We start from the raw sequence: 55,753 nt of genomic DNA on the forward strand, positions 1-55,753 counted from the left end.
CACGACGCCTTCCGCAACGGCTACTTCGTCACCCTCGGGCTGATCGCGCTCGCGCTCGTGCTGGGTCTGCTCGATCTGCGCCGCCGCCGGGTGACCGCCCGCGGAGCTGAGGTAGACTAGGACCCGTAACTCCACAGTGTGCGACGAACGACCCACTCCAGCGGCCTCCGGGCCGTCGAGTGCTCGCGGGGATGATCGGTTTCGACATTGCCTGCGAAACTGCGAGAAGCGGGTCGAGGATCCAGGGTCATCTCGTCAACGATCCCTGGAAAACACAGGTGCCGAACAGAAGCGCACCGACTTCGCTCTCGCTGCCTAAGCCAGAGTAGATAGTCCGTCAGCCCGTGGGTGCGTCCTCGCCCCGGATCCTGGCGTCATCTAGAGGACTTGCTGCGTCGTTACGCCTGAGGGCGACGCGGGACTTGCACTCGGGCTGGGCCCGTCGACCGATGCGCCGATGGTAACGGTCGGGGCCGAGCAGAACGCTCTCATCGGCTACACCCGTAGAAGGCGCAGAATCACAGCGATGGACGGGGGTTCGATTCCCCCCATCTCCACCACCGGTCGTCGTCGCACACTGGGAGCTCCGCTCCGCCGCCCTCACGACGGTCGCACGTCGAGCTGTCTGATCCGCCCGTAGAGGGTGAGCATCGCCAGCCGGTCGTCGTCGTCGTGCGCCGGGCCGGCGAGAGCCTGCGGCGGGGCCCAGTCCCGGTAGAGCACGCCCGGCGCCAGCACGGCGACGGCGGTGCCGGCCGGGTAGTGGGCGCTGCGGTCCACCGGCAGCTCGGCGAACGCGTCGGGCAGGAGCCGGTGCAGCACGTCCAGCAGAGGACGGAGCCGTGCTGCTCGCGCCTCGTGCACGGAGAGGGTCACGGCGTTCATCGCGGCGAGCGCGGCCACCAGGTGCTCGGCGGCGTCGTCGTCGTCGCACCGCTCGGTGACCAGCAGCGAGACCACACCGCGCGGCTTCAGCCAGCCGAGCGTGGCGGCCTCGTCGTCGCCGTCCACCGAGACGACGCGGTCGGAGGCGTGGGCGTAGTCGTGCAGGAGCCGCGACCAGACGTCGCCCGGGCCGGGCCCGTCGACCTGCGCGACCGCCTCCGCCGCGGCGAGCAGGGAGCTCTGCCGGTGGAGCCTCGGGAACAGGCTGTCCGCCGGTCCCCAGTGCTGCTCGGCCGTGCGCGAGCGCTCGGGGGGTTCCTGGTCGTGCCGGTCCTGCATGTCGACTCCTGAGCCGCCGGTCTCCGCGCCCCCTCGCGCCTGCCGTTCGTCCCTTCACCCTGCGCTCCGACGGAGCGCGTGTCAATGAGCCGAACGGGGGTCGATCGGAGCCGTGGTCAGCGAGCGGAGCCGAAGAGGCTGCCGGTGGTGGAGTCGTCGGCCGGATCGAGGACCGCGCAGACGATCGTGCGGTCTCCATGGCGCCAGCCGACCTCGGAGGGGACGAGCGAGCGGTACTCGAGGGCGGAGTCGCCGTAGGCGATCCCCATCACGGCGCCGAACTCCGGCTCGCAGCCCGCCTCGGCCTGGGCGAGCAGCGTGTTGCGGCTGGTGTAGCGGTCTCCGGGCTGCGCGAACGTGTGGAAGACCTCCAGTTCGTGCTCCTCGGCGCACGGGACGACGTCCACGTCGGCGATGCGGTCGTCGCCCGGGTCGGCCAGGCAGTCGCCGCGCCGCAACGAGAACACGTCGGTGACGCCGGCGGTCGCCACCGTGCCGCCCTCGTCACGCACGGCCTCCGGGCCGTCCGGCCCGACGACGGAGGAGCAGCCCGAGAGGAGCAGGAGGAGCGCCGCCGAGGCGAGCGCGGCCGTCCGGCTCCTCATCGCGGCGCCACGATCGCGAGCACCTCGTCGTGCAGCAGGCCGTTGGTGGCGACGGCGCTGCCGTGCCACGGCCCGTCCTCCCCGTCGGCGGAGGTGAAGCGGCCGCCCGCCTCCTGCACGATCGGCACCAGGGCCGCCAGGTCGTAGGGCTTCACGTCGAACTCGCCCGCACCGTCGAGGAGACCCTCGGCGACGAGCATGTAGGGCCACGCGTCCCCGTACGCCCGGTCGCGCCAGACGGCGCCCGCGAGCTCGAGCAGCTGCGGGAGACGGCCCGCGCCCTCCCACTGCTGAATGCTGTTGTAGCTGAAGGTCGCCGAGGCGAGCGTGTCGATCCCCGAGACGCGCAGCGGTCGCGGCTCGGCCCCGGCCTCCAGCTCGACGGCCCAGGCGCCGGAGCCCTCGGCCGCCCACCAGCGCGTGCCGAGAGCGGGAGCGGAGACGACTCCGACGACGGGGACGCCGTCGACCGCGAGCGCGATCAGGGTCGCCCAGATCGGGACGCCGCGGAGGAAGTGGGCGGTGCCGTCGATCGGGTCGAGGATCCACTGCCGCGAGGCCTCGCCCGAGGTGCCGAACTCCTCGCCGAGGATCGCGTCGTCCGGACGCTCGGCGGCGAGCAGCGCGCGGATCGCCTCCTCGACGGCGCGGTCGGCGTCGGTGACCGGGGTGCGGTCGAGCTTCGTGTCCACGACGAGGTCGAGCGCGCCGAACCGCTCCCGCGAGATCGCATCGGCCGCGTCCGCCAGGCGGAGGGCGAGTCGGAGGTCGTCGTCGAAGCTCTGGTCACTGCTCTGCGGGATCACGCGACCACGATACCGGTGGGTCCCGCGGAGCCTCCGATCGCTGCCGCGGGCGGTCCGTCGCACTCGATTTGACGAGACGGGGGGAGACGCTGGTAATGTGATCCCTCGGTTCGGCACGCACGATCAGCCGGCCGGAACGCACCTCTAGCTCAATCGGCAGAGCAACTGACTCTTAATCAGTGGGTTCTCGGTTCAAGTCCGAGGGGGTGCACCACCAGCCCCGCACCTCCTCGTGAGGTGCGGGGCTTCGTCGTTCCCGGACCGAGTCCGTTCCCGACCTCCTCGGAGCGCCCGCGGGGGGAGCGCCGGCCCGTACTCACTCGCTGGAGGGTGCGGCGGTCGACGGGTCGAGCAGCGGCAGGACTCCGCGGAAGCCGACGCTCGTGGAGCCGATCCCGACGTCGAGCGCGTCGGAGGCCCGGGCCTGGTCGTCTGCGGCGGCGGTCATGCTCAGGGTGATGCCCGTCCGCGTGGAGGTCCGGGCGACGGTGCTCCAGGCGAGGTCGACGTCTCCGTCCGCCGACGCCAACAGGCGCCTGAGCATCCGCACGGTGTCCGGCGCAGAATGCGGACCGACCCCCGTTCGCGTGGCAGGATCTCCGTTCGCTTCCGTTTCCCCTCCAGAAAGGACCGATGTGCCCGAAGACGTCCTCCCCGTGATCGGCTCGATCGCGCTCGCCGTGGTGATCGCGGTCGTGATCGCCGTGGTCGCGACCGCCGTCGTCGCCCTCGTGCTGCGCTCGGTCGGCAAGCGCAAGACCTGGGCGCGCCTGCTGATCCGGCGTCTGCGCATCCCGTTCCGCGTGCTGCTGATGACCATCGCGGTCTGGGCCGCGCTCGCCGCCACCGTGTCGGGCGACCCCTGGCCGGGTCTCGTGCAGCGGGTGTTCCAGATCGCCACGATCGGCGCGGCGGCGTGGGTGATCGGATCCCTGTTCGTGTTCCTCGAGGACCTGGGCGCCGAGCGCTACCGGACCGACACGGCCGACAACCGCCGGGCACGCCGCCTCCGCACGCAGATGACGATCATCCGGAGGGTCGCCGTGGCGGCCGTCGTGGTCATCGCGATCGGCGCCTCGCTGCTGACCTTCCCCGAGGCCCGTACGGCCGGTGCGAGCCTCCTGGCCTCGGCCGGCGTGCTCTCGATCGTGGCGGGCCTGGCCGCGCAGTCGAGCCTCACGAACATCTTCGCCGGGATGCAGCTCGCCTTCAGTGACGCCATCCGCCTGGACGACGTGGTGATCGTCGAGACCGAGTGGGGGCGGATCGAGGAGATCACGCTGACCTATGTCGTCGTCCACCTCTGGGACGACCGCCGCCTGGTGCTGCCCACGAACTACTTCACGACCCAGCCGTTCCAGAACTGGACCCGCACCGGGTCCGAGCTGCTCGGCGCCGTCGAGCTCGACCTGGACTGGCGGGTGAGCCCCGAGCAGATGCGCGACGAGCTGCACCGCATGCTCGAGGAGACGGACCTCTGGGACCGGCGCACCAGCGTGCTGCAGGTGACCGACGCGACGGGCGGCTTCGTCCGGATCCGGGTGCTCGTCACCGCGAAGGACGCGCCGACGCTCTTCGACCTGCGCTGCTACGTGCGCGAGCGGCTCGTCTCGTGGCTGCACGAGAACGACCCCGTCGCCCTGCCGCGTCAGCGCGTCGAGATGGAGCGGGAGCCCGCTCGCGCCGCGACCCCGCGCCGGCACGGGTCCTCCGCCCCGGACAACCTGTTCTCGGGCGACGAGCGCTCGAACGAGCGGGGGGCGATGTTCACAGGTCTCATCGACCTGCGGGACACCCCGAAGCGGGACACCCCGAAGCGGGAGCTGCCGCCGCGGGACTGACTCCTGCGAGGACGCCGCTCGCACGGCCGCACCCGGGGTGCGCGCGGCGAGCGGCGTCCCGCACTGCGGTCAGCGGTTCACGGAGCTCATGTCGGCGTAGCGGTCGCCGACGGGGGCCTCGAGCGAGCCGAGGACGTCGAGCTGCTCCGCGGTCAGCACGAGGGCATCCGCGGCGGCGTTCTCCTCGATGCGCGAGACGCGCTTGGTGCCCGGGATCGGAGCGATGTCCTCGCCCTGGGCGAGCAGCCAGGCGAGCGCCACCTGCGCGGCGGTCGCGTCCGCCTCTGCCGCCACACGGTCGACGGCCTCCACGATGCGGAGGTTCGCCTCCAGCGCTCCGTCGGCGAAGCGGGGGTTGTCGCGGCGGAAGTCGTCGCTGCCCAGCTCGGCGACCGAGCGGATGCTGCCCGTGAGGAAGCCGCGGCCCAGCGGCGAGTACGGGACGAAGCCGATGCCGAGCTCGCGGAGGACCGGCAGCACCTCCGCCTCGGGGTCGCGGGTCCAGAGCGAGTACTCGGACTGCACAGCGGTGACCGGGTGCACGGCGTGAGCGCGCCGGATCGTCGCGGGCGCCGCCTCCGAGAGGCCGTAGCCGCGGAGCTTGCCCTCCTGGATCAGCTCCGCGAAAGCCCCGGCGGTCTCCTCGACGGGGACGCCCGGGTCCATGCGGTGCTGGTAGTAGAGGTCGATGCGGTCGGTCCCGAGGCGCGCGAGCGAGCCCTCGACGGCGAGCCGCAGGTTCTCCGGGGAGCCGTCGAGTCCGCGGCCCCCGTCGCCGCGGTGGCGGATCATGCCGAACTTGCTCGCCAGCACGACCTCGTCGCGGCGGCCTGCCAGCGCTCGGCCGAGCAGCTCCTCGTTGGTGTACGGGCCGTAGATCTCGGCGGTGTCGAGGAACGTGACGCCCAGATCGAGGGCGCGGTGCACGGTGCGGATCGACTCCGCGTCGTCGGTGCCGGCGCCGGTGTAGAACGCCGACATGCCCATCGCGCCGAGACCGAGGCGCGAGACCTCGAGGGCGGCGACGTCGGATCCGAGGGTGATCGTCTTCATCAGTGGGTGGTCCTCTCCTGGTACGCCGCGATCTTGATGTCGATCGCGGCGAGGCTGGCGTGTGTCCGGGCGAGGTGCGCCTCGACCTCCTCGCGGTGCGTCCGGAGCAGCGCGAGGCGCTCCGGCTCCGTGGCGGGCCCGATCCGGAGGAGCCGGGCGTACTCGCGGATCCGCGCGATCGGCATCCCGGTCGCGCGGAGCTTGGTGAGGAAGTCGACCCAGCCGACGTCGGCCGGCCGGTAGCGGCGGTGCTGCGACGAGGCGCGCTCGACCGGGTCGAGCATGAGCCCGGCGCGCTCGTAGTAGCGCAGGGTGTGCACGGTGAGACCGGTGACGGCGGCGACCTGCGAGATCGACAGCACCTCCGGCTCGGCCGGGGCGGCGGTGGCGGTGGACATGGCGTCAACCTACGACTTCGAGTGCGCTCGAGGTCAAGCGGGAGCGGGCGACTCAGCCGACCTCGCGGCTGAAGCCCAGGAGGGCCTCGGCGATGCGGGCGTCCGCCTCCTCGTGGCTGATGGTCGCCACGCCGTCGCCCGCCTGCGGCCCGTACCAGCCGAAGTCGGCGTGGTTGGCGCCGTCGATCTCGACGAGGTCGGCGGAGGAGGGCAGCCGGACGCTCGCGTCGGCGACCTTCTCCGGCGTGCTGAGCCCGTCCTCCGATCCGCTGACACTGAGGACGGGGAGCCCGGAGCCCGAGAGGTCGTTCGCGCAGTAGCTGCCGAGCAGCACCAGGCCCGCCACCGCCGGGTCCTCGGCCCACTGGCAGGCCTTCACGCCGCCGAGGGAGTGGCCGCCGACGAGCCAGCGGTCGACGCCCTCGGCCTGGCTGGTGAAGGTCTCGAGCGAGCGGAGGTCGAAGAAGGCCAGGTGCAGGATCGGCCGCGTGATCACGACGGTCGCCCCGGCGTCGACCAGCGGAGCCAGGGTCGCCTCGTAGGAGGAGGCGTCGACCTTCGCTCCGGGGATGAAGACCAGGCCCGTGCCGGCCAGCTCGCCGGTCGAGGTCGGCGTCATCACGAGCGCGTCGTCCGTGCGCTCGACCGCGATCGCCGGATCGGCGCGCACACGGGCGAGGGCGTCCTCGTCGGGGCCGCTGACGATCGAGCTCCAGGTGAGGAAGCCGAGGACCGCGACTCCGAGGACTCCGCCGATGCTCGCGAGAACGACGCGGCGGCGCCTCATCGGGCTGCCGCGATCGCGTCGGCCGCCTGCACCAGGGCGAGGTGGGAGAGGGCCTGGGGAGTGTTCCCCGCGTGCCGGCGGCCCTCGACGTCGTACTCCTCCGAGAGGAGGCCCACGTCGTTGCAGAGCCCGACGAGCCGGTCCATCAGGGTCCGCGCGTCGTCGATCCGGCCGGAGTCGGCGTACTGCCGGACGAGCCAGAAGGAGCAGGCGAGGAACGGGTGCTCGCCGCCCGCGAGGCCGTCGACCGAGGACTCGGTCCGGTAGCGGTGCAGCAGGCCGTCCTGCAGGAGCACGCGCTCCAGCTCGGCGACGGTGCCCAGCATCCGCGGGTCGTCGGCGGGGACGAAGCCGACCATCGGCAGCACGAGGAGCGACGCGTCGACCTCGGGCGAGCCGTAGGACTGCACGAAGTGGCCGCGCTCGGCGTCGAAGCCCTGGGCCTCGATCTCGGCGCGCACCTCGTCGCGGAGGCGCTCCCAGGTCTCGACCGGACCGGGCAGGCCGTTCTCGCGCACGGCGCGGACGCCCCGATCGAGCGCGGCCCAGATCATGACCCGCGAGTGCGTGAAGTGCCGCGGCTCGCCCCGGATCTCCCAGATGCCGTTGTCCGGCCGCTGCCAGTTGGTCTCGACGAAGCCCAGGAGCGCGCGCTGGAGCGGCCAGGAGAACTCCGTCTCGTCCACTCCGGCCACGCGGGCCTCGTGCAGAGCGACCATCACCTCGCCGATCACGTCCGCCTGGTACTGGTCGACGGCGGCGTTCCCGATCCGCACGGGGGAGGCGCCGTCGTAGCCGGGCAGGCTCGGCATCTCCCGCTCGGGCAGGTCGCGCTCGCCGGCGAGGCCGTACATGATCTGCACGTCCTCCGGCGCGCCCGCGACCGCGCGGAGCAGCCAGGCCCGCCACTTCTGCGCCTCCTGCTCGAACCCGTGCGCGAGCAGGGCCTGCAGGGTGAGCGAGGCGTCGCGGAGCCAGACGTAGCGGTAGTCCCAGTTGCGGGCGCCGCCGAACTGCTCCGGGAGCGAGGTGGTCGCCGCCGCGACGATGCCGCCGGTCTCGTCGTCGGTGAGGGCGCGGAGGGTCAGCAGCGAGCGGACGACGGCGTCGCGGTGCGGGCCGTCGTAGTCGATCGCCGACGCCCACTCGGACCACCAGGAGAGCGTGCGCTCCAGCGCGCGGTCGACGTCGAGGCGCTTCGGCGCCCGCTGGTGCGAGGGGAACCACGCCATCGAGAGGTCGACGACCGCGTCCGCGTCGACGTCGAACTCCGCCGCGTGGGCGTGGTCGACGGCCTTCAACCGCACTCCGCGCACCACGACCGCGTCGGGCCCGGCGACGGCGACGAGCAGCGGATCCTCGTCCGTCCCCTCCTGCCGCACCCACGGCATGGTGCGGGCGTAGTCGAAGCGGATGCGCAGCTCCTGCCGCATCCGGACGGTCCCCGACACTCCGCGCACCCGGCGCACCAGCTCGGCGCGCTCGTCGCGCAGCGGCATCACGTCGACCACCTCGACGACGCCGGTGGGAGTCGTCCACCGGGTGACCAGCGCGAGCGTGTCGCCGAGGTAGTGGCGCTCGCTCGTCGCCTCCCCGTCCACCGGCCGCAGCGACCAGCGCCCCTGGTCGTCGCCGCCGAGGAGGGCGCCGAAGACGGAGGCGGAGTCGAAGCGCGGCAGGCACAGCCAGTCGATCCCCCCGTCGCGGGAGACGAGAGCGGCCGTGCGGCAGTCGGAGAGGACGGCGTAGTCCTCGATCGGGGAGACCATGCGGCGATCCTCTCAGGTGCGGCTGTGGCCTCCCAGTCAAGGCGGAGCGGGGCTCTTCAGCGCCGCCGTAGGGTGAGCCGCATGGCACAGACCGTCTCGACCCTGCTCATCCTCGGAGCGACGGGGGACCTGTCCTCGCGGCTCCTCCTCCCCGCCGTCGGCCAGCTGCTGACCCGCGAGACCGACCGGCGGGTCCATCTCGTCGGCGCGGGACGCGAGGACTGGACCCAGGAGCACTGGCACGAGGTGCTGACCGCCTCCTTCGCCACCGTCGAGGCGCAGGGCGAGGGCGTGGACGCGCTCACCTCCGGCACGCGCTACCAGCAGATCGACGTCACCGATCCGGAGGCGCTCGCCGCACTGCTCGCGAGCTGCGACGGTCCGGTGGCGGTCTACTTCGCCCTCCCGCCGGCGATCGCGGCGAAGGCCTGCGAGGCGCTCGCCGCCCACGACCTGCCGGAGGGCACCGTGCTGGCGCTGGAGAAGCCGTTCGGGACCGACGAGGCGAGCGCACACGCCCTCAACCAGCGCCTCGCCGCGCTGGTCCCCGAGGACCGCATCCACCGCGTCGACCACTTCCTCGGCCGCGCGACCGTGATGAACGTGCTCGGCCTGCGCTTCGCGAACCGGATCCTCGAGCCGCTGTGGTCGGCCGAGCACATCGAGAGCGTCGAGATCGTCTACGACGAGCAGCTGGCCCTCGAGGGGCGGGCGAGCTACTACGACGGCGCGGGCGCGCTGACCGACATGATCCAGAGCCACCTGCTGCAGGTCCTCGCGGTGATCGCGATGGAGCCGCCGTCCTCGCTCGACGCGGCCGACCTCCGGGACGCGAAGTCGATCGTCCTGCGCGCCACCCGCCTGCACGGCGACGACCCCGCCGCGAGCTCGCGCCGCGCCCGCTACACGGCGGGGACGATCGACGGACGCGAGCTGCCCGCCTACGCGGACGAGAAGGGCGTGGACCCCGCTCGCCGGACCGAGACGCTGGCCGAGCTGGTCGTCGAGATCGACACCTGGCGCTGGGCAGGCGTGCCGTTCACCCTCCGCTCCGGCAAGGCGCTCGGGGAGCGGCGGCGCGAAGTGGTCATCCGCTTCAAGCCGGTGCCGCACCTGCCCCGCGGCTTCGTGGGCACCGAGGCGCCGTCCGTGCTGCGGCTGTTCCTCGCGCCCGACCAGATGTCGCTCGAGCTGAACATCAACGGCCCCGGCGACCCGTACACGCTTGAGCGCGCCTCGCTGGAGGCGACCTTCGGCGCGGGCGAGCTGCTGGCGTACGGCGAGGTCATCTCGGGGATCCTTGACGACGACCCGTCGCTCTCGGTCCGCGGGGACGCCGCCGAGGAGTGCTGGCGCATCGTGCAGCCCGCGATCGACGCGTGGCACGCGGATCGAGTGCCGCTCGACGAGTACCCGGCGGGCAGCGAGGGCCCCGGGAGCTGGCCGACGCTCTGAAGGGCGGCCGGGGGAGGGTCGGCTACGGGGGATCTCGGGACGGCGGCGGTGCCGCCTCCTCGATCAGCGGGAAGGGCGACGTCGCTCGTCGGGTCGGCCGGAGGGCGAGCCCGCCGGCTGACCGCTCGGGTCAGGAGCGGGTCGCGACGGGGGTGTCGACGGCGACGTCGGCGGGGGCCGGCTCCGCCCAGACGGCGATCGGCTTCGGCTCCCAGGTGAGGGCGGCCGGCTCCACCGGGGGAGTGGAGGCGCGCATCGCGGGGATCGCCTCGGTGACCGGGGACGACGTCCGCTCGGCGCCGGCGCGGAGCTGCTCCTCCTGGATGGCGGCGGAGAGCTCGTGGGCGAGGGAGCGCGCGAGCATCCCGTGGAAGATCGGGTCGCGGTCGTCGTGGCTGCGGCGCGTGACGACCCAGGCGCCCTCGGATCCGACGAAGGCCGCGAGCCGCTCGTGGACGACGGCGAAGAGCTCGTCCTGCGTGAGGACGGGGGCCGCCTCGACGACCTCGGGGGCCGCCTTGCGGCGCCTCAGACGAAACCTCATGACGAACCCCGTTTCCCGTGCCGGCAGCGACTGGGAACAGTGTCGCCGCCACCGGGTCGGGAGACCGGCTGACACGCCGCCCCGCGGGGAGGCGGCGCGTCAGGAGGGCCTAGCGGTCGCGCTTCTTGCCGCGCTCCTCCTTGACGATCTCCTTCGAGTCGTAGGACACGGAGCCCAGGGCGACGGTGACCGAGATGGCCCAGCTGACCCACTGGAGGGCCAGGCGCCAGTCGCGCGGGCCCTTGCGCGTGGTCTGCAGGATCGACCAGCCGCCGACGATCGCGCTGATGACGCTGGAGTTGAGGATGAACTTGCGCATGCGTGTGCCTCCCGTGTTCACCCCGACGCTAGCGGGTGCGAAAGCTCTCAGAGGAACGCTTGACAGCACCGAGGGGTTGTCCCGCTACGGTGGACCGCCGCCGGGACCCGAATCCTCGAGCCGGGGCACGCCGAGGAGAACGGGAACGACATGCGCACGGCTGTGATCGGGGCGGTGCTGCTCCTCGTCGGGGCGGTGGCCGTCGTCACGGGGGTCCTCCCGATGGACGCGCTGGGCGAGCTGGTCGAGCGGACGGCGCCGATCCTCGGCTTCGTGGTCGCGGTGACCGTGGTCGCCGAGCTGGCCTCCGAGGCCGGCGTCTTCACCGTGGTCGCCGAGCGCTCCGCCGAGTGGGGCCGCGGGCGGACCGCGGTGCTCTGGCTGCTGGTGGTGGCGATGGCCGTCGTCAGCACGGTGTTCCTCTCGCTCGACACGACCGCCGTGCTCCTGACCCCGGTCGTGGTCCTGCTCGCGGCGCACGTGCGCGTCCCGCCCCTGCCGTTCGCGATGGCCACGGTCTGGCTGGCGAACTGCGCCTCCCTCCTCCTCCCCGTCTCGAACCTCACCAACCTGCTCGCGCAGCGGCGCCTGGGGGTCGAGGGCCCCTTCGCCTTCGCCGCGCTGACCGCGGTGCCCGCGCTCGTCGCGGCCGTCGTGCCCGTGCTGATCCTCGCGATCCGCTACCGGCGCGAGCTGGCCGGGCGCTACACCTCGGGGGAGCGGACGCCGGTGGAGGACCGGGTGCTGCTCATCGGCGCGGGGACCGTCGTGGCGCTGCTCCTGCCGGCGCTCGTCTCGGGCCTCGAGGTGTGGATCCCGGCGACGGTCGCCGCGGTCGCGCTGATCGTCCTCTTCGCGGTGCGCCGTCCCGCGGCGCTCACGCCCGCCCTCCTGCCGTGGCAGCTCGTCGTCTTCGCGGCGGGCCTCTTCGTGGCGATGGAGGCGGCGCACCAGCTCGGGCTGGGCGCGGCGCTCGCCGTGGTCGCGGGGGAGGGGAGCGGGACGCTCGACCTGCTGCGCCTCGCCGGCTCCGGCGCGGTCGCCTCCAACCTGGTCGACAACCTGCCCGCCTACCTCGCCCTCGAGCCCGTCGCGGCGGATCCGCTCCGCCTGGTCGCCCTGCTGATCGGCGTGAACGCCGGACCGTTGATCACCCCGTGGGCCTCGCTCGCCACCCTGCTCTGGCACCAGAGGCTGACCGCGCTGGGCGTGCACGTCTCGTGGCGCCAGTACGCGCTCCTCGGACTCGTCGCGGTCGTCCCGACGGTGGGCGGAGCGACGCTCGCCCTCGCCCTCGTGCAGGGCTGATCCCCCGTCCCCCGAGCGGGGCCGGCTGATAGCCTCGACGGGCACGACGACGGCTCGACCGACGAAAAGGGACCACCATTCCTCCGCACTCCGCCTCCGCCTCCTCCGCCGCTGACAGGACCGACGCCGGGACCTCGGGAGGGACCGAGCGCAACGCGTTCGTGGTCGTCTCGAACCGCCTCCCCGTGGACCGCGTCGTGGCCGAGGACGGCACCGCGTCCTGGAAGACCTCGCCCGGCGGGCTGGTCACCGCGCTCGAGCCCGTGATGCGCGCGAACGAGGGCGCCTGGGTCGGCTGGCCCGGCGTGGCCGACGAGGAGGTCGCCCCGTTCGTCGACAACGGCGTGCAGATCGTCCCCGTCGCCCTCAGCGCGCAGGAGCTCGAGGACTACTACGAGGGCTTCTCGAACGACACGCTCTGGCCGCTGTACCACGACGTGATCGCGCCCCCGACCTACCACCGCGACTGGTGGGACGCCTACGTGCGGGTCAACCAGCGCTTCGCCGAGGCGGCCGCGGCCGTGACGGAGGAGGACGGCGTGGTCTGGGTCCAGGACTACCAGCTCCAGCTCGTGCCCAAGATGCTGCGGGAGCTCCGGCCCGACGTCACGATCGGCTTCTTCAACCACATCCCGTTCCCGCCCTACGGGATCTTCGCGCAGCTCCCGTGGCGCCGGCAGATCGTCGAGGGCCTGCTCGGCGCCGACGTGATCGGCTTCCAGCGCCAGGGAGACGCGGGCAGCTTCCTCCGCGCGGTCCGGCGCCTGCTGGGCTACGACACCCGCAGCACGGTCGTCGAGGTCCCGGTCGAGGAGGAGGCCGTCGGCGGCACCCGCCGCGTCAACCGCTCGCGGCGCGGGGCGAGCGTGCGCCCGGTCGTCGCCCGGCACTTCCCGATCTCGATCGACTCCGCGTCGTTCGAGGCGATGGCGCGCACCCCCGAGATCCAGGCCCGCGCCGCCGAGATCCGCGCCGAGCTGGGCAACCCCGCGACGATCATGCTCGGCGTCGACCGGCTCGACTACACCAAGGGGATCGGCCACCGCCTGAAGGCCTTCGGCGAGCTCCTGGCGGACGGCCGCCTCACCTCCGAGGACGCGGTGCTGGTGCAGGTCGCGAGCCCGAGCCGCGAGCGCGTGGACACCTACCGGCAGCTGCGCGACGACATCGAGCTGCAGGTCGGCCGGATCAACGGCGACTACAGCACGCTCGGGCACCCGGCGATCAGCTACCTCCATCACGGCTACCCGCGCGAGGAGATGGTGGCGCTCTACCTCGCCGCCGACGTCATGCTCGTGACGGCCCTGCGCGACGGGATGAACCTCGTCGCGAAGGAGTACGTCGCGTCCCGCTTCGACAACGACGGCGTGCTCGTGCTGAGCGAGTTCGCCGGAGCGGCCGACGAGCTCAAGCAGGCCGTGCAGGTGAACCCGCACGACATCTCGGGGCTGAAGGACGCGATGGAGGCCTCGGCGCGGATGCCGCGCGTCGAGCGCACCCGGCGCATGCGCGCGCTCCGTCGCCGCGTGCTCGAGAACGACGTGGCGCGCTGGTCCGAGTCGTTCCTCTCCGCTCTCGCGGAGCACGCGGCCGGCCAGCAGCTCGACGTGCGGCCCGCCGCCCGCGGGCAGGAGGCGCCGCACGGCCAGGAGGCCGAGCACCGCGACGACTCGGCGCACGGACAGGCGGCCGAGCTCGAGCGGGAGGCCGCCGACGACCGCGAGCTCGACGGCGGCGCGCGATGAGCGAGGGAGTGCCCGAGCGGCTCGCGGCGGCGCTGCGGGAGCTCGCCGCGGCCGACCGGCTCCTGGTGGCCCTCGACTTCGACGGCACACTCGCGCCCGAGGTCGACGACCCCGCCCGCGCGCGGGCGCTCCCCGAGGCGCGCGAGGCCGTGCTGCGGCTCCTCGCCCTCCCCGGCACCCGGGTCGCGCTGGTCTCCGGCCGGGCGCTCGGGAGCCTGGAGGAGGTCTCGCAGCTGCCGGACGAGGCGCTGCTGGTCGGCTCCCACGGCATCGAGATCCGCCTCGACCCCGAGGAGGACGCGGTCCGGCTCGACGACGACGAGCTCGAGAAGGTGGGAGTGCTCGAGGACGTCCTGAAGGGCATCGCCCGCGGGATCGACAACGTCTGGATCGAGGACAAGCCGGCCGGCTTCGCCCTGCACACCCGCCTCGCGACCGAGCGCCACAGCCGCGTCGCCCACGTCGTCGCCCTCTCCGAGGCGCGCGCCGAGGTGCAGGGGGTCACCGTCCGCGAGGGGAAGAACGTCCTGGAGTTCTCGGTCCGCTCGACCACCAAGGGCGAGGCCGTGCAGCACCTCCGCCGCTACACCGGCGCGACCGCCGTCCTCTATGCGGGCGACGACGTGACGGACGAGGACGCCTTCGCGGTCCTCGGCTCCGGCGACGTCGGCATCAAGAGCGGCGAGGGCACCACCGCGGCCTCCTACCGGGTCCGCGGTCCCGAGCAGGTCGCGCACGCACTCCGGCTGCTGGCCGACCTGCGCGCGGAGTAGCAGCCCCCTTCCGGCGGTCAGCGCCGGCGGGTCCCGGATCGCCGACTCGCCGAGGACGGCCGTCCGCCGACGCGGGGAACGGCCGTTCGCGACGAGTCGGAGATCCGCGGGGACGTCCGCATCCGGTGCCGCTGCCGGAGGCCGGGGCAGGAACGGGTGCGCGGGCCGGTCCGGGTCCGCCCGGCGAGCAGGGGCACCGCGCGCGAGGCGGTAGCCTCATCGCATGCCGGAAATCGATTGGAAGCCCCGCTCGCGCACCGTCACGGACGGCATCGAGGCCACGACGTCGCGCGGGATGCTGCGGGCGGTCGGGATGGGCGATGACGACTGGGAGAAGCCCCAGATCGGCATCGCGTCCTCGTGGAACGAGATCACCCCCTGCAACCTCTCGCTCGAGCGCCTCGCGCGCTCCGCGAAGGAGGGCGTGCACTCCGGCGGCGGCTACCCGCTCCAGTTCGGCACCATCTCCGTCTCGGACGGCATCTCGATGGGCCACGAGGGCATGCACTTCTCGCTCGTCTCCCGCGAGGTCATCGCCGACTCCGTCGAGACCGTGATGATGGCCGAGCGCCTGGACGGCACCGTCATGCTGGCCGGCTGCGACAAGTCGCTGCCCGGCATGCTGATGGCCGCGGCCCGCCTCGACCTCGCCGCCGTGTTCGTCTACGCCGGCTCGATCGCCCCGGGCTGGGTCAAGCTCTCGGACGGCACGGAGAAGGACATCACGATCATCGACTCCTTCGAGGCCGTCGGCGGCGTCAAGGCCGGGATCATGTCCGAGGAGGACGCCAAGCGCATCGAGTGCGCCTTCGCCCCGGGCGAGGGCTCCTGCGGCGGCATGTACACCGCCAACACCATGGCCAGCGTCGCCGAGGCGCTCGGCATGAGCCTGCCCGGCTCCGCCTCGCCCGCCGCCGCCGACCGCCGCCGCGACTACTTCGCCCGCAAGTCCGGCGAGGCCGTCGTCGAGCTGCTGCGCAACGGCACCACGGCCCGCGACATCCTCACCAAGAAGGCGTTCGAGAACGCGATCGCGGTGGCGATGGCCTTCGGCGGGTCGACCAACGTCATCCTGCACCTGCTCGCGATCGCCAACGAGGCCGAGGTCGACCTCACGATCGACGACTTCAACCGCATCGGCGACACGATCCCGCACATCGGCGACCTCAAGCCCTTCGGCAAGTACGTCATGAACGACGTCGACCGCCACGGCGGCGTCCCGGCCGTGATGAAGGCGCTCCTGGACGCCGGGCTGCTCCACGGCGACTGCCTGACGGTCACCGGGAGGACGGTCGCCGAGAACCTCGCCGCGATGGACATCGCACCGCTGGACGGCGAGGTCATCCGCACCCTCGACAACCCGATCCACGCGACCGGCGGGCTCACCATCCTCAAGGGCTCGCTCGCCCCCGAGGGCGCGGTCGTCAAGACCGCCGGCTTCGACGCCTCCGTCTTCGAGGGTCCGGCCCGCGTGTTCGAGCGCGAGCGCGCCGCGATGGACGCTCTGACCGAGGGCCGGATCGAGAAGGGCGACGTGGTGGTCATCCGCTACGAGGGCCCCAAGGGCGGCCCCGGCATGCGCGAGATGCTCGCCATCACCGCCGCCATCAAGGGGGCCGGGCTCGGAAAAGATGTACTACTGTTGACGGACGGACGATTCTCAGGCGGCACAACCGGCCTGTGCATCGGCCACATAGCTCCCGAATCGGTGGACGCAGGTCCCATCGCATTCGTTCGCGACGGAGACCCGATTCGGGTCGACATCGCCGCTCGCTCGATCGACCTACTCGTCGACGAGTCCGAGCTCGCCGCCCGCCGAGAAGGCTGGGCCCCTCTCCCTCCGCGCTACACCCGCGGTGTCCTCGCCAAGTACGCCAAGCTCGTCCGCTCGGCAGCCGAGGGCGCCGTCACCGGGTGACCCGGCCCGCTCCGGCCGGCCGCGCACTCGCGTTCCCGGGCACTCGCCTCCGGCTCTGCCCGCCGCCGCACCACCTCCTGAAGGAATCGACACCCGCATGACTCCGGATCCGTCCGCCGTGCAGCCCGCACCGACGCCCCAGCCACCCCGACCCGCCTCCGCTCCCGGGGCCGCCCCCGCGGCCGAGGTCCTCACCGGAGCGCAGGCGGTCGTCCGCTCGCTCGAGATGCTCGGGATCGAGGACGTCTTCGGCCTGCCCGGCGGCGCGATCCTCCCGGTCTACGACCCGCTGATGGACTCCTCGAAGATCCGGCACATCCTGGTCCGCCACGAGCAGGGCGCCGGCCACGCCGCCGAGGGCTACGCCTCGGCGACCGGCAGGCTCGGCGTCTGCATCGCGACCTCGGGCCCCGGAGCGACCAACCTGGTCACCGCGATCGCGGACGCCTACATGGACTCCGTCCCGATGCTCGCGATCACCGGCCAGGTGTTCTCGACGCTCATGGGGACCGACGCGTTCCAGGAGGCGGACATCGTCGGCATCACGATGCCGATCACGAAGCACTCCATCCTCGTGACGCGTCCCGAGGACATCCCCTCGGCCCTCGCCTCCGCCGCGCTGATCGCCACCACCGGCCGCCCCGGCCCCGTGCTGGTCGACATCACGAAGGACGCGCAGCAGGACCAGGCGCCGTTCCTCTGGCCGCCGAAGATCGACCTGCCCGGCTACCGTCCGGTCACGAAGGCCCACGGCAAGCAGATCCAGGCCGCGGCCCAGCTGCTGGTCGAGTCGCGGAAGCCGGTGCTCTACGTGGGCGGCGGCATCATCCGCGCCCGCGCGGCCGCCGAGCTGAAGGCGTTCGCCGAGGCCTGCGGCGCCCCCGTGGTGACCACGCTGATGGCGCGCGGAGCGTTCCCGGACTCGCACGAGCAGCACCTGGGCATGCCCGGCATGCACGGCACCGTCCCCGCGGTGCTCGCGCTGCAGGAGGCGGACCTGATCCTCGCGCTGGGCTCGCGCTTCGACGACCGCGTGACCGGCAAGGCGGCGCTCTTCGCGCCCCACGCCAAGGTCGTGCACGTCGACATCGACCCGGCCGAGATCTCCAAGATCCGCACCGCCGACGTGCCGATCGTGGGCGACCTCAAGGACGTCCTCCCGGACCTCACCGACGCGTTCGCCAAGGCCTCCGCCGACGGCCGCGCCGACACCTCCGAGTGGTGGAGCTACCTCAAGGGCCTGCAGACGGAGTTCCCGCTCGGCTACACCGAGCCGAACGACGGCCTGCTCTCGCCGCAGTACGTCATCAAGCGCATCGGCGAGATCACCGGCCCCGAGGGCGTCTTCGCCTCCGGCGTCGGCCAGCACCAGATGTGGGCGGCGCAGTTCATCAAGTACGAGCGCCCCAACTCGTGGCTGAACTCCGGCGGCGCCGGCACCATGGGCTACTCCGTGCCCGCGGCGATGGGCGCCAAGGTCGGCGAGCCCGAGCGCACCGTGTGGGCGATCGACGGCGACGGCTGCTTCCAGATGACCAATCAGGAGCTCGCCACCTGCACGATCAACGACATCCCGATCAAGGTCGCGGTGATCAACAACTCCTCGCTCGGCATGGTGCGCCAGTGGCAGACCCTGTTCTACGAGGGCCGCTACTCCAACACCGACCTCAACACGGGTCACGACACCGTCCGGGTGCCCGACTTCGTGAAGCTCGCCGACGCCTACGGCGCGCTCGGCATCCGCGTCACGAAGCCGGAGGAGATCGACGACGCCATCCGCCTCGCCATCGCCACCAACGACCGGCCCGTGGTGATCGACTTCGTCGTCAGCCGCGACTCCATGGTCTGGCCGATGGTCCCGCAGGGCGTCTCCAACAGCTACGTCCAGTACGCCCGAGACCACAGCCCGACCTGGGACGACGAGGAGTAGACCCGCATGACGCACCACGTTCTCTCCCTGCTCGTCGAGGACAAGCCGGGACTGCTCACCCGTGTCGCCGGGCTGTTCGCCCGCCGCGGCTTCAACATCGAGTCGCTGGCGGTCGGTCCGACCGAGCTGGCCGGGCTCTCGCGCATCACGGTCGCCGTGGACGTCGAGGACCTGCCGCTCGAGCAGGTCACGAAGCAGCTCAACAAGCTCGTCAACGTGATCAAGATCGTCGAGCTCGACACCGACCAGTCGGTCCAGCGCGAGCACCTGCTCGTCAAGGTCCGCGTCGACAACGTCACGCGCTCGCAGGTGCTCGAGGCCGTCACGCTCTTCCGCGCCCGCGTGGTCGACGTCGCGACCGACGCCCTGGTGATCGAGGTCACCGGCGACACCGGCAAGACCAACGCGTTCCTGCGGGTGATCGAGCCCTACGGCATCAAGGAGATCGCGCAGTCGGGCCTGCTCGCCATCGGGCGCGGCTCCAAGTCGATCACCGAGCGCGTCTTCAAGAACTGACCGCGAACTCTCCACTACAGAAAAGGACTCACCACGTGACCGAGCTCATCTACGACGCCGACGCCGACCTCTCCATCATCCAGTCCAAGAAGGTCGCGATCGTCGGCTACGGCTCGCAGGGCCACGCGCACGCGCAGAACCTCCGCGACTCCGGCGTCCAGGTCGTCATCGCGCTGAAGGAGGGGTCGAAGTCGACCGCCAAGGCCGAGGACGACGGCTTCGAGGTCAAGAGCGTCGCCGACGCCGCGGCCTGGGCCGACCTGATCATGATCCTCGCGCCGGACCAGCACCAGCGCGCGATCTACAGCGAGCAGATCGCCTCCGCGCTGACCGAGGGCAAGACCCTCGCCTTCGCGCACGGCTTCAACATCCGCTTCGGCTACATCGAGGCGCCCGCGGGCGTCGACGTCATCCTCATCGCGCCGAAGGCCCCCGGCCACACCGTGCGCCGCGAGTTCGTCGCCGGCCGCGGCATCCCGGACATCATCGCCGTCGAGAACGACGCGACCGGCACCGCGTGGGAGACCGCGAAGTCCTACGCGAAGGCCATCGGCGGCACCCGCGCCGGCGTCATCAAGACCACCTTCACCGAGGAGACCGAGACCGACCTGTTCGGCGAGCAGGCCGTGCTCTGCGGCGGCACCTCGCAGCTCGTCCAGTACGGCTTCGAGACCCTCGTCGAGGCCGGCTACCAGCCCGAGATCGCCTACTTCGAGGTGCTGCACGAGCTCAAGCTCATCGTCGACCTCATGTGGGAGGGCGGCATCGCCAAGCAGCGCTGGAGCGTCTCCGACACCGCCGAGTACGGCGACTACGTCTCCGGCCCGCGCGTCATCGACCCGCGTGTGAAGGAGAACATGAAGGCCGTCCTCGGCGACATCCAGAGCGGCGCCTTCGCGAAGCGCTTCATCGGCGACCAGGACGCGGGCGGACCCGAGTTCCAGGAGCTGCGCGCCAAGGGCGAGAAGCACCCGATCGAGGAGACCGGCCGCGAGCTGCGGAAGCTCTTCGCCTGGAAGCAGACCGACGAGGACTACACCGACGGCAGCGTCGCGCGCTAGTCGCACCGCGTCGACCGGGGGAGCCCCGGCCCGACGAGGGACCCGTCCACCGGGATCCCCTCGCCGGGCCGGGGCTCCTCCGCGTCCGGGGCGCGACTACCGCTCGAGCTCGCGGACGAGACGGCGGAGACCGCCCTTCGGCGGGACGAGGACGGGGTCCGGCCACCGGGGCGAGAGGTGGTCGCCGAGCGTCACCCGGCGCAGCTTGCGGCCGACGAGGGGGAGGACCCAGTCGGCCGCCCAGCGGCGCTGCTCGCGCAGCCGCGCGCGGAGGCGGAGCGGCTCGGGAGCGTCCCAGGGCCCGGTCGAGATCGTGTGCGGCACGCCGAGCGTGTCGAGCACGCGGCCAGCCAGGACGCGGTGGCCGCGCTTGGAGAGGTGCATCCGGTCGGGCGACCAGAGCACGGGGGAGTGGAACTCCCGCATCGCCCAGTAGTCGACGAGGATCGCGCCCCGCTCGCGGGCGATCCGGCGGACGGCGCTGTTGTAGAGGTGGTTGCGGCGCAGGAACATCCGCGGGGCGGGCAGTCCCGGGATGTCGACGCCGGTGAAGAGCACGAGGGAGGCGCCGGTGGTCGCGAGCGCGTCGACGAGCGCCTCGTAGCGGGTGATCAGATCGACGGTGTCGGTGCCGAGGTCGAGGATGTCGTTGCCGCCCGCGTACAGCGTGATCAGGGTGGGGCGGAGGGCGAGGGCGGGCGCGAGCTGGTCCTCGGTGATCTGGGCGAGGCGCTTCGAGCGGACGGCGAGGTTCGCGTACTCCCAGCCCGGCTCGGCCTTCGCCAGACGCTCGGCGACGCGGTCGGCCCAGCCGCGCACCCCGTTCGGCAGGCGCGGGTGCGGGTCGCCGACCCCCTCCGTGAAGGAGTCGCCGAGGGCGACGAAGCGGCGGCGGCGGTCGTCCATCCGCTCAGCCTCGCCCCCGGGGGAGGACGCGGGGTGTCCGCCGGGTGTCGGGGAGGCGGCGGCGGGCTCCGAGCCTCCTGCGAGGTGCGCGCGGCTAGGGTGTTGCGGTGATCGATGGTGGACCGGGCCGCTCCCCGGAGGACGACGACGCGGCGACCCCGCCGGCGGACCGCGGGCCGGACGCCGGCCCGGAGGACGACGCCGACGACGAGGCCCTGGAGTGGGCGGGCGAGGGCGCGGACCCGACGCTCGCCGCGGGGACCGCGCGCGTGCGCCGGACGCCCCGCACGGTCGCGGGGGCGGGCCCGGCGGACGACGGCTCGGACGACGACGACTCCGAGGACGAGGACCCCGCCGACGAGGCCGCGTCCTCGTCCGCTCTGCTGATCGCCGCGGGCATCGCGGCCGGCCTCTACCTCCTGTACGCCATCGCCTGGGCGATCACGGCGACGCGGCAGTCGCCGGTCGCCGCGGCCGGCTTCGCGGGCGATGCGCTCGGCGGCGCCCTCTACTCGCTCGGGCTCTGGCTGGCGGTCCTGGCGCCGCCGGTGTGGTTCGCCGTGGCGCTCCTCGCCACCCGCGACGCCCGGGTGCGCATCCGCGTGCTCTGGCTGGTCGCCGGACTCGTCCTCCTCGCTCCGCTGCCGTTCCTGAAGGGGGCCTGATGACCGACTCGACCCGGGCCACCCTCGGCGGGACCGGCCGGCGCGACCGGCCCGGCCGGCGCCTGGCCGCCTCCGTCCTCGTCGCCGTGGTGTTCGCGCTCTTCCTCGCCTGGGACGTCTGGGAGGCGGTCGGCAACCTGATCGGCCTGCGCAGCTACGCGGCCTCCCTCGGCACCGACCTGAATCCGACGGGCTGGGCGGTGCTCCTGCTCGGCCTGGTGCTGCCGGTCGCCTGCTTCGTCGTCGCCGTCCTGCTCGGCCGCCGCCGGGGGCTCCCGGCGCGCGTCGGACTGCTCGCGGCGGCCCTCTGCCTCTCGGCGGCGCTCTCGCTCGACGTGCAGCTCGTCCTCGGCGTCGAGAGCCTGGTCTCGCTGAGCTGACCGGCGGCGTCACACGGCGCGGGGCGCGCGCACCCCTCCGCTACAGTGACGGGGGGCTGCCGACGCCCCCGCCTCGGTGCCCGCTCCGTCCCCTCTCCGAAGGAAGCGCCTCTCGTGACAAAGCCGGTCGTCCTGATCGCCGAAGAACTCTCGCCCGCCACCGTGGACGCGCTCGGTCCCGACTTCGAGATCCGCTCCGTGGACGGCACCGACCGCCCGGCGCTGCTCGAGGCCCTCGCCACGGCGCACGCGATCCTCGTGCGCTCCGCGACGCAGGTCGACGCGGAGGCGATCGCCGCGGCCCCCTCGCTCCAGGTGATCGCCCGCGCCGGTGTGGGCCTGGACAACGTCGACATCACCGCCGCGACCGCCGCGGGCGTCATGGTCGTGAACGCGCCGACCTCGAACATCATCTCGGCCGCCGAGCTCACCGTCGGCCACATCCTGAGCCTCGCCCGCCACATCCCCGCCGCGCACAGCGCGCTCGCGCAGGGCCTCTGGAAGCGCTCGAAGTACACGGGCGTCGAGCTCTACGAGAAGACCGTCGGCATCATCGGCCTCGGCCGCATCGGCGCGCTGATCACCGCGCGCCTGCAGGCCTTCGGTGTGAACGTCGTCGCCTACGACCCCTACGTGACCAGCGCCCGCGCGCAGCAGCTCGGCGTCACGCTCCTCTCCCTGGAGGAGCTGCTGGCCGAGAGCGACTTCATCACGATCCACATGCCGAGGACCCCCGAGACGACGGGCATGATCTCGGACGATCAGCTGGCGCTGATGAAGCCGTCGGCGTTCATCGTGAACGTGGCCCGCGGCGGCCTCATCGACGAGGACGCGCTGCACCGCGCGCTCGTCGCGAAGACCATCGCCGGCGCCGGACTCGACGTGTTCGTGAAGGAGCCGCCGACCGGATCGCCGCTGCTCGCCCTCGAGAACGTGGTCGTCACTCCGCACCTCGGGGCCTCGACCGACGAGGCGCAGGAGAAGGCCGGCGTCTCGGTCGCCCGCTCGGTGCGCCTCGCGCTCTCGGGTGAGCTCGTGCCGGACGCCGTGAACGTCGCCGGCGGCGTGATCGACGAGTACGTGCGCCCCGGCATCCCGCTGGTCGAGAAGCTCGGCCAGGTCTTCTCGGGCCTCGCGGACTCGCCGGTCACCTCCATCGACGTCGAGGTGCGAGGCGAGCTGGCCGGCTACGACGTGAAGGTCCTCAAGCTGGCGGCTCTCAAGGGCGTGTTCACCAACGTGGTCTCGGAGACGGTGTCCTACGTCAACGCGCCGGTGCTCGCGGAGCAGCGCGGCATCGAGGTGCGCCTGATCACGGAGCCGGTCTCGGACGAGTACCGCAACGTGATCACGCTGCGCGGCGCGCTCTCGGACGGCTCGCAGATCTCGGTCTCGGGCACGCTGACCGGCACCAAGCAGGTCGAGAAGATCGTGGCGATCAACGGCTACGACGTCGAGGTCCCCCTCGCGAAGCACCTCGTCGTCATGAGCTACGTCGACCGCCCCGGGATCGTCGCGGTCTACGGCCGCGAGTTCGGCGACGCCGCGGTCAACATCGCGGGCATGCAGATCGCGCGCACCGAGGCGGGCGGCAAGGCGCTCTCGGTGATCACCATCGACTCCCCCGCCCCGGACGGCCTGCTCGAGAAGGTCCGCGTCGCGATCGACGCCGACCTCATGCAGGAGATCGACATCACCGAGCAGTGAGCACGCGGCGGTTCGCTCAGGTCGACGTCTTCGGCGCCGCGCCGTTCCGGGGCAACCCGGTGGCGGTCGTCGTCGACGGCGACGGCGTGGGCGACGCCGCGATGGCGGAGTTCGCGCGCTGGACGAACCTCTCCGAGACGACCTTCCTCCTCCGCCCGAGCGATCCCGCGGCCGACTACCGGCTGCGGATCTTCACGCCGGGCGGGGAGCTGCCCTTCGCCGGGCACCCGACCCTCGGGAGCGCGCACGCCTGGCTCGCGGCCGGAGGGACGGCCCGCGCGGCGGGGGAGCTCGTGCAGGAGTGCGCCGCGGGTCTCGTCCGACTGCGGGTGACGGAGGAGGGCATCGCCTTCGCCGCCCCGCCCCGCCGGCGGACCGGACCGGTCGACGAGGCGACGCTCGAGCGGGTGGCTGCGGCTCTGCGGATCCCGCGCGCGGAGATCCTCGACCACGAGTGGGTCGACAACGGTCCCGGCTGGCTGGCCGTGCGGCTCGCCTCGGCGGAGCAGGTCCTCGCGCTGCGGCCGGACCAGGCTCTCCTCGCCGGGCTCCCCGTCGGCGTCGTGGGCGAGCATCCGGCGGGAGGCGAGTGCGCGGTCGAGGTGCGGGCGTTCATCCCCGACGCCGGTGTGTCCGAGGACCCGGTGACGGGGAGCCTCAATGCGGGGATCGCCCAGTGGCTGATCGGCAGCGGCGTGCTGCCCGAGCGCTACACGGCCGCTCAGGGGGCGGCGTTGGGCCGAGCCGGGCGCGTGCGCGTCGAGAGCACGGACGGCGCGATCTGGATCGGCGGCGCGACGGTGACCCTGATCGACGGAGTCGTCGAGCTGTAGCGGGTCCGCCGGGGCGGCGCGGCTCAGCTCCCGAGGAGGCGCTGGACGACCGCGAGGACGTCCTCGGCCTCGCCGCGCGACTGCGAGCCCGTGGGGAGCAGGGCGGAGTTGTAGTAGAGCCCGTCGCTCATCAGGACGATCGCCCGGGCGACGAGCGGGTCGCCCACGGCGTCGGCGACCACCTCGTTCCAGCTGTCGTGGATCCGCGCGAGGCCGCCGCTGGCGCGCTCGTCGTGCCCCTGCGCGATGCGCGACACGGCGAGGATCGTGCGGTCGAAGGCCGAGTCGGCGGCGAAGGAGGTGCGCAGCAGGTAGGCGACCACGCCCTCGGGAGCGGCGAGGCTCTGCGCGACGTCCGCCTCCCGCCGCGCGTCGAGGCGCTGCAGGAGCCCGTCGACGAGGGCGTCCTTCGAGGGGAAGTGGTAGAGCAGCCCGCCCTTGGAGACTCCGGCCTCGCGGGCGACGGCGTCGAGGGTCGCGGCGCGCTCGCCCTGCTCGATGAGGAGCTGCTCGAACGCGTCGAGGACGCGGTCGCGGGCGGGGGCAGGAGGCACGGCGACCATCCTACGGCGCATCAGTGGCGACTGTACCGGCCGGACGGTATACTCTCTCCGTTCTCCTCTGAAAGGTCGTCCCCGTGTCCGCGCGTACCGCTCCCGTCTCCACCCACGACACCGCCGGCGCCGCCGACCGGGTCGGGCGACGCGCCTGGGTGGCGCTCGCGGTGCTGATGCTCCCGGTGCTGCTGGTCTCGGTCGACAACACGGTGCTGAACTTCGCGCTCCCCTCGATCGCCGAGGATCTGGGGCCCTCCGGCACCGAGCTGCTGTGGATCGTCGACGCCTACCCGCTGGTGCTCGCGGGCCTGCTGGTGGCGATGGGCAGCCTCGGCGACCGCGTCGGGCGGCGGCGCCTCCTGCTGGTCGGCGCGGTCGGCTTCGCCGCCGTCTCGGTCGTGGCCGCGTTCGCTCCCACCGCCGCGGCGCTCATCGGCGCCCGCGCGGCACTGGGCTTCTTCGGCGCGATGCTGATGCCCTCGACGCTCTCGCTCCTGCGCAGCGTCTTCCCCGACCGCGACCAGCGCCGCCTCGCGATCGCGATCTGGGCGACCGGCTTCGCCGTGGGCTCGGGCATCGGCCCGCTGGTCGGCGGCGTGCTGCTCGAGCACTTCCCCTGGGGGTCGGTGTTCCTGCTCGCGGTGCCCGTGCTGCTCCCGCTGGTCGTCCTGGTGCCGATCCTGGTGCCGGAGTCGCGCGACCCGCAGCCCGGCCCGGTCGACGTGGTCAGCATCCTGCTGTCGCTGGCGACCATGGCGCCGGTCGTCTACGCGGTGAAGTCCTTCGCCGAGCACGGGATCGACGCGGTCGGCGTCGCGGCGCTCGTCGTGGGCGTCGTCTCGGGAGTTCTGTTCGTCCGCCGCCAGCAGCGCCGGGCCTCGCCGATGCTCGATCTCTCGCTCTTCCGCCGCGGCTCGTTCAGTGCGGCGATCGTGGTCAACCTCCTCAGCGTCACCGCGCTGGTCGGCGGGCTCTTCTTCCTCTCGCAGCACCTGCAGCTCGTGGTCGGGCTCTCGCCGCTGGAGGCGGGCCTCGTGCTCGTGCCGGGCCTCGCCGTGATGATCCTGGCCGGGCTCGGCGTGGTGCCGATCGCGCGCCGCGTCGCTCCGCGCCTCGTCGTCCCGGCCGGACTGCTGGTCTCGGCCGTCGGGTACATCCTGCTGGCCCTCGGCAGCGGGGCGCCCGGAGGAGCGTCCGCGCTCACCGTCGCCGTCGCCTTCGCGTTCCTCGGCCTGGGCATCGGTGCGGCCGAGACGGTGTCGAACGAGCTGATCCTGGCCAACGCGCCCGCCGACAAGGCCGGTGCGGCCTCCGCCGTCTCCGAGACCGCCTACGAGCTCGGCGCCGTCCTCGGCACCGCGACGCTCGGCACCGTCCTCACTGCCGTGTACCGCGGGGGAGTCGTGCTGCCCGAGGGCCTCGACGCCGCGCAGGCGCAGCAGGCCGGGGAGACCCTCGGCGGCGCCGTCTCGGTCGCCGGCGAGCTGCCCGCCGACTCCGCCGCGAGCCTCGTCGCGTCGGCGAGCGCGGCGTTCGACTCGGGCGTCGGCTGGTCGGCCTGGCTCGGTGTCGTCCTCGTGCTGGCCGCCGCCGCGGTCGGCGCCTGGCGCCTCCGCCGGAGCTGACGCTCCTCCTCTCCTCCCGAGGGAGGCCGCCCGGGACGCGCAGCGACTCCCGGGCGGCCCCTCGCCCGCCCGGCGGGGCGCGTGCCCCGGACCGCGGCGCGGGCGGGCCGCGAGTACGCTGGGGGGACTCCGACCCCGTACGCCTGAGGACCGCCATGCCCCGCACCGTGAAGCTCGCCGTCATCCCCGGAGACGGGATCGGGCCCGAGGTGACCGCCGAGGCCGTCAAGGTCCTCGACGCCGTCACCGCCGACTCCGACCTGGTGCTCGAGACGACCACCTTCTCGCTCGGCGCCGCCCGCTACCTCGAGACCGGCGACGTCCTCACCGACGAGGACCTCGCGGCGATCGCGGGGCACGATGCGATCCTCCTGGGCGCCGTCGGCGGAGCACCGGGCGACCCGCGCCTCCGGGACGCGAACATCGAGCGCGGACTGCTGCTGCGGCTGCGCTTCGAGCTCGACCACTACGTCAACCTGCGGCCCACCCGTCTCTACGCGGGCGTCCCCTCGCCGCTCGCGGCTCCCGGGGAGGTCGACTTCGTGGTCGTCCGCGAGGGCACCGAGGGGCCCTACGTCGGCACCGGCGGCTCGATCCGGCAGGGCACCCCGCACGAGGTCGCCAACGAGGTGTCGGTCAACACCGCCTACGGCGTCGAGCGCGTCGTCCGCCACGCGTTCGAGCTCGCCCGCACGCGTCGCTCCCGGCTGACGCTCGTGCACAAGACGAACGTCCTCGTCTTCTCCGGCTCGCTCTGGAAGCGGATCGTCGACGAGGTGGGGGCCGCCTTCGAGGACGTGGCCGTCGACTACCTCCACGTGGACGCCGCCACGATCTTCCTCGTGACCGACCCTGCTAGGTTCGACGTCATCGTCACCGACAACCTCTTCGGCGACATCCTGACCGATCTGGCCGGCGCGATCAGCGGCGGCATCGGACTCGCGGCCTCGGGCAACATCAACCCCGACGGCGCGTTCCCCAGCATGTTCGAGCCGGTCCACGGATCCGCGCCCGACATCGCCGGACGGCAGCTCGCCGACCCGACCGCCGCGATCCTCTCGGCCGCGATGCTGCTGGACCACCTCGGCCGGAGCGACGAGGCCGCCCGCGTCACCGCGGCCGTGACCGCCGACATCGAGTCGCGCGACGGCACCCCGCGCTCCACGGCCGCGATCGGCGACTCCGTCGTCGCCCGCCTCCGCTGATCCCCCGCAGAAGGACACCACCACGATGAGCACCGACTCCGCCCCCGCCGACCTCGCGTTCGAGGTGACCGCCGCCCCCGCGCCCCGCTCCGCCGAGGAGCGCGCCCGGATCCTCGCGAACCCCGGCTTCGGCATGCACTTCACCGACCACATGGTCGGCCTCCGCTGGACCCGCGCGGACGGCTGGCACAGCGCCCGCGTCGAGCCCTACGGCCCGCTCGCGCTCGATCCCGCCGCCGCCGTCCTGCACTACGCGCAGGAGATCTTCGAGGGGATGAAGGCCTACCGCCACGAGGACGGCTCCGTCTGGACCTTCCGCCCGGAGGCGAACGCGCGCCGCCTGCAGCGCTCGGCCCGCCGCCTCGCGCTGCCGGAGCTCCCGACGGACCTCTTCGTCGAGTCGCTGCGGCAGCTGATCGCGGTCGACGGCGACTGGGTCCCCTCGGAGCCGGAGACCAGCCTCTACCTGCGCCCGTTCATGTTCGCGCAGGAGGCGTTCCTCGGCGTGCGCGCGGCCGAGGACGTCGGCTACTACGTGATCGCCAGCCCCGCCGGCGCCTACTTCTCGGGCGGCGTCGCCCCCGTGTCGATCTGGCTCTCCACCTCCTACGCCCGGGCGGGCAAGGGCGGCACGGGAGCGGCGAAGACGGGTGGCAACTACGCCTCCTCCCTCCTCCCGCAGCAGGAGGCCTACAGCCACGGCTGCGCGCAGGTCCTCTTCCTCGACTCGCAGGAGTCGCAGTGGATCGAGGAGCTCGGCGGCATGAACGTGGTGCTGGTGAAGAAGGACGGCACGCTGGTCACCCCGGAATCGGACTCCATCCTCGAGGGCATCACGCGCGACAGCGTCCTGCAGCTTGCCGAGGACCGCGGCCACCGCGTCGAGCGGCGCCGCGTGAGCATCGACGAGTGGCGCGACGGGGTGGCCTCCGGCGACGTGGTCGAGGTGTTCGCCTGCGGGACCGCCGCCGTGATCACCCCGATCGCCGAGCTCAAGGGCGAGGGCTTCTCCGTCGGCCGCGAGGGCGCGCCCGCCGGGGAGCTCACGATGTCGCTCCGCGAGGAGCTGACCGGCATCCAGTACGGACGCCGCGAGGACACGCACGGATGGATGACGAGGCTGGACGCATGAAGATCGCACGATTCGCCACGCAGCGCGACGGGGACAACGGGGGAGCGATCCACTTCGGGATCGTGGACGAGGACGACCTGGTCGTGCTCGCCGGCGACCCGATGTTCGCCGGGTTCGACACCACGGGGGAGCGCATCCCGATCGCGGAGGCGAAGCTCCTCGCGCCGGTGATCCCGCGCTCCAAGGTCGTCGGCATCGGGAAGAACTACGCCGACCACGCGGCCGAGATGGGCGGCGACGCCCCGGCGGAGCCGCTGGTGTTCCTCAAGCCGAACACGTCGGTCATCGGCCCGGACGAGGCGATCGTCCTCCCCGAGGACAGCCAGCAGGTGGAGTTCGAGGGCGAGTTGGCGATCGTGATCGGCGCCGTGGCCCGCAACGTCCGCGCGGAGGACTACGAGGACGTGGTCTTCGGGTACACGATCGCCAACGACGTCACCGCGCGCGACCTCCAGCGCTCCGACGGCCAGTGGGCGCGGGCGAAGGGCTACGACACCTTCTGCCCGCTCGGTCCGGTCATCGAGACCGAGTTCGTCTGGAACGAGAGCGCGATCGAGACGCGCGTCAACGGGCGCGTGCAGCAGTCGGGCAGCACCGGCGACATGATCCACGGGGTGCCCGAGCTCGTGGCCTACGTCTCGCGCATCTTCACGCTCCTCCCCGGGGACGTGATCCTCACCGGGACGCCCGCCGGCGTCGGGCCGATCGCGAACGGGGACACCGTCGCGGTGGACGTCGAGGGCATCGGCACGCTGTTCAACCCGGTGGTCGTCCGGCGCTGAGCCCGGGCCCTCCTCCGCGGAGGGACGAGCGCCTCCGGCCCGCAAGGATCCTCGGATCCGGCGGGCCGGACGCGTCCGAGCGGGACGTCAGTCGGCGCTCGCCGGGTCGCTGCCGACCGCGCCCTCGGTCTCGTCCGGCAGGTCGGCGTCGCCGGAGACGGTGTCCCCTCCGCTGTCGCCGTCGGTCACGGCGTCCGTGACACCGCGGTCGATCGCGGTGCCCCCGGGAACGGCCTCCGCTGCGGAGGCGTCGGCCGCGTCCTCGCCGGGCAGCACCGTCTGCGCGCCGCCGGTGTTCGGGGCGGCGTCGCCGCCGGATCCGGGAAGGTCCTCGTTCACGCGTCGGGGCTCCAGCCCAGCACGCGACGGGCCCCTCCGCAGGACGTTGACAGCGCGGGGGCGAGGGGGCAGAGGCGGGCCGCGAGGCCGGGCGACGCGCCTTCACCGTGCTCCCCGGCGCTGTCAAGCGGACTGCCTCCGAGGCCGTCTGGTCGTAGCGTCGAGCTATGAACTCCTCCCGCACCGACTCCGTCAGCCGCATCGCCCGGGAGGACTTCGGCTGGTCGTCGCTGCTCCCCGGTCAGCGCGAGGCGATCGAGTCGGCGGCCTCCGGGCGCGACACGCTGCTGGTGCTGGCGACGGGCGGCGGCAAGTCCGCGGTCTACCAGATCGCCGGAGCCGAGCGCGGCGGCGTCGTCCTGGTCGTCTCCCCGCTCGTCGCCCTGCAGGCCGACCAGCTCGCCGCGATCGAGGCGGCTCCGGCGGCCCCGCCCGCCGTCGCGATCAACTCCTCCCAGGGCGCCGCGGCCGTCGCCCGCGCCTGGGACCGGATCGACGAGGGCGGCCCGCTCTACGTGCTCCTGGCGCCCGAGCAGCTCGCCAAGTCCGAGAACGTGGCGCGCCTGGCGGCCGCGGGAGTGTCGCTCCTGGTCGTCGACGAGGCGCACTGCGTCTCATCCTGGGGCCACGACTTCCGCCCCGACTACCTCCGCCTGGCCGATGTGCGCGGCGAGCTCGGCGACCCGCCGGTGCTCGCGATGACCGCCACCGCCTCCGGGCCGGTGCGCGACGAGATCATCGAGCGCCTCCGGATGACCGACCCCGAGATCCAGGTGCACGGCGTCGACCGTCCGGAGATCCGGCTGGTGGTGCACCGCCACGAGAGCGAGAACGAGAAGCGCGCCGCCGTGGTCGAGGAGGCCCGCAGCTGGACGGCTCCGGGCCTGGTCTACGTCGCCACCCGCAAGGAGACGGAGGCCTACGCGGCCGACATCGCGGCGGAGGGGCGCCGGGTCGCGGCGTACCACGCCGGACTCAAGGTGTCCGAGCGCAAGGTCGTGCACGAGCAGTGGCGCGCCGGCGAGCTCGACGTCGTCGTCGCGACCTCGGCCTTCGGGATGGGCATCGACCGGGCCGACGTCCGCTTCGTGCTGCACGCGACGACCACCGAGTCGCTCGACGCCTACTACCAGGAGATCGGCCGCGCGGGCCGCGACGGCGAGCCGGCCACGGGCGCGCTGCACTACCGCGCCGAGGATCTGGGTCTCCGCCGCTTCTTCGCCAAGCGCTCGGTCGACAAGGCCGCGCTGCGCGTGATCTGGGCGGCCGTCTCGGAGCAGCCGGGGCTCGACACCGCGGCTCTCGCGAAGGAGCTGGGGAAGCCGGCCCGCACGATCGCCCGGATCGTCAACGATCTCGCGGACGCGGGGCTGGTGGAGACCGGCTCCGGACTGCGCGCGACGCGCGAGGCCTCGGGCGACGAGGCCGTGCACGCGGTGAAGGAGGCTCTGGCCTCCCGCGAGCGGATCGCGGAGTCGCGCCTGTCGATGATGCGCGCCTACGCGGAGACCAGCCAGTGCCGCCGCCGAGTCCTGCTGGACTACTTCGGCGTGGAGTCGGCCGAGTGGTGCGGCAACTGCGACGGCTGCGAGCGGCACGAGGCGAGCGGCGAGACCGTCGAGGCGCCCGTGGACGCCCCTCTGAGCGTCGACGAGTCGGTGGAGCACCGCGAGTGGGGCGCCGGCACCGTGATGAGCGTGGAGGCCGACCGGGCGACGATCTTCTTCGAGTCCGAGGGCTACAAGGTGCTGTCGTTCCAGGCGCTCGAGTCCGGCGTCCTGCGCGAGCGCGAGCACGCCTCCGCCTGACCCCGGCTCTCCGCGCCGGCCGATCGCCGCTCGCGGGACGCCGCTCCGGTACGACAGGCACGGCGTGCCGTGCACCGGAGCGGCGTCCCGCGGAGGGGGTCAGACCTTCGAGACGGCCGAGCTCACGTCGGTGGGCTTCTCGTAGTCGCCGTCCGGGATCGCACGGAGGGCCTCGAGGACGTCGCCGTCCGCGCCCTCCTTCTCCGCGGTCTCGACGATCGTGTCCTTCGAGGCGGGGTAGTCGATGCCCGAGAGGTACTTCTGGATCTGGATCGGGTTGGGTGCGTCCATCGTGCTGTCCTTTCGTCGCCTTGCTGAGTGTTACGAGTGCTCTTCGGCGAAGAGCCGGTCGAAGGCGTCGACGCGCCGGTCGGTGACCGTCGTGGGCGTCTCGAGGTGCACGGCGCCGCTGGGCACGAGGCCCGCGCCGCCGAAGCGCTCCATGACGCGCCACTGCGCGGCGACGTCCTCACCGCTGTGCTCCGGGGGCAGCTGCTCCCAGAAGTCGAAGCCGCCGACGGCCAGGAGGGCGTCGCGGCGGTAGAGGACGCACGCGCCCAGCCAGGCGACCCGGTACGCGCGCCAGGCGCCCTCCGGGACGTCGAGGCGGGCGGCGACGTGCGTGAGATTCGCCGCGTTGTGCAGCGGCCAGCGCTCGAACTCAGGGGTTCCGCGCCGCACCCGCTCGGGCTCGACGCGCTCCTCCCAGGTCTCGAACGACTCGGTCTCGTGCGGGCGCACGTCCTCGAGGTAGGACAGGCCCTGCACCGCGGAGCCGACGAAGCCGCAGTCGAGGCGCTCGAGGGCCTCGTGCAGCCGCGAGAGCGTGCCCGGCTCGAGCCACACGTCGTCGTCGAGGAAGAGGACGGCCGGGGCGGTGGCGAGGGAGAGGAGGTAGTGCCTCTGCTCCGCGAGCCCGCGCCGGGGCAGGTGCCGGCGCACCACCGGAGCCCGGCCCTGCGCCTCCAGCACGCGCAGCATCGCGAGGATCGTCGGGTCGCTCTCGGCGACCGCGTCGTCGGACTGGTCGCTCACGATCACGCGGAAGGGCGGGTCGTCCTGAGCGGCGAGTCCGGCGAGCGTGGCGGCGAGCTCGGCACGGCGGCCGACCGTCGGCACCAGCACGTCGATCAGCGGCTGCCGGGGAGCCTCCGGGACCCCCCAGCGCCCGGACCACCGGCGGCTGGTCACGGCGCGGCCGATCGGATGCGCTGGACCATCTCGGTCGTGGAGTGCTCCGAGACGTAGCCGACCGTGGTGACGACGCCCCCGTAGGAGCGCACGACGGCCGCCTCCGCGAGCATGTCGGGGTTGTAGTCCCCGCCCTTCACGTAGACGTCGGGCTGCACGCGCTCGAGCAGCGGGATGGGGGTGTCTCCGCCGAAGAGCGTCACGTAGTCGACGCAGCCCAGCTCGGCGATCACGCCCGCGCGGTCGCCCTCCGGGTTGATCGGCCGTCCCTCGCCCTTCAGCCGCCGGACGGAGTCGTCGTCGTTCACCGCGACCACGAGCACGTCGCCGAGCTCGCGGGCCTGGCGGAGGTAGGCGGTGTGGCCGCGGTGCAGGACGTCGAAGCAGCCGTTGGTGAACACCACGCGGCGACCGCGGCGCGACTGCTCCGCGAGGACCTCGACGAGGGCGTCCTCGCCGAGCACGACGGCGCCGGGAGCGGCGAGGGAGGCGAGCAGGTCGTCGCCCGAGCAGACGGAGGTGCCGGGGCGCTGCACGACCACGTCGGCGGAGGCCTGCGCCAGATCGACGGCGGTGGCCAGGGAGCGGCCGGCGGCGAGGGCGAGGGTGGCGGTCGCGGCGAAGGTGTCGCCGGCGCCGGACGCCTGCTTCTCCTCCGCTGGCTGAGCGAAGGTGCGGCTGACCGTGCCGTCGGCGTCGAGGGCGGTGGAGCCGTCCCGGTCGAGGGTGACCACGACGTGCCGGGCGCCCGAGCGGGCGCGCAGGTCGTCCGCCGCGTCGCGCACGGCGGCGGCCCGCTCCGTCCCGCGGCCGAGGGAGCCGCCGAGCAGCCGCTCCGCCTCCTTGGCGTTCGGAGTGACGAGGTCCGGCCGGGCGAAGGCCCAGTCGGAGAGCTCGTGCGCGTCGACCACGAGGAGGCCGGGGCGCTCGACGGCGAGCAGGCGCTCGACGGCCTCGCGGAGGATCCCCGAGCCGTAGTCGCAGACCAGGACGGCGTCGGCGCCCGCGGCGGCCTCGGCGGCGGCACCGGCGAGCAGGGCCAGCTCGTCGTCGGCCGGGCGGTGCGGGCCGGAGTCGACGCGCAGCATCACGCTGTCGCCGCCGACCACGCGGGTCTTGATCGTCGTCGCGGCGCCGGTGCGGACGACCCGGGAGGTGTCCAGGCCGGCCCGGTCGAGGGCGCGCACGAGCCGGTCGCCCTCGGAGTCGCGTCCGGCCACACCGACCGTGCGGACGACGGCGCCCAGCGCGCGCAGGTTGGCGGCGGTGTTGGCGGCCCCGCCCGCGACGTCGACGACGTCCTCGAGCCGCAGGACCGGCGCGGGCGCCTCCCGCGTGACGCGCTCCGCCTCGCCGAGCCACCAGGAGTCGAGGATGAGGTCCCCGATCACGGCGACGACCGGTGGGCGCTCGTGGACGTGCGCCAGGAGGGCGCTCGCCCGCTGGAGCGCCGAGCCCTCGAGGCTCATCGCGCGCCTCCCGGCAGGACGGGCAGGCCGAAGTGCACGACCGTGGTGGTGGTCATCTCGTCGAGCAGCTCCGGGCCGTAGCCGAAGCCGGAGCCGGATGCTCCGCGGGGCTGGGCGCTGCCGCCCGGCGCTCCTCCGAAGACGCCGTTGACCTTGACTGTGCCGACCGGCAGCGTCGCCGCGGCGCGGTGAGCGTGCTCCATGTCGGCGGTGAGGATCGAGGCGGCCAGGCCGTAGGGGCTCGCGGCGGCCAGGTCCAGGCCCTCGTCGAAGGAGTCGACGACGCGGATCGGCGCGACGGGCCCGAAGGTCTCCTCCGTCATCACCAGCATCGACTCGGTGCAGTCGGCCAGGACGGTCGCGGGGTAGAAGGTGCCGTCCCCGGGAGTGCCGCCGGTGAGGGCGCGCGCGCCGCTGCCGAGCGCCTCCGTGACGTGCTCGTGGACGGCGTCGCGCATGCGGGCGTCGACGAGGCGGGGGAGCGGGCCCGCGCTCCAGCGGTCGGCCTCGGCGACCAGCGCCGCCGTGAACGCCTCGGCGATGTCGCGGTGCACGTAGATCCGCTCGACGGAGGTGCAGATCTGGCCGGCGTTGGCGAAGGCGCCCAGCGCGGCCTGCTCGGCGGCCCAGACCGGATCGACGTCGCGGTCGACGACGAGCGCGTCGTTGCCGCCGTTCTCGAGGATCACGTGCGCGCCGGTGACGGCGGCGACCCGGGCGAGCGCGCGGCCGGTGGCGGTCGAGCCGACGTGGGCGAGGACGTCGACGCCCTCGGTGCGCGCCAGCTCGTCGCCGACCGCCCCGTCGCCCTCGACCAGGGTCAGCACGCCCTCGGGCAGCGCCTCGGCGAGGATGCTCGTGAAGAGGGCGCCCGTGCCCGGACTGCGCTCGCTCGGCTTGTGCACGACGACGTCACCGGAGACGATCGCGGCGCCCAGGAGGCCCGCAGCGACGGCGACCGGGTCGTTCCACGGAGTGAGGGCGAGCACGACACCGCGCGGGTGCGGCAGGGCGAGATCGACGTTGAGCGCCCCTCCGCGCAGGCTCCTCCCGCGGTGCAGCGGGCCGAGCTCGGCGTACTGGAGCAGCGTGTCGACACCGGCGCGGACGCCGCCCAGGGCGTCGCCGGCGGGCTTGCCCGTCTCCTGCGTGTTGAGGTCGGCGAGCTCCTGCTCGCGCTCGGCCACGCGGTGGGCGGCGGCACGGAGCAGGGCGCCGCGCTCGGCGGGCGCGGTGGCGGCCCACGCGGGGAACGCGGTCCGCGCGCGGCGGACGGCGTCGGCGGCGGTCGTGGCGGGGGTCGTGATGTCGATGGTCACGGTCACCTCTCGGTCGGGGGCGCCCGCGGAGTGGCGGACGCATCCGTCCGGTACCCGGGTGGTGCGCGCCTAGACACGCCGCCTCGGGAATCCGCCCCCGGATCGGCGACGAGGGCTCGCCGCCGATCCGGTTTCGGATCGGTCCCGGCGGGGAAGTGGAGGAGTGCACCGTCCCCGGAGCGGCGCCCGCGCGCCCTCCGCACCTGAGAGGAACCCGTCGTGGTCGCCATCGCCCCCCTCCGAGAGCCCTTCGCCGGAGTCGAGAGGATCGCCGTCCTGCGCGGCGGCGGACTCGGCGACCTGCTGTTCGCGCTGCCCGCCGTCGACGCCCTCGCGGCCGCCTACCCGGGAGCCGAGATCACCCTGCTCGGGACGCCCGCGCACCGGGTCCTGCTGACGGGCGTCGAGTCGCCGATCGCCGACGTCGAGATCCTGCCGGTGGCGCAGGGCGTCCGCGACGGAGAGGGGGAGGACCCCCGGGTCGTCGAGGACTTCACCGAGCGGATGCGCGCGCGCCGCTTCGACCTGGCCGTGCAGCTGCACGGCGGCGGGCGCTACTCCAACCCGTTCCTCCAGCGCCTCGGCGCGCGCCACACGGTCGGGTCGCGCACCGACGACGCCGCGGAGCTCGAGCGCACGATCCCCTACGTCTACTACCAGCACGAGATGCTGCGGGCGCTCGAGATCGTCGGGCTGGCAGGAGCGCCCGCGACACGCCTCGAGCCGGCGCTCGCCGTGGATCCGGAGCGGCGGGACCGCCTCGCCGCGGCGCTGCCCGCGGGCGGACCGCTGGTGCTGATCCACCCCGGCGCGACCGATCCCCGCCGCCGCTGGCCCGCCGCCTCCTTCGCCGCCGTGGCGACGGAGCTGCTGGCGGACGGCGCGCGCGTGCTGGTGGTGGGCGACGCCTCGGACGTGCCCGCCGCCGACGAGATCGTCGCCGGAGCGCCGGGAGCGGTCTCCTGGGCGGGCGTCGTGGACCTTCCGGACCTCGCTCCGCTGCTCTCGCTCGCCGACCTCGTGCTCGGCAACGACTCCGGACCCCGCCATCTCGCCGCCGCGGTCGGCGCTCCGACGGTCGGGATCTTCTGGGTGGGCAACGCGATCAACGCCGCGGCCCTCGGGCGGCAGCGCCACCGGGTGCAGCTGAGCTGGACCACGCACTGCCCGGTCTGCGGGCGCGACGCCACGCAGGTCGGCTGGACCGCTCCGCGCTGCGAGCACGACGTCACGTTCGTCGGCGACGTGCGCGTCGAGGCGGTGCTCGAGGACGTCCGCGGGGTGCTCGCCTCCACCCGCTGAACCGCGAGACGCCACCTCGGTACGCGACGCGCCGGGGCGTGCGGACCGAGGCGGCGTCTCGCGGCGGGGGATCCGGGGCGCGCCCGGATCAGCGGATCACGGCCAGGACGGCTCCTCCTCGTGCGTGATGACGAGCTCGCGGACCTCGCAGCCGCGCGGCTGGCCGAGGACGAACATGACGGCGTTCGCCACGTTCTCCGGGTCGTTCAGCAGCGCGTCCGGACCCGGCTTGTACTGCGCGTCGCGGTCGTCGAAGAAGCGCGTCTTCATGCCCGACGGGATCAGCGTGGTCACTCCGATCTCGCCCTTGGTCTCGGCCGCGAGCGCGCGGGTGAAGCCGAGCACGCCGAACTTCGAGGCGCAGTACGCGGTCGCGTCCGAGACGGCCTTGATCGCGAGCGAGGAGGCGACGGTGACGACGCGGCCGTGGGTCTCGGTGAGGAAGGGCAGGGCCGCCCGGACGACGGCCGCGGTGCCGAGGAGGTTGACGGAGATGACGCGCTCCCACTCCTCCGGCTCCACGTCCACGAGGCGGCCGCAGCGGTCGATGCCGGCCGCGGTCACGACGGCGTCGAGCCCGCCGTGCTCGCGGGCGATCTCGACGACCGCCTTCTCGGCCTCGCGGGTCTTCGCGACGTCGACCTGGTAGGCGGCGACGCCCTCCTTCACCGACGAGACGTCGCGGTCGAGCACGATCGGGGAGCCGCCGGCGGCGGCGACCGCGGCGGCGACGGCCGCACCGAGCCCGGAGGCTCCTCCGGTGATCAGGACGCGGCCGATGGGGGTGGGAGTGGTGCTCATGGTTTCCTTCCGGGGGTGGTCTGCGGGCCTCGTGGGCCGCGGGTCAGCCGACGCGCGCGAGCGCGGCGGCGAGATGGGTGGTCGAGCGGCCCGGGTGGTACGGCACGGTCAGGACCCGGCCGCCCCACTCCGCCACCGTCGCCGTCTCGGGGAGGGACTCGGCGGAGTAGTCGCCGCCCTTCACCCAGACGTCGGGGCGGATGCGGCGCAGCGCCTCGTCCGGCGTGTCCTCGCCGAAGACCAGCACGGCGTCGACGCACTCGAGCGCGAGCAGCAGGTCGACGCGGTCGTCCTCGGGGATGATCGGCCGCGCCGCGCCCTTGAGGCGCCGGACGGAGTCGTCCGAGTTGAGGCAGACGATCAGGCAGTCGCCGAGAGCGCGTGCTGCGGAGAGGGTGCGGGCGTGGCCGGCGTGGAGCAGGTCGAAGCAGCCGCCCGTCGCGACCACCGTTCCTCCTGCCGCGCGGACGGACTCGGCGACGCGCAGGGCGTCCACCCCGCCGCCGTGGAGGGGTGCGGGGTCGGCGGGAGCGGAGAGGGAGGCGACCCCTCCCGCGAGGAGGTAGGCGCCGGCTGCGGCGACCGCCGCCTGCACCGCCTCCGACGTGCTCGCACCCTCGGCGAGGGCGACGGCGGCGGAGGCGGCGAACCGGTCGCCCGCGCCGCACGGGTCGGTGGGCGGCACGGCGACGGCCGGTGCGACGACCGGGACGCCGGCGCCGCGGGAGCGCAGCAGTGCGCCGGAGGATCCCATCGTCACGGTGACCGCACCGCAGCCCCAGCGCTCGAGGAGGGTGGTCGCGGCGGACTCGGCGCGCGTCACTCCGCGGCCGACGGCTCCCGAGAAGGCGGTGGCCTCGGCCAGGTTCGGGGTGGCGAGGGAGGTGGCGGCGACCGGCTGCGAGCCTCGCGGGTGCGGATCCCACACCAGCGGCACGGTGAGCGCGTCGAGCGCCGTGCGGAGCGACGGCTCCTCGGTCAGGCGGCGGCCGTAGTCGGCGACGATCACGGCGTCGGCGTCGGCGAGCGCGGCGAGCATCGCGTCGGTGACGCCGGGGACGGGCGGCGTCTCGCAGCCGCGGTCGATCCGCACGACGGCCTGGCCGGAGGCGGCGACGCGGGTCTTCACCGGCGTCGGCGCTCCCGAGGGCCCGGCGACCAGGCGGACGCCGGACAGCTCGGCGCGCAGCTCCGCCACGTCCGGATCCGAGTCCTCGGCGAGCGCGGTCACCAGCGTCACCTCGTGCCCGTCGCGGGCGAGCATCCGGGCGACGAGCCCGGCACCGCCGGCGCGGGCGCTGCGGGCCGACACGTCGACCACGGGGACGGGGGCGTCCGGGCTCAGCCGCTCGGCGGGTCCGGAGAGGTCGACGTCGAGCATCACGTCGCCGACGACGACGAGGCGCAGGCGGCTCACGCGGCGGCCGCCGTCCGTGCGCGGATCCGGTGCTCGAAGGCCCGGCAGAGCGCGTGCACGAGCACCAGCTGCGCCTCCTGCACATTGGAGCCGTGGCCCTCGAGGGCGATCGCCTCGTCGCAGAGCTCGGTGAGCGGGTTCGGCCCCTCGCCGGTCAGCGCCCACGACCGGGCGCCCGCCGCACGGGCGGCCTCCGCGGCGTGGAGGAGGTTCGCGCTGCGTCCGCTGGTGGAGAGCAGCACCACGACGTCCCCCGCCCGGGCGTGCGCGGTGACCTGGCGCGAGAACACGTGGTCGAAGCCGTAGTCGTTGCCGATCGCGGTCAGGCTCGACGTCTCGGCGTGCAGCGAGATGGCGGAGAAGGGGACGCGGTCGCCGTCGAAGCGGCCGACGAGCTCGGCGGTGAGGTGCTGCGCCTCGGCCGCGGAGCCGCCGTTGCCCGCGGCGAGCAGGCGCGCGCCGGAGTGCAGGCGGTCGGCGAGCTCGACGCCCCAGGCGGCGATCCTGTCGGAGTGGCGCTCCAGCTGCGCGACCGCGTCGAGCGCGCGCGCCACGTGGTCGTCGACGAGGCGCCGGGCGGCGTCGGCCGGGGTGTCCAGAACGGTGTCGATGGTCGCGGTGTCGATGGTCATCGTCGCGGAGCCGCCTTCCGGGTGGTGGGGGATGAGGGTGCGCTCGTGGCGCCGGTGAGGAGCGACTCGTCGCCGAGGCCGGCGAGGGTCGTGACGTAGGCGCGCTCGGTGTCGGCGGCGACGCGGTCCCAGGAGTAGCGGGACTCGACGCGCTCGCGGCCGGCGGCCCCGTAGGCGCGGGCGCGGTCGGGGTCCTCCAGCAGCGAGCCGAGGGCGGCGGCCAGGGCGACCGGGTCGCGCGGAGGCACGTGGACCCCGGTGACGTCCTCGACCACGGTGTCGATCAGGCCGCCCACGGAGGAGGCGACGACCGGCACGCCGCAGGCCATCGCCTCGAGCGGAGTGATGCCGAACGGCTCGTACCAGGGCGCGCAGACCACGACGTCGGCCGAGCGGAGCATCGCGGGCATCTCGGTCTGCGAGAGCTGGCCGACGAAGTCGACGCGGTCCGCGACGCCGAGGCTCTCGGCCACGCCGTGCAGCCGCTGGTACTCGGGGTCCGCGGTCAGCGCGTCGCCGGAGCCGGAGCCCCCGACGACGACGAGCTCGGCGTCGTGTCCGGCCGCGACCAGGTGCGCGAGCGCCTCGATCGCGATGCCCATGCCCTTGCGCGGCACCAGGCGTCCGATGGTCATCAGCCGCGAGCGCTCGCCGCGGGGCGCGACCGGGCCCTCGACCGAGAACCGGTCGATGTCGACTCCGCAGGGCACCACCGAGATGCGCGAGGTCTGCACGCCGAGCCCCTTGAGCTCGAAGGCCTCGTCCGAGCAGGTGGCGACGACGCCGTCGGCCTTCTGGCCCACTCCGGGCTCGAGCCAGGCGCGCTCCTCGGGGCTGGTGTCGAGCGCACCCTGCTGGCGGCGCTTGACCACGCCCAGCGCGTGGAAGGTGTGGAGGACGGGCACGCGCCGCCCGGTGGCGCGCTCCACCCGCTCGGAGGCGTCGAGCGCGGCGACCCCGGACATCCAGAAGTGGCTGTGCACGAGGTCCGGCCGCTCCTGCAGCCACTCCTCGGCGAGGTCGACGGCGAAGTCGCCCATGAAGGGCAGCAGCTCGTCCTTGGAGACGCGGCGCGGCGGGCCGGCGTCGATGTGCACGACCTCGACTCCCGAGGTGAAGGGCACGCGCCGGGGCAGGGAGGTGTCGTCGCGGCGGGTGTAGACGACCACGCGGTGGCCGCGGCGGGCGAGCGCGTCGGCGAGCGCCGCCACGTGGACGTTCTGGCCGCCGGCGTCGACGCCGCCGAGGGTCGCCAGCGGGCTCGCGTGCTCCGAGACCATGGCGATCGTCAGCGCGGGCGCGGCGGAGAGGTGCTGCTTCATCGGGTGCTCCCTTCCAGAGCGGGCTCCGGCGACCGGCGTCCGGGGAGGTCGGCGAGGACTTCGTCCCAGTCGCGGTGGAACCGGGCGAGGCCGTAGCGCGCGAGCGCGGCCTCGCGGGCGACGGCGCCGGCGCGGGCGGCGCGGTCCGGGTCCTCGACGAGCGCCCGGGCCGAGGCGACGAGGGCGTCGAGGTCGTTCGAGACCGCTCCGGCCTCGGGCGGGACGGCGCGCCCCGCCTCCGTCACGTCGAGCGCGACGACGGGCATCCCGAGGTGCATCGCCTCCAGCAGCGCGAGGCCGAGGGAGGTCCAGCGGAACGGGTGCAGGTAGACCCGGCGGCGGGCCAGGGCCGCGTGCATCGCCTGCGTGCGGACGTCGCCGAGGACCGTCACGTCCTCCAGGCCCGGCAGCTCGGCGAGCCGGTCGGTCTTCATCCCGAAGACGTCCAGCGGAGCGACCGCGCCGAAGCGGGGGAGCAGGTCGGTCCCGGCGACCCGGCCCCGGCGGACGGGCTCGTTGACGACCACGCCGAAGTGCGGCAGCTCGCCGGTGTAGAGGGGACCCGGGTCGTGGATCCCGTGCTCGATCACCGTCGTCCGCGTCGATCCGGTGTCCCACATCAGGGCGTTGAAGTGGGTGACGTGGACGATCAGCAGGTCGTCGCGGTCGGCGAGCGGGTGGCGGTTGTCCGGCACGTCCCCGCGGGGGGTGTTGTGCTCCACGTAGACGGCGGGCACGTCGCGGCCGAGGCGTCGCCCGAGCAGGCGCTCGGCCTCGGCGAGCTCCTCGGGCCTCTGGAGGAGGACCGCGTCGACGTCGGCGTCGTGCAGCTCCTCGGGGGCGATCTCGACGGCGCTCGGCCAGTCGCGGCCGCCGGTGCCCAGGCCCCAGCTGTCGCGGGGCGGAGTCGTGGGGAGCAGGTAGGTGTGGGCGCCGCGGACGAAGGCGTCCGCCCAGCCGCCGTGCACGTGCCAGAGCAGGATCCTCATGCGATGGCCTCTCTCGGGGAAGTCGTGGGTCGGAGTCGGAGGGCGGCGGCGACCGCCTCCTCGGCGCTCACCCCCGCGAGGCAGGGATGGCCGGGGACGGGGCACACGCGGGCGCGCGAGCCGGCGCAGGGCGCCTCCTGGTCGCCGAGCAGCGCGACCGGGACGCCGTAGGGCGCCCAGCGCACGGCCGGGACGACCGGCGCGAAGAGGCTGACCACGGGGGTTCCGACCGCGGCGGCGAGGTGCGCGGGGCCGGTGTTGCCGCAGATCACGACCTCGGCGCCGGCCAGCACCTCGGCGGCGCCGGGGAAGTCCGTCGCCCCGCCGAGGTCGATGCCGCGGGAGCCCGCGACCTCGGCCGTGAGGGAGCGCTCGCCCGGGCCGCCGGTGACGACGACGGCGAGGCCCGCGTCCGCCAGCAGCTCGACGGCGCGGGCCGCGTTCGCCGCGGGCCAGGCGCGGGCGGGGACGGCTGCCCCGGGGTGCACGACCGCGTAGGGGCCGATCCCCTCGAGAGCGGCGGGCAGCACGCCCTCGCGGCGCACGCGGAGCCGTCCGTCGTCGCCGGCGGGCAGCGCGAAGCCGGCCGCCGCCGCGATCGCGAGCGCGCGCTCCGGCTCCGGCTGGTCCTCCTCGAGGGTCTCGCCCGGGACGAGGCGCACATCGAGCAGGGCGCCCGCGAAGTCGACCGAGGCGCCCGTGATGCGGGCGACACCGGCGAGGCGGAGCAACAGGGCCAGCGGAAGCGGCGACTGGTGGAAGGAGGTGAGGACCACGGCCTCGTCCGGCGCGAACTCCTCGACGATCGCGCGCAGCTCGTCGACGAGCTCGCCGTCGACGGGGCGGGAGGCGTCGCCGATCCACGGGCACCACCAGGTGCGGACGGAGGAGGGACCCGGCAGCAGCGCGGCCGCGGGCGCTCCCTGCGGACCGCTCAGCAGCAGCACCTCGGCGTCGGCCGCGATCGCGCGGACGGCGGGTCCGCACAGCAGGACGTCTCCCGCGCTGTCCAGGCGGGCGACGAGCACGCGGCGCCTCACTCGGCGTCCTCGTCGGGCTGCATCGCGAGCAGCAGCTCGACCGCCTCGAGGAGCGTCGCCGCCTGCAGCGGAGCGGCGTCCACCTCCTCGGCGCGGGTGATCGGAGTCGGCACCAGCACTCCACGGGCGCCGGCCGCGGCGGCGGCGCCGACGTCGGCCCCGATGTCGCCGATCACGGCGAGGGAGCGTGCCGGCAGTCCCAGCTGCTCGGCGGCGCCGAGCACCATGCCGGGCCGGGGCTTCCGGCAGGAGCAGCCGTCCTCCGGGCCGTGGGGGCAGAGCATCCACACGTCGAAGCCGCCGAAGAGCTCGTCCACGCGCCGGTTCACCGCGTCGGCCTGGCCGCGGTCGATGATCCCGCGGGCGATCCCGGACTGGTTGGTGACCACGCCCACGGCCAGCCCCGCCTCGCGCGCCCGCTCGACCGCGGCGAGGGCGGTGGGCATCGGGGAGACCTGCGCCGGGTCGCCGTTGTAGGGCACGTCGACCACGAGCGTCGCATCGCGGTCGAAGAGGATCCCCCGCAGGCGCGGGGCCCTCGCGCGCTCGTCGGCGCTCCGGGAGGAGGAGTCGTTCACCTTCTCCTCGTACCCCTCGACCGGGGATGTAAACCCCCTTCCGGAGAAGTCGGTCCGTCCGGGCGCGTCGCTCGCATCTGCGGGCGGCGCGTCTGAGGTGCGCGCAGCGGGGTACGGGGACTCCGACAGGAAGGAGGCGCCGTGCGCGCTCTCACCGCCCCGGACGGAACTCCGGAGATCCTCGCGCTGCGCGCCCTCAAGCTCGGCGACCTGCTCGTCGCCGTCCCGGCGCTCAAGGCCCTGCGCCGCGGCTTCCCGGACCACCGGCTGATCATGGCGACCACGCCCTGGCTCGAGCCGATCGTCGACCTCGTCGAGGGCCTGGACGCGCTCGTGCCCACCCTCCGTGGACTCGACGACCCGCTGCCGATGGCCGCCGGCCGGGTCGAGCTCGGCGTGAACCTCCACGGCAACGGCCCGGAGTCGCGGCTGCGGCTGCGCGAGATCGCGCCCCAGCGCACGCTCGAGTTCCGCGTCCCGACGCTGGACCCGGGCGCGGGCCCGGAGGACCCGCGGCCGCTCTGGATCGACGGCGAGCTGGAGCGCGCCCGCTGGGCCCGCCTGGTGAACTCGATCGGTCTCGACGCCGACCCCGAGGACGTCGCGATCGCCGTCCCGGAGGAGCCCGCCTCGGCCCCCGGAGCCGCCGTCGTGCACATCGGGGCCTTCTACGGCTCGCGCGAGTGGCCGGAGGAGCGCTTCGCCGCGGTGGCCCGCTCCCTCACCGCCGAGGGGCACCGCGTCGTCTACACCGGGGGCGCGAACGAGGCCGACCGCGCCCGCCGCGTCGCCGAGCTCGCCGGCACGGGCGCGGTGCTGGCGGGGGAGCTCGCGCTCAGCGGGTTCGCCGCGGTCGTCGCGGCCGCCGAGGTCGTGGTGACCGTCGACACCGGAGCCGCGCACCTCGCCTCCGCGTACGGCGTCCCCTCGGTCGTGATCTTCGGTCCGGCACCGCCCGAGGCCTGGGGCCCTCCGGCCTCGGGGCCGCACGTCGTGCTGACCGACGCCTCCCTCCGCCGCGGCGACGTCTTCTCCGCCGAGCCGGACCCGGCGCTGCTCGCGGTCCAGGTCGACGACGTCCTCGCCGCCCTCTCGTCGCTCCCGTCGCGTGCCGAGGCCCACCTCAGGCGGACTTCAGCCGCGTCGCCGGTCGGACCGGAGTGACCGTGGCCACGCGGGCCCGGGGAGCGCGCGGCTGATGGCTGCGCGAGGGGGCGCCGAGCCTGTCGGCGAGCTGCGCGAGGATCCGCCGCTGCAGGCGCGAGACCTGCATCTGCGTCGTCCCCAGGGCGTCGGCGATCTGCTGCTGGGTCCGCTCCTCGACGAAGCGCATCCGCAGGAGCTCGCGCTGGCCCTCCTCGAGCTCGGCGAGGGCCTCGGCGAGCCCGTGCCGCCGGTCGATCTCGAGCAGCCGGTCGTCCTCGCCGCCGAGGGTGTCGCCCAGGCCGACGCCGCCCTCGCCCACGGTCTCGTCGAGGGAGAGCGGATGCCCCGCGAGGCGCGCGTCGGCCACCTCCGCCGCGTCCACTCCGAGGCGGCGGGCGATCTCCTGGTCGGTGGGGTGACGGCCGAGCTCCTGCGCGAGCTCGTCGGCGACGACGGCGGAGCGGCGGTGCAGCTCCTGCACGCCGCGCGGCGGCCGGATCATCCAGCCGAGGTCGCGGAGGTGGCGCTTGAGCTCGCCGGTGATCGTGGGGACGGCGAACGCGGCGAAGCTGTCGCCGCGCTCGGGAGTGAAGCGGCGGGCGGCCTTCACGAGGCCCACGTAGGCGACCTGGCGCAGATCCGCCCAGTCGCCTCCGCTCCGGGAGACCCGGCGGGCCATGGCCTCGGCCAGGCCCAGGTGGTCGAGCACGATGCGCTCGCGGATGCGCGCGCCCTCGGCGGCCTCCGCGCTCACCGCGGCCTGGAAGAGCGAGAGCGTGCGGGCGTCCTTCTCCTCCCGTGCCGCCTCGGTGAGGGCGCTCGGGCGGTCGGTGCGGTGGTCGAGATCGATCGTGCTCATCAGTGCTCCTTCCGGGCACGCTCGCGCGGAGGCCCGGCGCGGCCTGCGGTGCGGCGCTCGGGCCCTCTCGACGAGAGGCCCGAGGTCAGCGCACCACTGCTCCTGCTCGCTCGGGGAGTCCGTTGACTCGGAGCAGTGCTGTCCGGTAGGAGCAGTCGCCGCGAGGCGCGCACCGTGCCCGGGGCGGAGGCGCCACGGCCCCCCGCGATCCCGGGCGCCGCACCGGCTCCCGCCGGTAGGATCGGCCTCGTATGTCTGAGCTCACCCCGCCCCTGGAAAGCGCGCCGGACGCGCACCCGTTCACGACCGCGACCGGGAGCGACGTCCGCGTCCGCTTCTGCCCCTCGCCGACCGGGACCCCGCACGTCGGCCTCATCCGCACCGCCCTGTTCAACTGGGCGTACGCGCGCCACACCGGCGGCACGTTCGTCTTCCGCATCGAGGACACGGACGCCGCCCGCGACAGCGAGGAGAGCGTCGAGCAGATCCTCGACGCGCTGCGCTGGCTGAAGCTCGACTGGGACGAGGGCGTCGGAGTCGGCGGCCCGCACGGCCCGTACCGGCAGTCCGAGCGCACCGATGTCTACCTCGACGTGATCGCGCGCCTGACGGCCTCGGGGCACCTCTACGAGAGCTACTCCACGGCCGAGGAGATCGACGCGCGCAACGAGGCGGCCGGCCGCGCGAAGCAGCACGGGTACGACAACCACGACCGCGATCTCACCGAGGAGGAGCGCGCCGCCTTCCGCGCCGAGGGCCGCGCCCCGGCGCTGCGCCTGCGCGTGCCGGACGCCGACCTGTCCTTCGACGACCTGGTCCGCGGCCCGATCACGTTCCCCGCGGGCTCCTTCAGCGACTTCGTCGTGGTGCGCCCCAACGGCCAGCCGCTCTACACGCTGGTGAACCCGGTCGACGACGCGATCATGCAGATCACCCACGTGCTGCGCGGCGAGGACATCCTGCCCTCGACCGCCCGGCAGATCGCGCTGTACCACGCGCTGATCGACATCGGAGTGACGACCTTCGTCCCGCGCTTCGGGCACCTCCCCTACGTGATGGGCGACGGCAGCAAGAAGCTCTCCAAGCGCGATCCGTCCTCGAACCTCTTCCACCACCGCGACCGCGGCTTCATCCCGGAGGGCCTGGTCAACTACCTCGCCCTGCTCGGCTGGTCGCTCACGCACGACCGCGACGTCTTCTCGATCGACGAGATGGTCGCCGCCTTCGACGTCGCCGACGTGAACCCCAATCCGGCCCGCTTCGACCTCAAGAAGGCCGAGTCGATCAACGGCGACCACATCCGCCTCCTGGCCGTCGACGACTTCACCGAGCGGACGATCCCGTACCTCGTGGCGGCCGGAGTGCTCGCGGGCGAGCCGACCGCCGAGCAGCGCGCGGTGCTCGACGCCGCCGCGCCCCTCGTGCAGGAGCGGATCGGCCTGCTCGGGGAGGCCCCCGGCATGCTCGGGTTCCTCTTCACCGCCTCCGAGGCGCTCGAGTACGACGAGGACGCGCTGAAGGGCCTGCCCGCGAACGCCGGCGAGGTGCTCGCCGCCTCGATCGGCGCCCTCGAGCTCGTCCCCGCGTCCGAGTGGTTGACGGCCTCGATCCAGGAGGCGCTCGCCTCCGCGCTGATCGAGGGCCTCGGCCTCAAGCCCCGCATCGCCTACGGGCCGCTGCGCACCGCGGTCTCCGGACGCCGCGTCTCGCCGCCGCTGTTCGAGTCGATGGAGATCCTCGGCAAGCAGGAGTCGATCGCCCGCCTCGACCGCCTGGGCGCTCACCTCGGCGCCTCCCGGCAGGCCTGACCGTGGCGGAGACGGTCGGCGGACGATACGACGTCGTCGTGATCGGCGGGGGCCCCGCCGGGCTCTCCACCGCGCTCAACCTCGTCCGGGCGCGCCGGAGCGTGCTGCTGCTCGACAGCAACCGCCCGCGGAACGCTGCGACCCTGCACTCGCACGGGTTCCTCACCCGCGACGGCATCTCGCCGCTCGAGCTGCGCCGCCTCGGCCGCGAGGAGTTCGAGCGCTACGAGGCCGCCGAGGTGCACAACGCCCTCGTCACGTCGGTCGAGCGCTCCGGCGGCGAGTTCGTGGTCGGCGCGCGCGGCGTGCGCGGCAGCGCGGACCGCTCCGTCGTCGCCACCGCCGTCGTGGTCGCCGCGGGACTGCTCGAGACGCCGCCCGCGCTCCCGAGCTTGCGCGCCTACTACGGCACCGCCGTGCACAGCTGCATGGAGTGCGACGGCTACGAGAAGGCGGGGGAGGCGCTCGCCCTGATCGGCGAGACCGACGACCTCGCGGAGCGGGCCATGCTCCTCTCGCAGTGGTCGACCGACCTGATCGTCTTCACCAACGGCGTCGGGACGGTGAGCGACGCCGACGAGTCGCTGCTCGCCTCCATCGGCATCCGGGTCGACCGGCGCCCGGTCGCCGACCTCGCCGGGGAGCGCGCCGAGATGACCGGCGTCCGCCTCGTCGACGGCGACGTCGTCCCGCGCACCGGGGCGTTCGTCCGCCCCGTCTGGACGCCCGCGCTGGACTACCTGGACGCGGCCGGCCCCGACCGCGACGCCGACGGCTTCCTCCGCGTCGACGCCGGTGGCCGCACGTCCGTCCCCGGCCTCTACGCAGCCGGCGAGGTCACCCCTCCCGGCCCGCAGCAGCTGATCGTCGCCGCCGGATCGGGCGCCCAGGTCGCCTCCGCGATCAACCGCGACCTCGTCCGCGCCCGCCTCGGCGAGGCCGCCCCGGAGTCCGAGGGCAGCGTCGTCCGCGGCTCGATTTGAGCGGGATGCCCGCGTAGGGTACTGTCGTCTCTCGGCGCTCGGGTCTCGATCCGGTCGCCGCCTGGTCCCGGGATCACCTCCGGATGACCATTGGGGTATGGTGTAATTGGCAACACGGCTGATTCTGGTTCAGTTGTTCTTGGTTCGAGTCCAGGTACCCCAGCACTGATCTCTTCCGCGGCATTCCGCGCGACGCCCTCGTTCGTGGCGTCCTCCTCCGGGCCCGCCCCCGCGTGAACCGCTCTCGGCGGCGTCCGCAGTATCCCCCCTCCGGCCGACGCGGCTGTCCGAGGCGCTGTGACACGATGGAAACTGTACGTCTCTCAGGTACCCGCGTCGCGCGGGTCGGACGAAAGGTCGCCCGCCCATGGAACCGGATCTCCTCTGGATCGTCCTCGCCGGAGTCGCCGTCGGCGCACTCCTGCTGATCGCCCTCATCGGCTTCTTCCTCTTCCGCGCCTGGTACCAGGTGCCGCAGGCCGACGAGGCGATCGTGATCGTCGGGAAGAAGCAGAAGGGCGAGGACGGCCTCACCTCGAACATGACCGTCATCACCGGCGGCGGCGCGTTCGTGAACAAGCTGACCCAGCGGTCCGACCGCATCTCGCTGCGCTCCCGCCAGATCAAGATGGAGCCGGTCGCGCAGACCAAGAACGGCGTGACCATCCACCTCGCGGGCGTCGCCCTGGTCAAGATCGGGTCCACGGCCGACCAGGTCCGCGCCGCCGCCGAGCGCTTCGCGTCGCAGGACCAGTCCATCGACGTCTTCACCACCGAGCAGCTCGAGGGCGCCCTCCGCGGCGTCGTCGCGAAGCTCAGCGTCGAGGAGGTCATGCAGGACCGGCAGAAGCTGGGAGACGAGATCGCCGAGGGCATCAAGGGCGACCTGCTCGCCCAGGGCCTCGTCCTCGACTCCTTCGCCATCCAGGGCGTCACCGACCGCAACGGCTACATCGAGGCGCTCGGAGCGCAGGAGATCGAGCGCGTCCGCCGCGAGGCCGACGTCGCGCGGATCAACGCGGCCCGCGAGGTCAAGGCTCGCCAGCTGGCCACGGACGAGGCGAACCTGATCGAGCAGACCGCCTACGACAAGAACACCGCCGCCGCGAAGTCCGAGGTCGGCCGCGCCAACGCCGAGGCCGAGCAGGCCGAGAACCTGGCCCGCGCCGAGCGCGAGCAGGCCGTCCTCGTGCAGCGCGCCGAGAACCGGCAGGCCGAGCTCGACGCCGACGTCAAGCGCGTCGCGGACGCCGAGAAGTACCGCCGTCAGACCGAGGCCGACGCCGACGCCTACGGACGCGAGAAGAAGGCCGAGACGGACCGCCAGGTCGCGCAGCAGGTCTCGGACGCCGAGGCGTACGCCGTCCAGCGCCAGGCGGAGGCGCGCCAGGCGTCCGCCGCCGCCGAGGCCGCCGCCGTGAGCGCCCGCGCCGAGGCCGAGGCCCACGCACTGCGGGCCAAGGCGGGCGCAGAGGCCGAGGCGCTGCGCGCGAACGCGACCGCCGAGGCGGAGGCCATCCGCGCGAAGGGCGAGGCGAGCGCGGCGGCCATCGCGGCCGAGGCGGAGGCGCTCCGCGAGAATCAGGAGGCGATCCTGGGTCGCGAGCTCATCGGGCAGCTGCCCTCGCTCATGGCCGAGTTCGCGAAGGGCTACCAGAACGTCGGCTCGGTGACGCTGATCGGCGGCGACACCGCCGGCACCCACATCGCGCGCGAGCAGGCGGCGGGTCTCGCCGCGACGTTCGACAGCGTCAGGTCGGCGACCGGCGTCGACCTCGGCGCGATCCTCCAGGGCCAGGCCTTCGGCCGGGGGATGGCGACCGGCGGCACCGTCGTTCCGACCGGCGCGTCGGTGGCGACGGGATCGGGTGACGCCCCGCGTCCGTCCGGCACCGGCGACCCGACCGCCGTCGCCTCCACGAGCTGACCGCAGCCGGCGTCTGACGATGCTCGCCGGACTGCAGGGCTGGCACCTGCTCATCATCCTCGTCGTCGTCTCGCCCGTGCTCCTGCTGGCGGTGGGGCTCCCGGTCGCACTCGTGCAGGGGCGAGCCCGCCGAGAGGCGGACCTCGTCACCGACCCGCGGGTGAACACGCTGGCGATCACCGCCTTCGTGCTCTCCTTCGTCGTCGGGCTCGCCGGAGTCGTCTGCGGCCACCTCGCCTGCGCGCAGATCCGCCGCACGGGCGAGGCGGGCTGGGGTCTCGCCGTCTTCGCGCTGGTCCTCGGCTACTGGGCCACCGCCGTCGCTGTCCTCGCCGGCGGCACTCTGCTGGTGTCCGCCTTCATGCCGTTCTGAGGCGCCCCCTCGGTCGCTCGAGGCGACGTCCGGCGCACCGGGCGGAGTCCGCGCTCAGGCCAGCGGCTTGCGCATCTGCAGGGACGTCGTCTCGTAGCCGAGCGACTCGTACAGCGCCCGCGCGACGGTGTTGAAGCCGAACACGTTCAGCGCGAGGGCGGAGCCGCCGCGGGAGCGGACGTGCGACTCCGCGAGCAGCATCGCCGCCGGGCCGAGGCCGCGGCCGCGCTCGGCGGCGTCGATCTGCACGTCCCAGACGTATCCGACGCCCTCGAGCCCGCTCGGGTGCGGGCCGAGCCAGAGCGACCCGACCGCGCGGCCGTCCTCGGAGACGAGGAGCACGTCGTGCCCGGCGGCGGGGGAGCCGCCCGGGAAGTACTTCTCGTACGAGGTGTCGGCGTTGCGCGTCGCGGCCGCCTCGTCGTCGCCCGCCCGCATCCGGTCCTCGATGTACGCCGAGCGCTGGACCCGCATCCACGTGGCGAGAGCGGCGGCGGGAATCGGCTCGAGCGTGACGGTCATCCCCTCACGATCCCACTCCTCACCGCCCCCCCCCGTGATCGATCCGTCGCGGACGGCCCGCGCGGGATCCGCGGACGGGCCGCTCGCGACGGATCGCCGCCGGCCCGGGTCAGTCCGGGGTCCGCTCCGCGTGCTTCCGCTTCCCCAGGCGGGTGGCGAGGAACAGCAGCGTCCCCACGACCACGTAGCCCGCCGTCGCCAGCCAGACCACGCCCGTCTGCTGCGTCAGCAGCACCACGCTCGCGATGGTCGCGAGCACCGGCACCACGCGCGGCACGGAGTAGTGGGCGTGGTCGACGCGGTCCTTCTTCAGCACCAGCACCGACACGTTCGCCGCGATGAACACCAGCAGGAGCAGCAGCACCGTCGTCTCGGCGAGCGTGCCGACGTCGCCGATCAGGCTGAGCAGCATCGTCACTCCGCCGACGACCATGATCGACACCCACGGCGTGCGGCGGCCCGGCAGCACCTTCCCGAAAGCGCTCGGCAGCAGCCCGGAGGTGGCGAGCCCGAAGCCGACCCGCGACGCCATCACCATGAACAGCAGAGCGCCGTTCGCGATGGCGACGAGCGCGATCAGGCCGAACAGCCACGGCGGCACGGCCACTCCGCTCGCCGCGACCACGTCCAGCAGGGGGCCGCTGGAGGCAGCGAGCTCGTCGTTCGGCAGCACGATCACGGCGCCGAGCGCGATCAGGAGGTAGACCACGGCGGCGGTGATCAGCGCACCGAAGAGGGCCCGCGGGTAGACCTTCGAGGGGTTCCGCACCTCCTCGGCCATGTTCGCCGCGGCCTCGAAGCCGAGGAACGAGAAGAAGGCGACGATCGAGGCGGCGAACGCCCCCTGCAGCGGAGCGACGTCGGGGTTGAACTCGAGCACGCGGGAGGCGTCGCCGTCGCCGGAGCCGAAGAAGACCGCGGCGCAGACGATGACGATGACCAGTCCGCTCACCTCGATCACCGAGGCGACCAGGTTCGCGGTCAGCGACTCCTTCACCCCGCGCAGGTTCACCAGGGTGAGGATCGCGATGAAGACGATCGCGGTGGGGATCGGCGGCACGTCCAGCAGAGCCCCGAGGTAGTCGCCGGCGAACGCGTTCGCCAGGGAGGCCGCCGTCGTGATGCCGGACGCCATCATCAGGAAGCCGATCAGGAACGAGAGGTACGGCTTCCCGAACGCGCGGTCCACGTAGCGCGCCGCCCCTCCGGCGTGCGGGTACTTGGTGATCAGCTCGGCGTACGTGCCCGCCGTGAGCAGGGCGACGACCAGCGCGATCAGCAGCGGCAGCCAGATCACGCCGCCCACGTCCTCGGCCATCGTGCCGACCAGGGTGTAGATGCCGGCGCCGAGTGTGTCGCCCACGATGAAGGCGAACAGCAGCGGCCCGGTGATCACCCGCTTGAGCGACGCCTTCCCGGGAGCGGTCTCGGCGGTGTCCGTCGTGTCGGTCATCCGGACACTCCACCGAAGCGGAGGGTCCGAGCGCAAGCCTCGCCGCCCGATCGCTGCGAGATTTCTCATCATCGCGACCCGTGTGGCAGGGGCCCGGGCGGCGAGGACTCCCACAGCGCGCGGATCCCGGGACTCGGGCGATCGGCCGCATCAGAGGGAGCGGACCCGGTGCGCACAGGGTGAACAGGGGGCGACCGCGCGTGCCGCCGCGCGCCCGCACTGGGTAGGCTGGAGCGCTTCGTCGTGAGTGGAGCGGTCGCGGAGGAATCATGGGCAAGAAGCGCAACCAGGGACGATCCGGAGGCGGTCAGAGCGGGTCCGGCGGTCAGGGCGGCGGCCGTACGGCCGAGACCGCGCTGATGGTGCGGTTCCGCAGCTGGTACCGCTCGCACCTCGCCGAGGTGGGCATGCAGCACGAGCACCTCGAGGCCGACGAGGCCGTCGAGGTGCTGACCGACCTCTTCGCGATGACCCGCGACCTGCGCCCGCGCGGCTCCTTCGCCCAGCCCGACGCCGAGCTGCTCGAGGCCGTCTTCGACCAGATCGAGGCAGACCTGTCGGGGGAGGAGAGCGAGGCCGACCTCGACGACACCCTCTTCACCGTCGCCGAGGTCGTCGAGCACTTCCTCGACTTCCTCACCGACGAGGACCTCTGGACCGGCACCGACGAGGAGCTGGACGAGTGCCAGGCCGTCCTCGACGAGGTCCTCGACCTCGCCGGCTCCTTCGTGGAGGCCGTGCTCGACGACCTCGCCGAGCTCGACGAGGTCCCGGCCGAGGAGCAGCTCTCCGCCGTCCGTGCCACCGCTCTCGTGCACGCCGCCGACGTCGTGGTCGAGCACCTCGCCGCCGACGACGGCGCGACCCTCACCGAGCGCGCCGCCCGCGAGATCGCGGTCGAGGCGGGCATCTCCTCCGCGGGATCCACCCCGAGCGACGACTCCGTCCGCATCCCGGTCTCGGCCTGGTGGGACGCGCTGGTCGGCTCGGCCGTGCTCGAGCAGGAAGGATCCGCCGCAGGTCTCGGCGAGGCCGCCGTGCTCTGGCGCAGCTCCGACGCGCACGAGGCCGCCGCCGAGCGCATCGCCTACGTCGCCCGCTTCCTCGAGCAGTGGATCCTCAGCGCCCAGACCGCGCTGGCGGCCGCCGACACCGAGGACGGCGCCTTCTCCCCGGAGGAGCGCGCGGTCACCACCACCGACGCCGTGCTGGTCCGCATCGCGGTCGCCTGCCAGGCCGAGATCCACCCGGGCCTGGTCGTCGGCGAGCTGGTCGACGAGCTGGCCGCCGACTCCGGAGTCTCGCTCGACGAGGCCCTCGACGAGCGCGAGCGCATGGTCGGCACGGCCGAGCGGATGCTCGACGACACCGCCGAGCTCGGGCTGCTGCTGCACTCGCCGGAATTCGGCTACGCGGTGCCGGAGGGCCTGGCGCCCGTCCTCGCCTCCGTCGTCCGCGCGACGGTCGTCCTCCTAGGCGAGCGCGAGGCCACCCGCCTCGAGATCCTCGACGAGGCGACCCAGGACACGGCGACGGCCTACGCGCTCCACGTCGCCCTGCTCGGGACCAAGCCCGTCGTCTGGCGGCGCCTCGAGCTCTCCTCCGAGTCGTCGCTGCGCGATCTGCATCTCGCGCTCCAGCTCTCGCTGGGCTGGACCGACGCGCAGCCGCACTACTTCAGCGTCGGCGTGCCCGACGAGGAGCAGGCTCCGATCGGCTCGCCGTCCGACGCGGAGGAGTTCGGCGCCGACCTCGTGGACGAGGCGGGCGTCGCGCTCGCCGAGGTGCTCGAGCAGGAGCAGGACGAGCTCTTCTACGTCTACGACCTCGAGGACGAGTGGCGCCACGTCATCCGTCTGGAGTCGATCGCGCCGCTGTCGTCGGCTCTGCCGCGCTGCACGGGCGCGCGCGGCGCGGCTCCGCTCGACGTGCCGGGAGGCCCCGCGGCCTGGGCCGACACGGTGCGGGCGGCGACCGACCCGTCCTCGGCCGACCACGCGGAGGCGCTCGAGGCTCTCGGCCTCGCCGCCGGAGCCTCGTTCGATCCGGCCGCGGTCGACGTCGACGGCATCAACCGCTCGCTCGGACTCCTGCGCTCCGCGGTCTGACGCCCCGCCGGAGGGCATCACCGGAGGAGGCCCCCGCTCCCGCTCATCGCGGGCGGCGGGGGTCTCCTCCGATGTCGGGCGTCACGGGGTGAGCAGCAGCTTGCCGATGTGGCCGGAGGAGCGCATCACGTCGTGCGCCCGCTCGGCCTCGGCGAGCGGGACCACCTCGTCCACCACCGGTCGCACCGTCCCGGCGGCGACCAGCGGCCAGACCTCTGCGCGCACCCGCGCGACGATCGCGCGCCGCTCCTTCAGGGGCCGGGCGCGGAGGGTCGTGGCGTGCACCGCCCCGCGCTTGCGCATCAGCACCCCGAGGTCGAGCGAGCCCAGCGCACCGGACTGGTTGCCGATGAACACCACGCGCCCGCCCACGGCCAGCGCCTCCAGGTCTCGGGCCAGGTAGTCGCCGCCGAGGGGGTCGAGGATCACGTCGACGCCGCGCCCGCCGGTCGCCTCGCGGATCCGCTCGACGAAGTCCTCCTCGCGGTAGTCGATCAGGACGTCGGCGCCGAGCGCGCGGCAG

The 55,753-nt window shown here is 73.7% G+C and carries 54 protein-coding genes, 2 tRNA genes and 1 other RNA gene (2 of these 57 cut by a window edge); 29 read left to right on the forward strand and 28 right to left on the reverse strand.

Going from position 1 to position 55,753, the window contains the following annotated elements; all coding sequences use genetic code 11:
• Positions 1–120, forward strand: the final stretch of a protein-coding gene (locus C5D09_RS04585; RefSeq protein ID WP_104223557.1) for an MFS transporter. The gene continues 1,368 nt to the left of window position 1, outside the view; only the last 120 of its 1,488 coding nucleotides appear in the window; its start codon lies beyond the left edge, outside the window; it ends in the stop codon at positions 118–120.
• A 67-nt stretch (positions 121–187) separates the two neighbouring features.
• Positions 188–560, forward strand: a transfer-messenger RNA (tmRNA) gene (gene ssrA / locus C5D09_RS04590).
• Between the two features lie 40 nt (positions 561–600).
• Here ssrA and C5D09_RS04595 read toward each other — a convergent pair.
• The 3 genes from C5D09_RS04595 to C5D09_RS04605 form a co-directional block, all read right to left on the reverse strand.
• On the reverse strand, positions 601–1,224 hold the full coding sequence (locus C5D09_RS04595) for a hypothetical protein (protein ID WP_104226969.1): 624 nt from the start codon (positions 1,222–1,224) through the stop codon (positions 601–603).
• A 116-nt stretch (positions 1,225–1,340) separates the two neighbouring features.
• Positions 1,341–1,829, reverse strand: a complete 489-nt coding sequence (locus C5D09_RS04600; RefSeq protein WP_104233204.1) for a septum formation family protein — start codon at positions 1,827–1,829, stop codon at positions 1,341–1,343.
• The gene (locus tag C5D09_RS04605) at positions 1,826–2,632 is read right to left on the reverse strand and encodes an inositol monophosphatase family protein (protein ID WP_104268765.1); all 807 of its coding nucleotides are present in this window, start codon (positions 2,630–2,632) and stop codon (positions 1,826–1,828) included. Before C5D09_RS04605 ends, C5D09_RS04600 begins: the two co-directional genes overlap by 4 nt.
• Positions 2,633–2,773: 141 nt before the next feature.
• Here C5D09_RS04605 and C5D09_RS04610 point away from each other — a divergent pair.
• Positions 2,774–2,849 (forward strand) — tRNA-Lys (locus C5D09_RS04610).
• Positions 2,850–2,951: 102 nt separating this feature from the next.
• Here the strand turns inward: C5D09_RS04610 and C5D09_RS17395 are convergent.
• Entirely contained in the window at positions 2,952–3,179 is a 228-nt protein-coding gene (locus C5D09_RS17395; RefSeq protein ID WP_181135007.1) for a hypothetical protein, read from the reverse strand.
• A 91-nt stretch (positions 3,180–3,270) separates the two neighbouring features.
• Here C5D09_RS17395 and C5D09_RS04615 point away from each other — a divergent pair, with 91 nt between their 5' ends.
• Positions 3,271–4,476 carry a mechanosensitive ion channel family protein gene (locus C5D09_RS04615; RefSeq protein ID WP_258063236.1) on the forward strand — a complete coding sequence of 402 codons (1,206 nt, stop codon included), beginning with the start codon at positions 3,271–3,273 and terminating at the stop codon, positions 4,474–4,476.
• A gap of 69 nt (positions 4,477–4,545) precedes the next feature.
• Here the strand turns inward: C5D09_RS04615 and C5D09_RS04620 are convergent, their stop codons facing one another.
• The 4 genes from C5D09_RS04620 to C5D09_RS04635 are packed head-to-tail and all read right to left on the reverse strand — an operon-like array spanning position 4,546 to position 8,483.
• A complete protein-coding gene (locus C5D09_RS04620) occupies positions 4,546–5,529 on the reverse strand; it encodes an aldo/keto reductase (protein ID WP_104268707.1) in 984 nt (327 codons plus the stop codon).
• Complete coding sequence (locus C5D09_RS04625; protein ID WP_104268708.1) at positions 5,529–5,927, reverse strand: MerR family transcriptional regulator; 399 nt, start codon at positions 5,925–5,927, stop codon at positions 5,529–5,531. Before C5D09_RS04625 ends, C5D09_RS04620 begins: the two co-directional genes overlap by 1 nt.
• 52 nt (positions 5,928–5,979) lie before the next feature.
• On the reverse strand, positions 5,980–6,714 hold the full coding sequence (locus C5D09_RS04630; RefSeq protein ID WP_104268709.1) for an alpha/beta hydrolase: 735 nt from the start codon (positions 6,712–6,714) through the stop codon (positions 5,980–5,982).
• On the reverse strand, positions 6,711–8,483 hold the full coding sequence (locus tag C5D09_RS04635) for a glycoside hydrolase family 15 protein (RefSeq protein ID WP_104223549.1): 1,773 nt from the start codon (positions 8,481–8,483) through the stop codon (positions 6,711–6,713). The genes C5D09_RS04630 and C5D09_RS04635 overlap by 4 nt, the downstream gene beginning before the upstream one ends.
• Before the next feature lie 81 nt (positions 8,484–8,564).
• On the opposite strand from C5D09_RS04635, the gene C5D09_RS04640 reads away from it, so the two are divergent.
• Positions 8,565–9,938, forward strand: a complete 1,374-nt coding sequence (locus C5D09_RS04640; RefSeq protein WP_181127335.1) for a glucose-6-phosphate dehydrogenase — start codon at positions 8,565–8,567, stop codon at positions 9,936–9,938.
• 130 nt (positions 9,939–10,068) lie between these two features.
• Here the strand turns inward: C5D09_RS04640 and C5D09_RS04645 are convergent, their stop codons facing one another.
• Both C5D09_RS04645 and C5D09_RS04650 read right to left on the reverse strand, forming a co-directional pair.
• Complete coding sequence (locus C5D09_RS04645) at positions 10,069–10,482, reverse strand: hypothetical protein (protein WP_104268711.1); 414 nt, start codon at positions 10,480–10,482, stop codon at positions 10,069–10,071.
• Between the two features lie 109 nt (positions 10,483–10,591).
• A complete protein-coding gene (locus C5D09_RS04650; protein ID WP_104223546.1) occupies positions 10,592–10,801 on the reverse strand; it encodes a hypothetical protein in 210 nt (69 codons plus the stop codon).
• A 150-nt stretch (positions 10,802–10,951) separates the two neighbouring features.
• Between C5D09_RS04650 and C5D09_RS04655 the strand changes: the two genes are divergently transcribed.
• The 7 genes from C5D09_RS04655 to ilvC all read left to right on the forward strand — a co-directional run bounded on the left by C5D09_RS04655 (position 10,952) and on the right by ilvC (position 20,052).
• A complete protein-coding gene (locus C5D09_RS04655) occupies positions 10,952–12,109 on the forward strand; it encodes an SLC13 family permease (RefSeq protein WP_104268712.1) in 1,158 nt (385 codons plus the stop codon).
• Between the two features lie 161 nt (positions 12,110–12,270).
• Complete coding sequence (locus C5D09_RS04660; RefSeq protein WP_104226244.1) at positions 12,271–13,854, forward strand: trehalose-6-phosphate synthase; 1,584 nt, start codon at positions 12,271–12,273, stop codon at positions 13,852–13,854.
• Positions 13,851–14,627 carry a trehalose-phosphatase gene (gene otsB, locus C5D09_RS04665; protein ID WP_104226245.1) on the forward strand — a complete coding sequence of 259 codons (777 nt, stop codon included), beginning with the start codon at positions 13,851–13,853 and terminating at the stop codon, positions 14,625–14,627. The genes C5D09_RS04660 and otsB overlap by 4 nt, the downstream gene beginning before the upstream one ends.
• Before the next feature lie 223 nt (positions 14,628–14,850).
• Positions 14,851–16,545, forward strand: coding sequence for a dihydroxy-acid dehydratase (ilvD, locus tag C5D09_RS04670; protein WP_104250142.1), 1,695 nt, complete (start codon positions 14,851–14,853; stop codon positions 16,543–16,545).
• A gap of 97 nt (positions 16,546–16,642) precedes the next feature.
• Positions 16,643–18,475 carry an acetolactate synthase large subunit gene (locus C5D09_RS04675; RefSeq protein WP_104268713.1) on the forward strand — a complete coding sequence of 611 codons (1,833 nt, stop codon included), beginning with the start codon at positions 16,643–16,645 and terminating at the stop codon, positions 18,473–18,475.
• A 6-nt stretch (positions 18,476–18,481) separates the two neighbouring features.
• Positions 18,482–18,991 carry an acetolactate synthase small subunit gene (ilvN, locus tag C5D09_RS04680; protein WP_104223540.1) on the forward strand — a complete coding sequence of 170 codons (510 nt, stop codon included), beginning with the start codon at positions 18,482–18,484 and terminating at the stop codon, positions 18,989–18,991.
• 35 nt (positions 18,992–19,026) lie between these two features.
• A complete protein-coding gene (ilvC, locus tag C5D09_RS04685; protein ID WP_104223539.1) occupies positions 19,027–20,052 on the forward strand; it encodes a ketol-acid reductoisomerase in 1,026 nt (341 codons plus the stop codon).
• Positions 20,053–20,148: 96 nt separating this feature from the next.
• Here ilvC and C5D09_RS04690 read toward each other — a convergent pair whose 3' ends face one another.
• Positions 20,149–20,958, reverse strand: a complete 810-nt coding sequence (locus C5D09_RS04690) for an SGNH/GDSL hydrolase family protein (RefSeq protein WP_104223538.1) — start codon at positions 20,956–20,958, stop codon at positions 20,149–20,151.
• Between the two features lie 107 nt (positions 20,959–21,065).
• On the opposite strand from C5D09_RS04690, the gene C5D09_RS04695 reads away from it, so the two are divergent.
• From C5D09_RS04695 to C5D09_RS04710, 4 genes are all read left to right on the forward strand, one after another.
• Positions 21,066–21,623, forward strand: a complete 558-nt coding sequence (locus C5D09_RS04695; RefSeq protein ID WP_104268714.1) for a hypothetical protein — start codon at positions 21,066–21,068, stop codon at positions 21,621–21,623.
• Entirely contained in the window at positions 21,623–22,003 is a 381-nt protein-coding gene (locus tag C5D09_RS04700) for a hypothetical protein (RefSeq protein WP_104268715.1), read from the forward strand. Before C5D09_RS04695 ends, C5D09_RS04700 begins: the two co-directional genes overlap by 1 nt.
• Before the next feature lie 114 nt (positions 22,004–22,117).
• Positions 22,118–23,710, forward strand: coding sequence for a phosphoglycerate dehydrogenase (serA, locus tag C5D09_RS04705; protein ID WP_104223535.1), 1,593 nt, complete (start codon positions 22,118–22,120; stop codon positions 23,708–23,710).
• Complete coding sequence (locus tag C5D09_RS04710; protein WP_104268716.1) at positions 23,707–24,543, forward strand: PhzF family phenazine biosynthesis protein; 837 nt, start codon at positions 23,707–23,709, stop codon at positions 24,541–24,543. The genes serA and C5D09_RS04710 overlap by 4 nt, the downstream gene beginning before the upstream one ends.
• 23 nt (positions 24,544–24,566) lie before the next feature.
• Here the strand turns inward: C5D09_RS04710 and C5D09_RS04715 are convergent, their stop codons facing one another.
• Positions 24,567–25,106, reverse strand: a complete 540-nt coding sequence (locus tag C5D09_RS04715; RefSeq protein ID WP_208543367.1) for a TetR/AcrR family transcriptional regulator — start codon at positions 25,104–25,106, stop codon at positions 24,567–24,569.
• Positions 25,107–25,180: 74 nt separating this feature from the next.
• On the opposite strand from C5D09_RS04715, the gene C5D09_RS04720 reads away from it, so the two are divergent.
• From C5D09_RS04720 to C5D09_RS04735, 4 genes are all read left to right on the forward strand, one after another.
• Positions 25,181–26,725: an MFS transporter gene (locus tag C5D09_RS04720; protein ID WP_258063629.1), complete on the forward strand. Its 1,545-nt coding sequence runs from the start codon at positions 25,181–25,183 to the stop codon at positions 26,723–26,725.
• Between the two features lie 155 nt (positions 26,726–26,880).
• A complete protein-coding gene (locus tag C5D09_RS04725; RefSeq protein ID WP_104223533.1) occupies positions 26,881–27,930 on the forward strand; it encodes a 3-isopropylmalate dehydrogenase in 1,050 nt (349 codons plus the stop codon).
• A gap of 25 nt (positions 27,931–27,955) precedes the next feature.
• Positions 27,956–29,062 (forward strand): branched-chain amino acid aminotransferase, encoded by a 1,107-nt coding sequence (locus C5D09_RS04730; protein ID WP_104239273.1) that lies wholly within the window; start codon positions 27,956–27,958, stop codon positions 29,060–29,062.
• Positions 29,059–29,844, forward strand: coding sequence for a fumarylacetoacetate hydrolase family protein (locus C5D09_RS04735; RefSeq protein ID WP_104233223.1), 786 nt, complete (start codon positions 29,059–29,061; stop codon positions 29,842–29,844). The genes C5D09_RS04730 and C5D09_RS04735 overlap by 4 nt, the downstream gene beginning before the upstream one ends.
• An 87-nt stretch (positions 29,845–29,931) precedes the next feature.
• Here the strand turns inward: C5D09_RS04735 and C5D09_RS04740 are convergent, their stop codons facing one another.
• Positions 29,932–30,183: a hypothetical protein gene (locus C5D09_RS04740; protein WP_104268717.1), complete on the reverse strand. Its 252-nt coding sequence runs from the start codon at positions 30,181–30,183 to the stop codon at positions 29,932–29,934.
• A 167-nt stretch (positions 30,184–30,350) separates the two neighbouring features.
• On the opposite strand from C5D09_RS04740, the gene C5D09_RS04745 reads away from it, so the two are divergent.
• Complete coding sequence (locus tag C5D09_RS04745) at positions 30,351–31,991, forward strand: RecQ family ATP-dependent DNA helicase (protein ID WP_104268718.1); 1,641 nt, start codon at positions 30,351–30,353, stop codon at positions 31,989–31,991.
• A 99-nt stretch (positions 31,992–32,090) separates the two neighbouring features.
• On the opposite strand, the gene C5D09_RS04750 is transcribed toward C5D09_RS04745, so the two are convergent.
• Genes C5D09_RS04750 through C5D09_RS04765 form a run of 4 tightly spaced genes read right to left on the reverse strand, consistent with a single transcriptional unit; the run spans position 32,091 to position 35,970 of the window.
• On the reverse strand, positions 32,091–32,282 hold the full coding sequence (locus C5D09_RS04750; RefSeq protein ID WP_104223528.1) for a DUF2795 domain-containing protein: 192 nt from the start codon (positions 32,280–32,282) through the stop codon (positions 32,091–32,093).
• A 30-nt stretch (positions 32,283–32,312) separates the two neighbouring features.
• Entirely contained in the window at positions 32,313–33,182 is an 870-nt protein-coding gene (locus C5D09_RS04755) for a glycosyltransferase family A protein (protein ID WP_219812158.1), read from the reverse strand.
• Positions 33,179–34,651, reverse strand: coding sequence for a D-glycero-beta-D-manno-heptose 1-phosphate adenylyltransferase (gene rfaE2, locus C5D09_RS04760; protein ID WP_104268719.1), 1,473 nt, complete (start codon positions 34,649–34,651; stop codon positions 33,179–33,181). The genes C5D09_RS04755 and rfaE2 overlap by 4 nt, the downstream gene beginning before the upstream one ends.
• Complete coding sequence (locus C5D09_RS04765; RefSeq protein WP_258063235.1) at positions 34,648–35,970, reverse strand: aldehyde dehydrogenase; 1,323 nt, start codon at positions 35,968–35,970, stop codon at positions 34,648–34,650. Before C5D09_RS04765 ends, rfaE2 begins: the two co-directional genes overlap by 4 nt.
• Before the next feature lie 219 nt (positions 35,971–36,189).
• On the opposite strand from C5D09_RS04765, the gene C5D09_RS04770 reads away from it, so the two are divergent.
• Positions 36,190–37,272: a glycosyltransferase family 9 protein gene (locus C5D09_RS04770; protein WP_104268721.1), complete on the forward strand. Its 1,083-nt coding sequence runs from the start codon at positions 36,190–36,192 to the stop codon at positions 37,270–37,272.
• 96 nt (positions 37,273–37,368) lie between these two features.
• Here C5D09_RS04770 and C5D09_RS04775 read toward each other — a convergent pair whose 3' ends face one another.
• The 7 genes from C5D09_RS04775 to C5D09_RS17400 are packed head-to-tail and all read right to left on the reverse strand — an operon-like array spanning position 37,369 to position 44,051.
• The gene (locus tag C5D09_RS04775) at positions 37,369–38,073 is read right to left on the reverse strand and encodes an SDR family oxidoreductase (RefSeq protein WP_104268722.1); all 705 of its coding nucleotides are present in this window, start codon (positions 38,071–38,073) and stop codon (positions 37,369–37,371) included.
• Positions 38,074–38,116: 43 nt separating this feature from the next.
• Complete coding sequence (locus tag C5D09_RS04780; RefSeq protein WP_104239116.1) at positions 38,117–39,481, reverse strand: PfkB family carbohydrate kinase; 1,365 nt, start codon at positions 39,479–39,481, stop codon at positions 38,117–38,119.
• Between the two features lie 5 nt (positions 39,482–39,486).
• Positions 39,487–40,122, reverse strand: a complete 636-nt coding sequence (locus tag C5D09_RS04785) for an SIS domain-containing protein (protein WP_104247441.1) — start codon at positions 40,120–40,122, stop codon at positions 39,487–39,489.
• A complete protein-coding gene (locus tag C5D09_RS04790) occupies positions 40,119–41,414 on the reverse strand; it encodes a glycosyltransferase (RefSeq protein ID WP_104268768.1) in 1,296 nt (431 codons plus the stop codon). Before C5D09_RS04790 ends, C5D09_RS04785 begins: the two co-directional genes overlap by 4 nt.
• Positions 41,415–41,440: 26 nt before the next feature.
• Positions 41,441–42,433, reverse strand: coding sequence for a glycosyltransferase (locus tag C5D09_RS04795; protein ID WP_104268723.1), 993 nt, complete (start codon positions 42,431–42,433; stop codon positions 41,441–41,443).
• Complete coding sequence (locus C5D09_RS04800; RefSeq protein WP_219813046.1) at positions 42,430–43,473, reverse strand: glycosyltransferase family 9 protein; 1,044 nt, start codon at positions 43,471–43,473, stop codon at positions 42,430–42,432. The genes C5D09_RS04795 and C5D09_RS04800 overlap by 4 nt, the downstream gene beginning before the upstream one ends.
• A complete protein-coding gene (locus C5D09_RS17400; RefSeq protein ID WP_104226264.1) occupies positions 43,470–44,051 on the reverse strand; it encodes an HAD-IIIA family hydrolase in 582 nt (193 codons plus the stop codon). Before C5D09_RS17400 ends, C5D09_RS04800 begins: the two co-directional genes overlap by 4 nt.
• Before the next feature lie 141 nt (positions 44,052–44,192).
• Here C5D09_RS17400 and C5D09_RS04805 point away from each other — a divergent pair, with 141 nt between their 5' ends.
• Positions 44,193–45,215, forward strand: coding sequence for a glycosyltransferase family 9 protein (locus tag C5D09_RS04805; RefSeq protein ID WP_104268724.1), 1,023 nt, complete (start codon positions 44,193–44,195; stop codon positions 45,213–45,215).
• On the opposite strand, the gene C5D09_RS04810 is transcribed toward C5D09_RS04805, so the two are convergent.
• A complete protein-coding gene (locus tag C5D09_RS04810) occupies positions 45,175–46,056 on the reverse strand; it encodes a sigma-70 family RNA polymerase sigma factor (RefSeq protein ID WP_104268725.1) in 882 nt (293 codons plus the stop codon). The genes C5D09_RS04805 and C5D09_RS04810 overlap by 41 nt on opposite strands.
• A gap of 251 nt (positions 46,057–46,307) precedes the next feature.
• Here C5D09_RS04810 and gltX point away from each other — a divergent pair, with 251 nt between their 5' ends.
• From gltX to C5D09_RS04835, 5 genes are all read left to right on the forward strand, one after another.
• On the forward strand, positions 46,308–47,864 hold the full coding sequence (gene gltX, locus C5D09_RS04815) for a glutamate--tRNA ligase (RefSeq protein WP_104268726.1): 1,557 nt from the start codon (positions 46,308–46,310) through the stop codon (positions 47,862–47,864).
• Between the two features lie 2 nt (positions 47,865–47,866).
• The gene (locus C5D09_RS04820; protein WP_104276156.1) at positions 47,867–48,847 is read left to right on the forward strand and encodes an NAD(P)/FAD-dependent oxidoreductase; all 981 of its coding nucleotides are present in this window, start codon (positions 47,867–47,869) and stop codon (positions 48,845–48,847) included.
• A gap of 91 nt (positions 48,848–48,938) precedes the next feature.
• Positions 48,939–49,010, forward strand: a tRNA-Gln gene (locus tag C5D09_RS04825).
• 204 nt (positions 49,011–49,214) lie between these two features.
• Complete coding sequence (locus C5D09_RS04830) at positions 49,215–50,774, forward strand: SPFH domain-containing protein (RefSeq protein ID WP_104226268.1); 1,560 nt, start codon at positions 49,215–49,217, stop codon at positions 50,772–50,774.
• Positions 50,775–50,793: 19 nt separating this feature from the next.
• Positions 50,794–51,147 (forward strand): DUF4190 domain-containing protein, encoded by a 354-nt coding sequence (locus C5D09_RS04835; RefSeq protein WP_104268727.1) that lies wholly within the window; start codon positions 50,794–50,796, stop codon positions 51,145–51,147.
• A gap of 54 nt (positions 51,148–51,201) precedes the next feature.
• Here the strand turns inward: C5D09_RS04835 and C5D09_RS04840 are convergent, their stop codons facing one another.
• Both C5D09_RS04840 and C5D09_RS04845 read right to left on the reverse strand, forming a co-directional pair.
• Complete coding sequence (locus C5D09_RS04840) at positions 51,202–51,669, reverse strand: N-acetyltransferase (RefSeq protein WP_104268728.1); 468 nt, start codon at positions 51,667–51,669, stop codon at positions 51,202–51,204.
• A 109-nt stretch (positions 51,670–51,778) separates the two neighbouring features.
• On the reverse strand, positions 51,779–53,122 hold the full coding sequence (locus C5D09_RS04845) for an APC family permease (protein ID WP_104268729.1): 1,344 nt from the start codon (positions 53,120–53,122) through the stop codon (positions 51,779–51,781).
• Positions 53,123–53,391: 269 nt separating this feature from the next.
• On the opposite strand from C5D09_RS04845, the gene C5D09_RS04850 reads away from it, so the two are divergent.
• Positions 53,392–55,230: a plasmid pRiA4b ORF-3 family protein gene (locus C5D09_RS04850; RefSeq protein WP_104262696.1), complete on the forward strand. Its 1,839-nt coding sequence runs from the start codon at positions 53,392–53,394 to the stop codon at positions 55,228–55,230.
• 81 nt (positions 55,231–55,311) lie between these two features.
• On the opposite strand, the gene C5D09_RS04855 is transcribed toward C5D09_RS04850, so the two are convergent.
• Positions 55,312–55,753: the final stretch of an NAD(P)H-quinone oxidoreductase gene (locus tag C5D09_RS04855; protein ID WP_104268730.1), read on the reverse strand. The gene runs 536 nt beyond the window's last position; 442 of the gene's 978 nt are visible here — the last part of the coding sequence; its start codon lies off the right edge, out of view; its stop codon occupies positions 55,312–55,314.

It is taken from the genome of Rathayibacter sp. AY1C9, from assembly GCF_002932315.1.
Classification (GTDB): domain Bacteria; phylum Actinomycetota; class Actinomycetes; order Actinomycetales; family Microbacteriaceae; genus Rathayibacter.

Coding starts and splice junctions, on each gene's coding strand:
- C5D09_RS04595 (WP_104226969.1), bottom strand. CDS start 1,224: ATGCAGGACCGGCACGACCAGGAACCCCCCGAGCGCTCGCGCACGGCC.
- C5D09_RS04600 (WP_104233204.1), bottom strand. CDS start 1,829: ATGAGGAGCCGGACGGCCGCGCTCGCCTCGGCGGCGCTCCTCCTGCTC.
- C5D09_RS17395 (WP_181135007.1), bottom strand. CDS start 3,179: ATGCTCAGGCGCCTGTTGGCGTCGGCGGACGGAGACGTCGACCTCGCC.
- C5D09_RS04620 (WP_104268707.1), bottom strand. CDS start 5,529: ATGAAGACGATCACCCTCGGATCCGACGTCGCCGCCCTCGAGGTCTCG.
- C5D09_RS04625 (WP_104268708.1), bottom strand. CDS start 5,927: ATGTCCACCGCCACCGCCGCCCCGGCCGAGCCGGAGGTGCTGTCGATC.
- C5D09_RS04630 (WP_104268709.1), bottom strand. CDS start 6,714: ATGAGGCGCCGCCGCGTCGTTCTCGCGAGCATCGGCGGAGTCCTCGGA.
- C5D09_RS04635 (WP_104223549.1), bottom strand. CDS start 8,483: ATGGTCTCCCCGATCGAGGACTACGCCGTCCTCTCCGACTGCCGCACG.
- C5D09_RS04640 (WP_181127335.1), top strand. CDS start 8,565: ATGGCACAGACCGTCTCGACCCTGCTCATCCTCGGAGCGACGGGGGAC.
- C5D09_RS04645 (WP_104268711.1), bottom strand. CDS start 10,482: ATGAGGTTTCGTCTGAGGCGCCGCAAGGCGGCCCCCGAGGTCGTCGAG.
- C5D09_RS04650 (WP_104223546.1), bottom strand. CDS start 10,801: ATGCGCAAGTTCATCCTCAACTCCAGCGTCATCAGCGCGATCGTCGGC.
- C5D09_RS04655 (WP_104268712.1), top strand. CDS start 10,952: ATGCGCACGGCTGTGATCGGGGCGGTGCTGCTCCTCGTCGGGGCGGTG.
- otsB (WP_104226245.1), top strand. CDS start 13,851: ATGAGCGAGGGAGTGCCCGAGCGGCTCGCGGCGGCGCTGCGGGAGCTC.
- ilvD (WP_104250142.1), top strand. CDS start 14,851: ATGCCGGAAATCGATTGGAAGCCCCGCTCGCGCACCGTCACGGACGGC.
- C5D09_RS04675 (WP_104268713.1), top strand. CDS start 16,643: ATGACTCCGGATCCGTCCGCCGTGCAGCCCGCACCGACGCCCCAGCCA.
- ilvN (WP_104223540.1), top strand. CDS start 18,482: ATGACGCACCACGTTCTCTCCCTGCTCGTCGAGGACAAGCCGGGACTG.
- C5D09_RS04690 (WP_104223538.1), bottom strand. CDS start 20,958: ATGGACGACCGCCGCCGCCGCTTCGTCGCCCTCGGCGACTCCTTCACG.
- C5D09_RS04700 (WP_104268715.1), top strand. CDS start 21,623: ATGACCGACTCGACCCGGGCCACCCTCGGCGGGACCGGCCGGCGCGAC.
- C5D09_RS04715 (WP_208543367.1), bottom strand. CDS start 25,106: ATGGTCGCCGTGCCTCCTGCCCCCGCCCGCGACCGCGTCCTCGACGCG.
- C5D09_RS04725 (WP_104223533.1), top strand. CDS start 26,881: ATGCCCCGCACCGTGAAGCTCGCCGTCATCCCCGGAGACGGGATCGGG.
- C5D09_RS04730 (WP_104239273.1), top strand. CDS start 27,956: ATGAGCACCGACTCCGCCCCCGCCGACCTCGCGTTCGAGGTGACCGCC.
- C5D09_RS04735 (WP_104233223.1), top strand. CDS start 29,059: ATGAAGATCGCACGATTCGCCACGCAGCGCGACGGGGACAACGGGGGA.
- C5D09_RS04745 (WP_104268718.1), top strand. CDS start 30,351: ATGAACTCCTCCCGCACCGACTCCGTCAGCCGCATCGCCCGGGAGGAC.
- C5D09_RS04750 (WP_104223528.1), bottom strand. CDS start 32,282: ATGGACGCACCCAACCCGATCCAGATCCAGAAGTACCTCTCGGGCATC.
- rfaE2 (WP_104268719.1), bottom strand. CDS start 34,651: ATGAGCCTCGAGGGCTCGGCGCTCCAGCGGGCGAGCGCCCTCCTGGCG.
- C5D09_RS04775 (WP_104268722.1), bottom strand. CDS start 38,073: ATGAGCACCACTCCCACCCCCATCGGCCGCGTCCTGATCACCGGAGGA.
- C5D09_RS04785 (WP_104247441.1), bottom strand. CDS start 40,122: ATGACCATCGACACCGCGACCATCGACACCGTTCTGGACACCCCGGCC.
- C5D09_RS04795 (WP_104268723.1), bottom strand. CDS start 42,433: ATGAGGATCCTGCTCTGGCACGTGCACGGCGGCTGGGCGGACGCCTTC.
- C5D09_RS04810 (WP_104268725.1), bottom strand. CDS start 46,056: ATGAGCACGATCGATCTCGACCACCGCACCGACCGCCCGAGCGCCCTC.
- gltX (WP_104268726.1), top strand. CDS start 46,308: ATGTCTGAGCTCACCCCGCCCCTGGAAAGCGCGCCGGACGCGCACCCG.
- C5D09_RS04830 (WP_104226268.1), top strand. CDS start 49,215: ATGGAACCGGATCTCCTCTGGATCGTCCTCGCCGGAGTCGCCGTCGGC.
- C5D09_RS04835 (WP_104268727.1), top strand. CDS start 50,794: ATGCTCGCCGGACTGCAGGGCTGGCACCTGCTCATCATCCTCGTCGTC.
- C5D09_RS04840 (WP_104268728.1), bottom strand. CDS start 51,669: ATGACCGTCACGCTCGAGCCGATTCCCGCCGCCGCTCTCGCCACGTGG.
- C5D09_RS04845 (WP_104268729.1), bottom strand. CDS start 53,122: ATGACCGACACGACGGACACCGCCGAGACCGCTCCCGGGAAGGCGTCG.
- C5D09_RS04850 (WP_104262696.1), top strand. CDS start 53,392: ATGGGCAAGAAGCGCAACCAGGGACGATCCGGAGGCGGTCAGAGCGGG.